The organism is Mycobacterium barrassiae (genome assembly GCF_025822765.1).
Classification (GTDB): Bacteria; Actinomycetota; Actinomycetes; order Mycobacteriales; family Mycobacteriaceae; genus Mycobacterium; species Mycobacterium barrassiae.
The window spans coordinates 288,358-343,938 of the sequence record NZ_JACKUK010000027.1 but is presented as its reverse complement, the minus strand read 5'-3'; the positions used below and the strand labels follow the sequence as shown (position 1 = coordinate 343,938).

Annotated in this window: 60 protein-coding genes and 1 pseudogene (1 of these 61 only partly in view); 31 read left to right on the top strand and 30 right to left on the bottom strand. The window is 65.8% G+C overall.

Translation table 11 applies throughout. The features are described from left to right. Positions 1–466: pseudogene (locus tag H7J93_RS18725) on the top strand (type IV toxin-antitoxin system AbiEi family antitoxin); it begins 403 nt to the left of the window's first position. A gap of 33 nt (positions 467–499) precedes the next feature. Here H7J93_RS18725 and H7J93_RS18720 read toward each other — a convergent pair. Both H7J93_RS18720 and H7J93_RS18715 read right to left on the bottom strand, forming a co-directional pair. Beyond that, positions 500–1,717, bottom strand: a complete 1,218-nt coding sequence (locus H7J93_RS18720) for an acetyl-CoA C-acetyltransferase (RefSeq protein ID WP_267307778.1) — start codon at positions 1,715–1,717, stop codon at positions 500–502. A gap of 32 nt (positions 1,718–1,749) precedes the next feature. Beyond that, positions 1,750–2,718 carry an SGNH/GDSL hydrolase family protein gene (locus H7J93_RS18715; RefSeq protein ID WP_267307777.1) on the bottom strand — a complete coding sequence of 323 codons (969 nt, stop codon included), beginning with the start codon at positions 2,716–2,718 and terminating at the stop codon, positions 1,750–1,752. A gap of 195 nt (positions 2,719–2,913) precedes the next feature. Here H7J93_RS18715 and H7J93_RS18710 point away from each other — a divergent pair, with 195 nt between their 5' ends. From H7J93_RS18710 to H7J93_RS18685, 6 genes are all read left to right on the top strand, one after another. Continuing rightward, on the top strand, positions 2,914–3,975 hold the full coding sequence (locus H7J93_RS18710) for an alpha/beta hydrolase fold domain-containing protein (RefSeq protein WP_267307776.1): 1,062 nt from the start codon (positions 2,914–2,916) through the stop codon (positions 3,973–3,975). Positions 3,976–4,018: 43 nt separating this feature from the next. Next, a complete protein-coding gene (locus H7J93_RS18705) occupies positions 4,019–5,413 on the top strand; it encodes a cystathionine beta-synthase (protein WP_267307775.1) in 1,395 nt (464 codons plus the stop codon). Between the two features lie 176 nt (positions 5,414–5,589). After that, positions 5,590–5,940, top strand: coding sequence for a CD225/dispanin family protein (locus H7J93_RS18700; protein WP_267307774.1), 351 nt, complete (start codon positions 5,590–5,592; stop codon positions 5,938–5,940). 236 nt (positions 5,941–6,176) lie between these two features. Beyond that, entirely contained in the window at positions 6,177–7,121 is a 945-nt protein-coding gene (locus tag H7J93_RS18695; protein WP_267307773.1) for a DUF2189 domain-containing protein, read from the top strand. A 119-nt stretch (positions 7,122–7,240) separates the two neighbouring features. Then, a complete protein-coding gene (locus H7J93_RS18690; protein ID WP_267307772.1) occupies positions 7,241–7,774 on the top strand; it encodes an RDD family protein in 534 nt (177 codons plus the stop codon). Between the two features lie 49 nt (positions 7,775–7,823). Then, positions 7,824–8,987, top strand: coding sequence for a cystathionine gamma-synthase (locus H7J93_RS18685; RefSeq protein WP_267307771.1), 1,164 nt, complete (start codon positions 7,824–7,826; stop codon positions 8,985–8,987). Here H7J93_RS18685 and H7J93_RS18680 read toward each other — a convergent pair. From H7J93_RS18680 to H7J93_RS18670, 3 genes are all read right to left on the bottom strand, one after another. Then, positions 8,979–9,641, bottom strand: a complete 663-nt coding sequence (locus tag H7J93_RS18680; RefSeq protein ID WP_267307770.1) for a GOLPH3/VPS74 family protein — start codon at positions 9,639–9,641, stop codon at positions 8,979–8,981. The genes H7J93_RS18685 and H7J93_RS18680 overlap by 9 nt on opposite strands. Positions 9,642–9,679: 38 nt before the next feature. Beyond that, complete coding sequence (gene greA, locus H7J93_RS18675) at positions 9,680–10,174, bottom strand: transcription elongation factor GreA (RefSeq protein WP_267307769.1); 495 nt, start codon at positions 10,172–10,174, stop codon at positions 9,680–9,682. 252 nt (positions 10,175–10,426) lie between these two features. Further along, positions 10,427–10,846 carry a DUF4307 domain-containing protein gene (locus H7J93_RS18670; protein ID WP_267307768.1) on the bottom strand — a complete coding sequence of 140 codons (420 nt, stop codon included), beginning with the start codon at positions 10,844–10,846 and terminating at the stop codon, positions 10,427–10,429. 125 nt (positions 10,847–10,971) lie between these two features. Here H7J93_RS18670 and mca point away from each other — a divergent pair, with 125 nt between their 5' ends. Genes mca through H7J93_RS18650 form a run of 4 tightly spaced genes read left to right on the top strand, consistent with a single transcriptional unit; the run spans position 10,972 to position 14,449 of the window. After that, the gene (gene mca, locus H7J93_RS18665; RefSeq protein WP_267307854.1) at positions 10,972–11,844 is read left to right on the top strand and encodes a mycothiol conjugate amidase Mca; all 873 of its coding nucleotides are present in this window, start codon (positions 10,972–10,974) and stop codon (positions 11,842–11,844) included. Next, the gene (locus tag H7J93_RS18660; RefSeq protein WP_267307767.1) at positions 11,841–12,071 is read left to right on the top strand and encodes a hypothetical protein; all 231 of its coding nucleotides are present in this window, start codon (positions 11,841–11,843) and stop codon (positions 12,069–12,071) included. The genes mca and H7J93_RS18660 overlap by 4 nt, the downstream gene beginning before the upstream one ends. After that, positions 12,055–14,067 (top strand): thioredoxin domain-containing protein, encoded by a 2,013-nt coding sequence (locus H7J93_RS18655; RefSeq protein WP_267307766.1) that lies wholly within the window; start codon positions 12,055–12,057, stop codon positions 14,065–14,067. Before H7J93_RS18660 ends, H7J93_RS18655 begins: the two co-directional genes overlap by 17 nt. A 10-nt stretch (positions 14,068–14,077) precedes the next feature. After that, positions 14,078–14,449, top strand: coding sequence for a nuclear transport factor 2 family protein (locus H7J93_RS18650; protein ID WP_267307765.1), 372 nt, complete (start codon positions 14,078–14,080; stop codon positions 14,447–14,449). A gap of 54 nt (positions 14,450–14,503) precedes the next feature. On the opposite strand, the gene trhA is transcribed toward H7J93_RS18650, so the two are convergent. Continuing rightward, complete coding sequence (gene trhA / locus H7J93_RS18645; RefSeq protein WP_267307764.1) at positions 14,504–15,259, bottom strand: PAQR family membrane homeostasis protein TrhA; 756 nt, start codon at positions 15,257–15,259, stop codon at positions 14,504–14,506. 32 nt (positions 15,260–15,291) lie between these two features. On the opposite strand from trhA, the gene H7J93_RS18640 reads away from it, so the two are divergent. From H7J93_RS18640 to H7J93_RS18625, 4 genes are all read left to right on the top strand, one after another. After that, positions 15,292–16,083, top strand: a complete 792-nt coding sequence (locus H7J93_RS18640; protein WP_267307763.1) for a (2Z,6E)-farnesyl diphosphate synthase — start codon at positions 15,292–15,294, stop codon at positions 16,081–16,083. A 15-nt stretch (positions 16,084–16,098) separates the two neighbouring features. After that, complete coding sequence (locus tag H7J93_RS18635) at positions 16,099–17,451, top strand: hypothetical protein (RefSeq protein WP_267307762.1); 1,353 nt, start codon at positions 16,099–16,101, stop codon at positions 17,449–17,451. 83 nt (positions 17,452–17,534) lie between these two features. Further along, positions 17,535–17,963 (top strand): hypothetical protein, encoded by a 429-nt coding sequence (locus H7J93_RS18630; RefSeq protein WP_267307761.1) that lies wholly within the window; start codon positions 17,535–17,537, stop codon positions 17,961–17,963. A gap of 89 nt (positions 17,964–18,052) precedes the next feature. Next, a complete protein-coding gene (locus H7J93_RS18625) occupies positions 18,053–18,463 on the top strand; it encodes a hypothetical protein (protein ID WP_267307760.1) in 411 nt (136 codons plus the stop codon). Between the two features lie 74 nt (positions 18,464–18,537). Here H7J93_RS18625 and coaA read toward each other — a convergent pair whose 3' ends face one another. Continuing rightward, positions 18,538–19,476: a type I pantothenate kinase gene (gene coaA / locus H7J93_RS18620; protein ID WP_267307759.1), complete on the bottom strand. Its 939-nt coding sequence runs from the start codon at positions 19,474–19,476 to the stop codon at positions 18,538–18,540. 30 nt (positions 19,477–19,506) lie between these two features. Here coaA and H7J93_RS18615 point away from each other — a divergent pair, with 30 nt between their 5' ends. From H7J93_RS18615 to phoH2, 4 genes are all read left to right on the top strand, one after another. Further along, complete coding sequence (locus H7J93_RS18615) at positions 19,507–20,721, top strand: DUF885 domain-containing protein (protein WP_267307758.1); 1,215 nt, start codon at positions 19,507–19,509, stop codon at positions 20,719–20,721. 26 nt (positions 20,722–20,747) lie between these two features. After that, a complete protein-coding gene (locus H7J93_RS18610; RefSeq protein WP_267307757.1) occupies positions 20,748–22,211 on the top strand; it encodes a glycine hydroxymethyltransferase in 1,464 nt (487 codons plus the stop codon). Between the two features lie 57 nt (positions 22,212–22,268). Further along, on the top strand, positions 22,269–23,096 hold the full coding sequence (locus H7J93_RS18605; protein ID WP_267307756.1) for an acyl-ACP desaturase: 828 nt from the start codon (positions 22,269–22,271) through the stop codon (positions 23,094–23,096). 191 nt (positions 23,097–23,287) lie between these two features. After that, positions 23,288–24,601 (top strand): RNA 5'-3' helicase PhoH2, encoded by a 1,314-nt coding sequence (gene phoH2, locus H7J93_RS18600; protein WP_267307755.1) that lies wholly within the window; start codon positions 23,288–23,290, stop codon positions 24,599–24,601. A 56-nt stretch (positions 24,602–24,657) separates the two neighbouring features. On the opposite strand, the gene H7J93_RS18595 is transcribed toward phoH2, so the two are convergent. The 4 genes from H7J93_RS18595 to glpX all read right to left on the bottom strand — a co-directional run bounded on the left by H7J93_RS18595 (position 24,658) and on the right by glpX (position 30,305). Further along, the gene (locus tag H7J93_RS18595) at positions 24,658–24,882 is read right to left on the bottom strand and encodes a hypothetical protein (protein ID WP_267307754.1); all 225 of its coding nucleotides are present in this window, start codon (positions 24,880–24,882) and stop codon (positions 24,658–24,660) included. Positions 24,883–24,971: 89 nt separating this feature from the next. Beyond that, positions 24,972–27,713, bottom strand: a complete 2,742-nt coding sequence (locus H7J93_RS18590; protein WP_267307753.1) for a helix-turn-helix transcriptional regulator — start codon at positions 27,711–27,713, stop codon at positions 24,972–24,974. Between the two features lie 123 nt (positions 27,714–27,836). Next, on the bottom strand, positions 27,837–29,246 hold the full coding sequence (locus H7J93_RS18585; protein WP_267307752.1) for a class II fumarate hydratase: 1,410 nt from the start codon (positions 29,244–29,246) through the stop codon (positions 27,837–27,839). Positions 29,247–29,276: 30 nt separating this feature from the next. After that, a complete protein-coding gene (glpX, locus tag H7J93_RS18580; protein WP_267307751.1) occupies positions 29,277–30,305 on the bottom strand; it encodes a class II fructose-bisphosphatase in 1,029 nt (342 codons plus the stop codon). Positions 30,306–30,359: 54 nt separating this feature from the next. Here glpX and H7J93_RS18575 point away from each other — a divergent pair, with 54 nt between their 5' ends. Together H7J93_RS18575 and H7J93_RS18570 are read left to right on the top strand one after the other, a co-directional pair. Continuing rightward, positions 30,360–31,007, top strand: coding sequence for a DUF4245 domain-containing protein (locus tag H7J93_RS18575; RefSeq protein ID WP_267307750.1), 648 nt, complete (start codon positions 30,360–30,362; stop codon positions 31,005–31,007). Positions 31,008–31,029: 22 nt separating this feature from the next. Beyond that, a complete protein-coding gene (locus tag H7J93_RS18570; protein WP_267307749.1) occupies positions 31,030–31,827 on the top strand; it encodes a dienelactone hydrolase family protein in 798 nt (265 codons plus the stop codon). On the opposite strand, the gene H7J93_RS18565 is transcribed toward H7J93_RS18570, so the two are convergent. From H7J93_RS18565 to H7J93_RS18555, 3 genes are read right to left on the bottom strand one after another with little or no spacing between them, the layout of a single operon-like run. After that, complete coding sequence (locus H7J93_RS18565; RefSeq protein WP_267307748.1) at positions 31,808–33,025, bottom strand: AI-2E family transporter; 1,218 nt, start codon at positions 33,023–33,025, stop codon at positions 31,808–31,810. The two genes, H7J93_RS18570 and H7J93_RS18565, sit on opposite strands and share 20 nt — an antisense overlap. A 10-nt stretch (positions 33,026–33,035) precedes the next feature. Next, positions 33,036–33,863: an SDR family oxidoreductase gene (locus H7J93_RS18560; protein WP_267307747.1), complete on the bottom strand. Its 828-nt coding sequence runs from the start codon at positions 33,861–33,863 to the stop codon at positions 33,036–33,038. 28 nt (positions 33,864–33,891) lie between these two features. Beyond that, positions 33,892–34,674, bottom strand: a complete 783-nt coding sequence (locus tag H7J93_RS18555; RefSeq protein WP_267307746.1) for an SDR family NAD(P)-dependent oxidoreductase — start codon at positions 34,672–34,674, stop codon at positions 33,892–33,894. Between the two features lie 77 nt (positions 34,675–34,751). Here H7J93_RS18555 and H7J93_RS18550 point away from each other — a divergent pair, with 77 nt between their 5' ends. After that, a complete protein-coding gene (locus H7J93_RS18550) occupies positions 34,752–35,201 on the top strand; it encodes an SRPBCC family protein (RefSeq protein ID WP_276022159.1) in 450 nt (149 codons plus the stop codon). Positions 35,202–35,212: 11 nt separating this feature from the next. Here H7J93_RS18550 and H7J93_RS18545 read toward each other — a convergent pair whose 3' ends face one another. The 7 genes from H7J93_RS18545 to H7J93_RS18515 form a co-directional block, all read right to left on the bottom strand. Further along, positions 35,213–36,094 (bottom strand): formylglycine-generating enzyme family protein, encoded by an 882-nt coding sequence (locus H7J93_RS18545; RefSeq protein WP_267307744.1) that lies wholly within the window; start codon positions 36,092–36,094, stop codon positions 35,213–35,215. Positions 36,095–36,184: 90 nt separating this feature from the next. Beyond that, complete coding sequence (locus H7J93_RS18540; RefSeq protein ID WP_267307743.1) at positions 36,185–37,105, bottom strand: HAD family hydrolase; 921 nt, start codon at positions 37,103–37,105, stop codon at positions 36,185–36,187. Continuing rightward, positions 37,105–38,646, bottom strand: a complete 1,542-nt coding sequence (locus H7J93_RS18535; protein ID WP_267307742.1) for an arylsulfatase — start codon at positions 38,644–38,646, stop codon at positions 37,105–37,107. Before H7J93_RS18535 ends, H7J93_RS18540 begins: the two co-directional genes overlap by 1 nt. Before the next feature lie 118 nt (positions 38,647–38,764). Next, complete coding sequence (locus tag H7J93_RS18530) at positions 38,765–39,877, bottom strand: 3-beta-hydroxysteroid dehydrogenase (protein ID WP_267307741.1); 1,113 nt, start codon at positions 39,875–39,877, stop codon at positions 38,765–38,767. 63 nt (positions 39,878–39,940) lie between these two features. Further along, positions 39,941–40,153, bottom strand: coding sequence for an exodeoxyribonuclease VII small subunit (locus H7J93_RS18525; protein ID WP_083157430.1), 213 nt, complete (start codon positions 40,151–40,153; stop codon positions 39,941–39,943). Continuing rightward, the gene (gene xseA, locus H7J93_RS18520) at positions 40,150–41,394 is read right to left on the bottom strand and encodes an exodeoxyribonuclease VII large subunit (protein ID WP_267307740.1); all 1,245 of its coding nucleotides are present in this window, start codon (positions 41,392–41,394) and stop codon (positions 40,150–40,152) included. Before xseA ends, H7J93_RS18525 begins: the two co-directional genes overlap by 4 nt. Before the next feature lie 21 nt (positions 41,395–41,415). Then, positions 41,416–41,976: a lipid droplet-associated protein gene (locus tag H7J93_RS18515; RefSeq protein ID WP_267307739.1), complete on the bottom strand. Its 561-nt coding sequence runs from the start codon at positions 41,974–41,976 to the stop codon at positions 41,416–41,418. Positions 41,977–42,030: 54 nt separating this feature from the next. Here H7J93_RS18515 and H7J93_RS18510 point away from each other — a divergent pair, with 54 nt between their 5' ends. Further along, complete coding sequence (locus tag H7J93_RS18510) at positions 42,031–43,032, top strand: 4-hydroxy-3-methylbut-2-enyl diphosphate reductase (protein WP_267307738.1); 1,002 nt, start codon at positions 42,031–42,033, stop codon at positions 43,030–43,032. A 4-nt stretch (positions 43,033–43,036) separates the two neighbouring features. Here H7J93_RS18510 and H7J93_RS18505 read toward each other — a convergent pair whose 3' ends face one another. Beyond that, a complete protein-coding gene (locus H7J93_RS18505; RefSeq protein ID WP_267307737.1) occupies positions 43,037–44,059 on the bottom strand; it encodes a DUF6542 domain-containing protein in 1,023 nt (340 codons plus the stop codon). Positions 44,060–44,143: 84 nt separating this feature from the next. On the opposite strand from H7J93_RS18505, the gene ychF reads away from it, so the two are divergent. Both ychF and H7J93_RS18495 read left to right on the top strand, forming a co-directional pair. Beyond that, positions 44,144–45,217, top strand: coding sequence for a redox-regulated ATPase YchF (gene ychF / locus H7J93_RS18500; protein ID WP_267307736.1), 1,074 nt, complete (start codon positions 44,144–44,146; stop codon positions 45,215–45,217). Between the two features lie 91 nt (positions 45,218–45,308). Then, positions 45,309–45,644 carry a hypothetical protein gene (locus tag H7J93_RS18495; protein ID WP_267307735.1) on the top strand — a complete coding sequence of 112 codons (336 nt, stop codon included), beginning with the start codon at positions 45,309–45,311 and terminating at the stop codon, positions 45,642–45,644. A 10-nt stretch (positions 45,645–45,654) separates the two neighbouring features. On the opposite strand, the gene H7J93_RS18490 is transcribed toward H7J93_RS18495, so the two are convergent. The 4 genes from H7J93_RS18490 to H7J93_RS18475 form a co-directional block, all read right to left on the bottom strand. Further along, positions 45,655–45,987 carry a DUF2510 domain-containing protein gene (locus H7J93_RS18490; protein ID WP_267307734.1) on the bottom strand — a complete coding sequence of 111 codons (333 nt, stop codon included), beginning with the start codon at positions 45,985–45,987 and terminating at the stop codon, positions 45,655–45,657. Positions 45,988–46,878: 891 nt separating this feature from the next. Then, positions 46,879–47,253, bottom strand: a complete 375-nt coding sequence (locus H7J93_RS18485; RefSeq protein ID WP_267307733.1) for a VOC family protein — start codon at positions 47,251–47,253, stop codon at positions 46,879–46,881. A gap of 294 nt (positions 47,254–47,547) precedes the next feature. Next, positions 47,548–47,847, bottom strand: coding sequence for a thiamine-binding protein (locus H7J93_RS18480; RefSeq protein ID WP_267307732.1), 300 nt, complete (start codon positions 47,845–47,847; stop codon positions 47,548–47,550). Between the two features lie 6 nt (positions 47,848–47,853). After that, entirely contained in the window at positions 47,854–48,243 is a 390-nt protein-coding gene (locus H7J93_RS18475) for a PPOX class F420-dependent oxidoreductase (RefSeq protein WP_267307731.1), read from the bottom strand. Between the two features lie 181 nt (positions 48,244–48,424). On the opposite strand from H7J93_RS18475, the gene H7J93_RS18470 reads away from it, so the two are divergent. Together H7J93_RS18470 and H7J93_RS18465 are read left to right on the top strand one after the other, a co-directional pair. Beyond that, positions 48,425–48,625, top strand: coding sequence for an ester cyclase (locus tag H7J93_RS18470; RefSeq protein ID WP_267307730.1), 201 nt, complete (start codon positions 48,425–48,427; stop codon positions 48,623–48,625). Continuing rightward, positions 48,619–48,819 (top strand): ester cyclase, encoded by a 201-nt coding sequence (locus H7J93_RS18465; RefSeq protein WP_267307729.1) that lies wholly within the window; start codon positions 48,619–48,621, stop codon positions 48,817–48,819. Before H7J93_RS18470 ends, H7J93_RS18465 begins: the two co-directional genes overlap by 7 nt. 8 nt (positions 48,820–48,827) lie before the next feature. Here H7J93_RS18465 and H7J93_RS18460 read toward each other — a convergent pair whose 3' ends face one another. Continuing rightward, positions 48,828–49,121, bottom strand: a complete 294-nt coding sequence (locus tag H7J93_RS18460; protein ID WP_267307728.1) for a hypothetical protein — start codon at positions 49,119–49,121, stop codon at positions 48,828–48,830. Between the two features lie 31 nt (positions 49,122–49,152). Next, positions 49,153–50,337, bottom strand: coding sequence for an acyltransferase family protein (locus H7J93_RS18455; protein ID WP_267307727.1), 1,185 nt, complete (start codon positions 50,335–50,337; stop codon positions 49,153–49,155). A 109-nt stretch (positions 50,338–50,446) separates the two neighbouring features. On the opposite strand from H7J93_RS18455, the gene H7J93_RS18450 reads away from it, so the two are divergent. Together H7J93_RS18450 and H7J93_RS18445 are read left to right on the top strand one after the other, a co-directional pair. After that, positions 50,447–51,778, top strand: a complete 1,332-nt coding sequence (locus H7J93_RS18450; protein WP_267307726.1) for a S1C family serine protease — start codon at positions 50,447–50,449, stop codon at positions 51,776–51,778. A 101-nt stretch (positions 51,779–51,879) separates the two neighbouring features. Beyond that, positions 51,880–52,839, top strand: coding sequence for an LmeA family phospholipid-binding protein (locus H7J93_RS18445; protein ID WP_267307725.1), 960 nt, complete (start codon positions 51,880–51,882; stop codon positions 52,837–52,839). On the opposite strand, the gene H7J93_RS18440 is transcribed toward H7J93_RS18445, so the two are convergent. Next, positions 52,836–53,540: a guanylate cyclase gene (locus tag H7J93_RS18440; RefSeq protein WP_267307724.1), complete on the bottom strand. Its 705-nt coding sequence runs from the start codon at positions 53,538–53,540 to the stop codon at positions 52,836–52,838. The two genes, H7J93_RS18445 and H7J93_RS18440, sit on opposite strands and share 4 nt — an antisense overlap. A 26-nt stretch (positions 53,541–53,566) precedes the next feature. Here H7J93_RS18440 and H7J93_RS18435 point away from each other — a divergent pair, with 26 nt between their 5' ends. Next, the gene (locus H7J93_RS18435) at positions 53,567–53,731 is read left to right on the top strand and encodes a hypothetical protein (RefSeq protein WP_267307723.1); all 165 of its coding nucleotides are present in this window, start codon (positions 53,567–53,569) and stop codon (positions 53,729–53,731) included. Here H7J93_RS18435 and H7J93_RS18430 read toward each other — a convergent pair. Further along, positions 53,728–54,510: an adenylate/guanylate cyclase domain-containing protein gene (locus tag H7J93_RS18430; protein ID WP_267307722.1), complete on the bottom strand. Its 783-nt coding sequence runs from the start codon at positions 54,508–54,510 to the stop codon at positions 53,728–53,730. The genes H7J93_RS18435 and H7J93_RS18430 overlap by 4 nt on opposite strands. Positions 54,511–54,541: 31 nt before the next feature. On the opposite strand from H7J93_RS18430, the gene H7J93_RS18425 reads away from it, so the two are divergent. After that, the gene (locus H7J93_RS18425) at positions 54,542–55,504 is read left to right on the top strand and encodes a hypothetical protein (RefSeq protein ID WP_267307853.1); all 963 of its coding nucleotides are present in this window, start codon (positions 54,542–54,544) and stop codon (positions 55,502–55,504) included. Positions 55,505–55,581: the final 77 nt, after the last annotated feature.

Sequence of the window (55,581 nt, the reverse complement as noted above, 5' to 3'; positions counted from 1 at the left end):
CGCGCGTCTGGATGCACTGGCCAACGCGACCGGCATATCGGCCCTAGATGTGCTTGCAGTTGCGCGAAAACACCGCGGTGCTCGCAACCTGCGTCAGCTCGAGGAAGCACTCGATCTCATGGACAACGGGGCCGAGTCGCCGAAGGAAACCTGGCTGCGGCTGTTGGTGATTCGCGCGGGCTACCCGCGACCTCGCACGCAGATTCGACTGCTCAGCCTCGAGGGCCGTCGGACTTACTACCTCGATATGGGGTGGGAAGACCGCCAGCTGGCTCTTGAATACGACGGAGAGCAGCACCGCAACGACGCCGAAATCTATGCCAAGGACATTCAGCGATCAGAAGATATCGCCGAACTCGGCTGGACGCGGCTCAGAGTTGTCAAAGCGAACCGTGCCGTCGATGTGCTGCGGCGTCTTGACCGCGTGTGGCGATCGAGACTGTTGTCAGATCGCGAAATTTCGTGAAATCGCGATCTGTCAGCAGTCTCGGCGGAAGAACTAGGAGAGGCGCTCCACTACCATCGCCATACCCTGCCCACCGCCGACGCACATCGACTCGATGCCGAACGTCTTGTCATATGTCGCAAGGTTATTCAGCAGCGTCGCCGTAATGCGCGCGCCCGTCATACCGAACGGATGCCCCAGCGCGATCGCACCACCCGACACGTTGAGCTTGTCTTCGTCGATGCCGAGTTCCCGCGCGGACCCGAGCACCTGCACCGCGAACGCCTCATTGATCTCGACCAGGTCGATGTCGGAAATCGTCTTGCCCGCCTTGGCCAATGCCTTGCGGATCGCCTCGATCGGACCCAGACCCATGATCTCCGGCGACAATCCGCTCACGCCCGTCGACACGATGCGCGCCAACGGCGTCAGACCCAACTCCTTGGCCTTGGTATCGCTCATGATGACGACCGCGGCCGCACCGTCGTTCAGCGGACACGCGTTGCCCGCGGTGATCGTGCCGTTGGGCCGGAAGACGGGCTTCAGCTGAGACACGGCCTCGTACGTGGTGCCCGCGCGCGGGCCGTCGTCAGTCGTCACGGTGGTGCCATCGGGCAGCTTCACGGGGACGATCTCCCGCTCGAAGAAGCCGCTCTTGATGGCGTCTTCGGCGCGATTCTGCGACCGCACGCCCCAGTGGTCCTGATCCTCGCGGCTGATGCCGGTGTAGTTGGCGACGTTCTCGGCGGTCTGACCCATCGCGATGTACACGTCGGGCAGCAGGCCGTCCTCGCGCGGATCGTGCCACTCGTCGGCGCCCTCGGCCTGCTTGGCCGTTCGCGCCTGGGCCTCGTCGAAGACCGGATTCTTCGAATTCGGTGCGCCGTCGGCGGCGCCGATGCCGAATCGCGACACCGTCTCGACACCGGCAGAGATGAACACGTCGCCTTCCCCGGCCTTGATCGCGTGGAACGCCATCCGGGTGGTCTGCAGCGACGACGAGCAGTAGCGGTTGACCGTGGTGCCGGGCAGGAAGTCGTAGCCGAGTTCGACGGCCACGGCCCGCGCGATGTTGTAGCCAGCCTCACCTGCGGGCTGCGCGCAGCCCATCATGAGGTCGTCGATGTCCTTGGGATCCAGCGACGGGACCTTGTCCAATACCGCCCGAACCATCTGCGCTGCCAAGTCATCGGGGCGCATCGTGGCGAGCGATCCCTTGACGGCGCGGCCGATCGGCGAGCGTGCAGTGGCGACGATAACGGCTTCAGCCATGAGAACTCCTTGATTTGACGGCTAGAAGCAACCTAGCTCGCCTGCACGACCACGGGTGCGGGGACCCCGGTCGAGCGGCGCCACAGCCTGCTGACGTTGCCGACGCGAGTCAGCAAGGAGCCGCCCTCGGCATGTCGCGGCTCCAGCGCATCTTCGGGCTGGGCCCCATCGATGTACTCGCCCAACGCATTACACAGCGCGGGCAGTAACTGCTTGGCCGCCAATGCGTAACCGGCCGCCGACGGATGGAACATGTCGTCGCTGAAGAGTTCGTGTGGAGCCTTGCGGAACTCGGGCGCGAGGAGATCAGCGAACGGAACAGGAACCCCACCCGCGGCGCGTACGGCCGACGTCTGCGCCCGTGCCAGTCGCAACCCACGACTGCGCGCGACCATGCGCAGCGGCTGGGGGATCGCTGTGATCACGCCGAAATCCGGACATGTCCCGACCACGACGACTGTGCCGCTGGCCCGCAACCGCTCGACGGCCCTGCCCAGCCTCCGCGCCGACGGCCCAATGCCGTTGGGACGGGTGATGTCGTTCGCCCCGATCATGATGACCGCTGCATCCGGCGGGGGACCGGCGACGAACATGGCGTCGATCTGCCCGGAAAGACCTTTCGACGTCGCCCCCACGATCGCCTTTGTGCTCAGTCTGATTTGCTCCCCTGACACTTCGGCGAGTCCGCGGGCGAGGAGGACACCGGGCACTTCGTCGGCGCTCTGGCAGCCGTAACCGGTGGCGGTGGAGTCGCCGAAAACCATCAAATGCAGGCCGAACGGTACGTCGCGGTGCCACCGCTCCACGGGGCCGCCGCCGGGGTGATAGACGCCGTCAGCGCGCGGGGGAACGTCCCAAGCCTTCGGGATGACGCGGCGGGCTTTGTCGGCCTGCCCGGTCAACAGGTTGCGGGCCCCGACGTACGCGGAGCCCGACGATGCGAGCGTGGCCGCGGCCGCCAGGGCGATTTTCGTCGTCCGACGCGGTGCACGAATGCCCACGCGATTAGTTTAGAAGGGATTTTCTGGGATATCAGTGTGGCGACATGTGTCAACGGATCACATTGCGGTATCAAGTCCGGTATCGAAATCGAATCGTTGATTGTTGAAAGCACTAGAGCCTGTCAAGCTAAGGTATCGGTAGCGCTGAAGCAAACGGCGAGCCCGGGCTCTACAAAGGCGTAGGAAGTGGTGGCGATGACGGCACCCCGCAAGGTAGCCAAGGCACCTGACTTTGGCGTAATGCCTGCTAAAGGACATAAACCGCGCAAGTTTCCGGTCAGCGATGGCGCTCCTGTCGAGGTGGTCGAGGACGGCCCAAGCCTGGCAGGACGGCTCACTTCTCTGGCGGCCCTGCTAACTATTCGACCGACTCTAGCTATCGGCAGCTATGCTCCGCGCCTGCCGTGGCCCTGGGGTTTGGTCGACATGGTTTCGCGAGTCATGCGTCCTCCGGTCGGCACGGTCCGAGCCACGATTTCTTTGCCAAGATGCACCGCGCAGTTGGTTCGCGCCCCCGGCGTGCTGCCCGCCGACGGTAAGCGCGGGGTGATCCTCTACTTGCACGGCGGTGCCTTCCTCACGTGCGGTGTGAACTCCCACGGCCGTCTCGTGACGGCGCTGTCCGGATACGCCGACTGTCCGGTCCTGGTCGCCAACTACCGGATGATCCCCAAGCATTCCGTCGGCCAGGCGCTCGAAGACTGCTACGACGCCTACAAGTGGCTGCGCCTGAAGGGCTACGAACCCAACCAGATCGTGCTGGCGGGCGATTCCGCCGGTGGATACCTGGCGTTGGCGCTCGCCGAGAAGCTTCAGCGCGAGGGCCTGGAAGGCGAAATCCCGGCCGCGATGGTGACGATGTCGCCGCTGTTCGAGATCGACAACGAGACCCGAGCCAACCACCCGAACATCCACAGCGACGCGATGTTCCCCCCGCGTGCGTTCTATGCGCTGGTAGACCTGGTCCGCGAGGCGGCCGGCCGGCACATGGTCGACGGAAAACCCGAAGACGTGTACGAACCGCTCGACCACATCGAACCCGGCCTGCCGCGCACATTGATCCATGTGTCCGGCTCCGAAGTGCTGGTCAGCGACGCGCGCAAGGCGGCTCGACGGCTTGCCGCCGCAGGTGTTCCCGTCGAGGTCCACGTCTGGCCGGGCCAGATGCACGTCTTCCAACTCGCGGCTCCGATGGTGTCCGAGGCGACGCGGTCGCTGCGCCAGATCGGCGACTACATCCGCGAAGCCACCTGGTAACCCTCACCTGGTATGCCGGTTCGGCGCCTGACACGATGGAGTCATGCGCATCGCCAGGCACGTCAGTGAGCTCATCGGCAATACCCCTCTGGTACAGCTGAACTCCGTCGTCCCCGAAGGCGCAGGCACCGTCGCCGCCAAGATCGAGTACCTCAATCCCGGCGGCAGCTCCAAAGACCGCATCGCCATCAAGATGATCGACGCCGCCGAGCAGAGTGGCGAGCTCAAACCCGGTGGCACCATCGTCGAGCCGACGTCGGGAAATACCGGGGTGGGGCTGGCGCTGGTGGCGCAGCAGCGGGGCTACAAGTGCATCTTCGTCTGCCCTGACAAGGTCAGCGAGGACAAGCAGAACGTGTTGCGCGCGTACGGCGCCGACGTCGTCGTGTGCCCGACGGCGGTACCACCGGATCACCCGGACAGCTACTACAGCGTCTCCAACCGACTGGTCGAGGAGATCGACGGCGCATGGAAGCCCGACCAGTACTCGAACCCGATGGGTCCCGAGAGCCACTACGAGACGACCGGTCCCGAGGTGTGGGCGGACACCGACGGCAAGGTCACGCATTTCGTCGCCGGAGTCGGCACCGGCGGAACCATCACCGGCGCTGGGCGCTACCTCAAGGAGGTGTCCGGCGGAAAGGTCAGGATCGTCGGCGTCGACCCTGAGGGATCGGTCTACTCGGGCGGCACTGGGCGGCCGTACCTGGTGGAAGGTGTGGGGGAGGACTTCTGGCCGTCCGCCTACGATCCCGGCGTCCCGGACGAGATCATCGCCGTGTCCGACGCCGATTCGTTCGAGATGACGCGTCGGCTCGCGCGCGAAGAAGCGCTGTTGGTCGGCGGATCGTGCGGTATGGCCGTCGTCGCGGCGATCAGGGTCGCGGAGAAAGCCGGCCCCGACGCACTGGTGGTCGTCCTGCTTCCCGATGGCGGAAGAGGTTATCTGTCAAAGGTTTTCAACGACGCGTGGATGTCCTCGTATGGATTCCTGCGGACCCGGCTCGACGGTTCGGTGGAGGAGAACACCGTCGGCGAGGTGCTACGAGGTAAGTCCGGCGCGTTGCCGGACCTGGTACACACCCACCCGTCGGAAACCGTGCGCGACGCGATCGGCATCCTGCGGGAGTACGGCGTCTCCCAGATGCCGGTGGTGGGCGCCGAGCCGCCGGTGATGGCGGGCGAAGTCGCAGGCAGCGTCTCGGAGCGCGAACTGCTGTCCGCCGTCTTCGAGGGCAGGGCAAAGCTGGCCGACGCGGTGTCGCAGCACATGAGTCCGCCGCTGCCGTTGATCGGGGCGGGAGAACTCGTCAGCACCGCGGCGAAGGCACTGCGCGAATGCGATGCCGTGATGGTCGTCGAAGAGGGCAAGCCGGTTGGCGTCCTCACCCGCCACGACCTACTCGGATTCCTTTCGGACGGAAACAACCGTCGGTAACGACTTACGGGGCCTGGCAAACAATTTGGCGAGCCAGCCGCCGATGTGACAGTTACCAGCGCATTTCGCCATTTCGCCACGTGATCAACTTCCGCACATAAACCGCTGCACGAAGCCACTTCTCAGGTATCGTAAGCACGCTCGTTACCAGCTAAGACGTTGACTGGAAGGCGCACATGACCGATCAACCGCCACCGCCCCCTGGGAATTACCCTCCTCCGCCACCGCCGAGTGGCGGCACGCCACCGCCACCTCCTGGCGGAGCCGCGGGTCCACCGAACAACAACCTGGTCTGGGGCATCCTGGTGACGGTGTTGTGCTGTCTGCCGCTTGGCATCGTGTCGATCGTGAAATCCACCCAGGTCTCCGGTCTATGGGCCCAGGGGCGTGCCGCGGAAGCGCAGCAGGCGGCCGATGATGCCAAGAAGTGGGCGATCTGGGGCGCGATCGCGGGCGTCATCGTCTTCGTCATCGTCGTCATCTTCAATCTGATCGTCGGCTTCAGCGCGACATCCACTTACTCCTAGCGCTTTACAGACGAATGCGACTGACGCGGAACCGAGTGGCGCGAACGCCCTCGGTTCCGCTGCGTTCATGTCGATCACGACGTTCAAGTCAGGTGGACAACCGCAGGGGGTGACTTGATACACCGTCGGCAACCCGCCGCCATTTGACCCGTGGCACAAGGGATTTGGTTCGTCGTCACCTTGCGCCGATGGTGCAACCCAAAGTCATCGAACAGTCTCGAAAGGAATGACACACCATGAGTGATCAACCGCCTCCACCCCCGCCTCCGCCGGGTGGCAACTACCCGCCCCCGCCCCCGCCCGGTGGGAACTACCCACCACCGCCGCCACCGCCTCCGCCGGGTGGCAACTATCCGCCGCCCCCACCGCCGCCTCCGCCAGGTGGGAGCTATCCGCCCCCTGGCGGCTACCCGCCGCCGCAGCAAGGGGGTTACCCGCCGGCCGGTGGATATCCGCCCGCAGGGCCGGGTTACCCTGCCGCGCAATCGTTTAACGTCAGCGAGGCGTTCTCCTGGGCTTGGAACAAGTTCACCCAGAACGCCGCGGCACTCATCGTTCCTGCGCTGGTGTACGGACTCATCGTCGGCGTCATCGCCGGCGCCACCTACGGACTGGCGTTCGCGCTCGCACCGGAAACCACCTACGAGTCCTACGGTTACAGCGTCAGCTACGAGGCGAGCTTCGGCTTCATGAGCTTCCTCGTCCTGTTCCTCGGCTACCTCGTCCTGATGGTGGTGGCGGCGGCGATCCAATCCGCTTATCTCAGTGGTCTTTTGGATATCGCCAACGGTCAACCGGTGACCATCGGGTCGTTCTTCAAGCCGCGCAACACAGTCAGCGTGATCATCGCGACGCTGATCATCGGCGTCGCATCCGCTATCGGGTCGTTCTGCGCGATCATCGGTCTCGTCATCGGCATCTTCACGATCTTCACCACGGTGATCATCGTCGATCGCAACGAGTCGCCGGTCGATGCGATCAAGCACAGCATCGACATCACCAAGAACAACTTCGTCCAGGTGCTTCTCATCTGGCTGGTGGCCGGAGTTATCGCGGTCGTCGGTGCGCTGGTCTGCCTGGTCGGCCTGCTCGTCGCCATCCCGGTGTCCGCGCTGTTCCTGGTCTACGCGTACCGGTACCTCACCAACGGCCACATCGCGCCGGTGGCGCAGACGCAGTAGTCGCTGAAGGGCCCGGCCTGCGCGAGTTCGCGCGGGCCGGGTCCCAGCAAGTTGTCGCGTCGTCGCGATCACCGCCGTAAGCTGCGAGCAGTCGCGATGTATCGACAGTAGGGGCAAACGTGACCAGTCAGCAGGTACCGCCGCCTTCGGGCGACTTCGCCCAGGGTCCTACGCCAGGGCACACCGCGGATGCGAGCAACTACACGCCGTGGTTCACCCGGGTGGTCGCATACGTGATCGACAGCATCCCGGTCTACCTTCTCGCTGCGATCGGCGGCATCGTCCTGGCCACGTTCCAGAAGGTGGAGACGGTCTGCGTGTACGACGTGTGCGCAACCGGGAACAACGGGCCGTCCACGACGGCGTGGATCATCTTCTCGGTGTGCATACTCATCGCCGTGCTGTTCTCCCTGTGGAATTTCGTGGTGCGACAAGGTAAGACAGGCTCGAGCATCGGCAAGCAGGTGATGAAGTTCAAGGTCGTCGACGAGCAGACGCAGCAGCCGATCGGAGTTGCGAAGTCGTTCCTCCGCCAGATCGCGCACGGCGTGGACGCCATCATCTGCTACATCGGGTTCCTGTTCCCACTGTGGGACGCCAAGCGTCAGACCATCGCCGACAAGCTGATGAAGACCGTCTGCGTGCCGCTGTAGGTCGGTGCAGTTCGGTAGCCCTACGCGCCCGTCGCTACCCTGATCGGTGATGACTGATCAGCACCAGTGGCAAGGGCTCGCCACCAAGGCCATTCACGCAGGTTTTCGCCCCGATCCGGCGACCGGCGCCGTTAACGCACCCATCTACGCCAGTTCGACCTTCGCCCAGGACGGTGTCGGCGGGCTGCGCGGTGGATTCGAGTACGCCCGCACCGGCAATCCGACCCGCGCCGCGTTGGAGGCGTCGCTGGCCGCCGTCGAGGCTGCTGCGTACGGGCGGGCGTTCTCCTCGGGCATGGCCGCCACCGACTGTGCGCTGCGCGCCGTGCTGCGGCCCGGCGATCACGTCGTGATCCCCGACGACGCCTACGGGGGGACGTTTCGTCTCATCGACAAGGTGTTCACGCTGTGGGGCATCAACTACACCGCGGTGTCGCTGGCCGACCTCGACGCGGTCCGGGCCGCGGTCACGCCGCAGACCCGGTTGATCTGGGTGGAGACGCCGACCAACCCGCTGCTGTCCATCGCCGACATCGCCGGAATCGCCGAGATCGCGGCGGCGCCCGAGGGGCCAAGAGCAAAGGTGTTGGTGGACAACACGTTTGCCTCGCCTGCACTGCAACGGCCCCTGACACTCGGCGCGGACATCGTGCTGCACTCGACGACCAAGTACATCGGGGGCCATTCCGACGTCGTCGGCGGTGCACTGCTGACCAGCGACGAAGAACTCGATACCGCGTTCGCCTTCCTGCAGAACGGTGCAGGTGGGGTCCCGGGACCGTTCGACGCGTACCTCACGATGCGCGGGCTCAAGACCCTGGTTCTGCGGATGCGCCAGCATTCCGAAAACGCCACCCTGGTCGCCGAATTCCTCGCCAATCACCCGGCGATCGAGACCGTGTTGTATCCGGGACTGCCGAATCACCCCGGCCACGCCGTCGCCGCCAAGCAGATGAGCGGGTTCGGCGGCATGGTCTCGGTGCGGATGCGCGGCGGTGTCGACGCGGCCCGCAAGTTGTGCGCGAGGACCGAGATCTTCATCCTCGCCGAGTCGCTGGGCGGGGTGGAGTCGCTGATCGAGCACCCGGGCGCGATGACGCATGCGTCGACGGCTGGTTCCCAGCTGGAGGTTCCCGACGACCTCGTCCGCCTTTCGGTGGGTATCGAGGATTCGGCGGACCTGCTCGCCGACCTGGAGCAGGCGCTAGCGTAACGCCTGCCGCAGCGCTGACGCGGTGACCGCCAGATTCACTTCAGGCAGCGCCGTCGAATACTCGTCAACCCAACTGCCGCTGGCGATTTCGCCTGCCCGGGCGTGTACCGACCGCCAGCCCCGGTCGTTGAGGGACAACAGCGCGCCCAACCCGTCGACGGCGTGCAGCAGCGTGATGATCGCCGCGGTGGACGGTGTCGGCGGCCGCCGGTCGAACAGCGCGGCCAGCAGTGCCGAGCGGGATTGCCCGACCCGGTCGCGGTTCGTCAGCGGCCACGCGTACGGATGCGTGAATCGTGTGGACTGCAACCGAATACGCCGGATTTCGCCGATCCGCTCGAGATGGTGCGTGACGTCATCCTCGGTGTGCTTGGCCAGCTTCTTGAGGGCGACCGCCGGGCGCAGCGGCCGCCGCTCGAGTAACGCAAACGCCGGCTGGGCAACAGGATCCACCGCGCCGGGCACCGCAAGGGCGATCAGCCGACCGGGTTCGACCGCGTCCTCGGCCATCGCGGGGCGGATTCGGCACGCGTGGGCCAGGTCGAGCAGCACCGCGGCCGCCAACACCCGCTCGCGCCGCTGACGTTCCAACGCCGGCTGGGCCGACGCATTGTCGAGCAGCAGCAGAAGAAGGTCCTCGGCGATCTTCGCCATAGTGCGGACTGTAGTGCGAAGGCCCCGAGGGCCCCGCCTCAGGAGTGGTACGGCTCAGCGCTGAGGAGCGTCACCTTGACGGTGTTGCCGTTGGGAATGGTGTAGGTCCGGACTTCGCCGACCTTCGCGTCGATCAGCGCTTCGCCCAGCGGCGACTTCGGCGAGTACACCTCGAGCTTGCCGTCGGTGATGCCCTCCTGGCGGGTGGCGATCAGGAAGGTCTCGGTGTCGTTCTTGTCGTCGCCGTACTGCACCTTCACCACCGAGCCGGGCAGCGCCACGCCGGATTGCTTGGGCGCCTCGCCGACCTTGGCGTTGTTCAGCAGCTCCTGCAGCTGACGGATGCGGGCTTCCTCTTGACCCTGCTGTTCACGGGCGGCGTGGTAGCCGCCGTTCTCGCGCAGGTCGCCCTCTTCGCGGCGATCGTTGATCTCGGCGGCGATGACGGGTCGGTTGGCGATCAGCTGGTCGAGCTCTGCCTTCAGCCGGTCGTGTGCTTCCTCAGTCAGCCACGTGACCTGCGTGTCGGTCATGATGTCGCGCTCCTTCGTCGTTGCTCTCGCGCTTTTTCGCGTAAGAAGTCTCATGTTTCGGCGCCGGGAGCCCTTCGTGTATTGCCGCGATCGTCAACGCCTAACCAGCGCACTAAATGCAGCAATACACGGTCCCAGCGGAACCGTGTATCCGACGAGTCTAGCACCGGCAGGACAACCGTTTTTCACATATTCGCAGTTCGGCGTTTGTTGTATTTGGCTCGCGATGCGCTTTAAAGGGGTGCTGAGCTCCTAGGGAGCGACGAGATAGGGGGGCACGTCGGTACCGCATCCGTACACATCGCCCACCACCGGCGGCCGGTTGGATTTCACCACCGTCGTCACCTGCACGGTGCTCTGGGTGGACGGCGACACCAGCACTTCGCGACGACCGGTTTCGCCGCCGTCGATCGAGCGGGCCCGTACGATGCAGACCACCGGCTCAGCCGGGTTCTCCCTGGTGACGCTGACCGTCACCTCGACGGTCTCGTCGTCGAGGAGGCGGTAGCTGCTCAGTTCGCCCTCGACCGGACTACCGAATCGCCCGAAGGCGACGATCGCGACCGTCACCCCCGCCACCAGGACCAGCACGGTCAGCGCGCCGGCGATCAGGCGGCGCTGGCGGCGCGTCAGCCGCTGGCGCCCGTAGCGGGCGGTGGGACGCTCGATCATCTACTTTCATGCCCGTCGTTCGAAAGGATCTACCGGACTGGAACTATAGGGCTACTCGTAACGGTTGAAATCTCTCGAGAATGTCGACTCAAGGCATGGTCGAGACACAGATGAGGCAGAAGAGGTTGAGTGAACTGCGGCTGATGGCGGTGCACGCCCACCCGGACGACGAGTCCAGCAAGGGTGCGGCGACCACGGCACGCTACGCGGACGAGGGCGTGCGCGTCATGGTGGTCACCCTCACCGGGGGTGAGCGCGGCGACATCCTCAACCCGGCCATGGACCTGCCCGACGTACACGGCCGGATGACCGAGATCCGCCGCGACGAGATGGCGAAGGCCGCCGAGATCCTCGGCGTCGAGCACCACTGGCTCGGCTTCGTCGACTCCGGCCTGCCTGAGGGCGATCCGCCCCCGCCGCTGCCCGACGGTTGCTTCGCCGTGGTGCCCATCGAGGAGCCCGTCGAGGAGCTGGTGCGTGTCATCCGCAAGTTCCGGCCCCACGTGATGACCACCTACGACGAGAACGGCGGCTACCCGCATCCCGACCACATCCGATGCCACCAGGTGTCGGTCGCGGCGTACGAGGCGGCCGGTGACTACCGACTCTTCCCCGATGCGGGCGAACCGTGGAACGTGCTGAAGCTCTACTACAACCACGGCTTCCTGCGTAAGCGCATGCAGCTGCTCCAGGACGAGTTCGCCAAAATCGGCGAGGTTGGTCCGTTCGAGAAGTGGCTCAAACACTGGGAAGCCGACCATGACATCTTCGAGAAGCGAGTGACCACCCGCGTCGAATGCTCGAAGTATTTCGCCCAGCGGGACGACGCGCTGCGCGCCCACGCCACCCAGATCGACCCCAACGGTGACTTCTTCCGGGCACCCATCGAATGGCAGCAACGGCTTTGGCCGACAGAGGAATTCGAATTGGCGCGCTCCCGTGTACCGGTGTTCCTACCCGAGACCGACCTATTCGCAGGGATCGAGGTGGACGAATGACCGACCTCGCACTGACAGTCGTCGACCTGTTGGCACAGGACCGTGAGACCGGCCCGGAATTCGGCAAGGCCAGCCCGTTCGGCCTGCTGATCATCGTGCTGCTGTTGGTCGGCACCTTTCTGCTGGTCTGGTCGATGAACCGGCACCTACGAAAGCTTCCGAAATCGTTCGACGAGCCCGACGGCAAGGCCGACGACGACGAGAACAAGAGTGAGCCCAGCGGTTAACGCGCTCGCACGGGCCACCAGCCCGTACCTACGCCAGCACGCCGACAACCCGGTGCACTGGCAGGAGTGGTCGCCCGCAGCCCTCGTCGAGGCCGCCGAACGGGACGTGCCGATTCTGCTGTCGGTCGGTTACGCGGCCTGTCACTGGTGCCACGTGATGGCGCACGAGTCGTTCGAGGACGAGACGGTCGCCGCTGTGATGAACGAGGGCTTCGTGAACATCAAGGTCGACCGCGAGGAACGGCCCGATATCGACGCGGTCTACATGAACGCCACCGTCGCGCTGACGGGTCAGGGTGGCTGGCCGATGACGTGTTTCCTCACCCCGGACGGCCGGCCGTTCTTCTGCGGCACGTACTACCCGAAGGCCAATTTCCTGCAGCTGCTGGCCGCCGTCTCCGAGACCTGGCGGACCCGCCGTGCAGAGGTGGAAGAGACGTCCGACCACATCGCAGGCGAACTGCGGACGATGGCAAGCGGCCTACCCGGTGGTGGACCGCCGATACAGCCGGCGCTGTGCGACCATGCGGTCGCCGCGGTACTGCAGGACGAGGATCCCGTGCACGGCGGATTTCTCACCAATCAGGCTGGGGCGCCTAAGTTCCCGCCGTCGGCGTTGTTGGAGGCACTGCTACGCAGCCACGAGCGCACCGGCGATGTAATGCCTCTCGAGGTGGTCGAACGGACGTGCACGGCGATGGCCCGCGGTGGCATCTACGACCAGCTGGCCGGCGGCTTCGCCCGCTACAGCGTCGACGCCGCATGGGTCGTACCGCATTTCGAGAAGATGCTCTACGACAACGCCCTGCTGCTGCGCGCCTACGCCCACTGGGCCCGGCGTACGTCGAACCCGTTGGCGCGCAGGGTGATCGGAGAAACCGCGCGGTTCGTGATCGACGACCTGGGCGCGGACGGAATGTTCACCTCATCCCTTGACGCCGACGCCGACGGTCGCGAAGGGCTGACGTACGTGTGGACGCCCGCGCAGCTGCACGAAGTGCTCGGAGCCGACGACGCCCGTTGGGCCGCAGAGCTTTTCCGCGTCACCGACAGCGGCACCTTCGAACACGGCAGCTCGGTGCTGCAGTTGCCGAACGATCCAGACGACCTGGATCGCTTCGAACGGGTGCGTACCGCGCTGTTGGCCGCCCGGTTCAACCGTCCCCAGCCCGGCCGCGACGACAAGGTGGTCACCGCGTGGAACGGGCTGGCGATCACCGCGCTTGCAGAGGCCTCGGTAGCGCTGGATGAACCCGAATTGCTTTATGCCGCAATGCAGTGCGCGCGGTCACTCATCGATCTGCATATCGTCGACGGCCGGCTGCGTCGTACCAGCCTCGGCGGCCAGGTCGGCGATAGCGCGGCGATTCTGGAGGACCACGCCGCGCTGGCGACCGGCTTGCTCACGCTGTACCAACTGACAGGTGAGGAGCCGTGGCTGAGCACTGCCACCTGGCTGCTCGACATCGCACTCGAACATTTCGCCGACACCGCGAACGCCGGCCGCTGGTTCGACACGGCGGATGACGCTGAGGCGCTGATGGTTCGGCCTGCTGACCCGCTCGACGGGGCGACGCCGTCGGGAGCGTCGTTGATCGCGGAGGCATTGCAGCTCGCGGCGCATCTGGCGCCGGCGCACCGTGCGGACGTCTACGCGTCGGCGGCAGAGGCGACGCTGGCGAGCGCGGCGCCGATTCTGGCGCGTCTTCCGCGGTCGGGCGGGCACTGGCTGGCCGTCGCCGAAGCCGCTGTGCGCGGGCCGATTCAGATCGCAGTGGCCTGCGATCCCGTCGGCTCCGAGCTGCTGGCCGCCGCACGCCGGCTGGCGCCCGGCGGCGCGATCGTCGTCGGCGGCCCGGTGAACTCCTCGGAGTTGCTGACCGACCGCGACAGGGTGGCCGGGGCCGACGCCGCGTACGTGTGTCGCGGGCGGGCGTGTGACCTGCCGGTGACCACTGCCTCCGAACTTGCGGCCGCCCTGGGTGCGCCCGTGTAGCCTTCGGCGCATGGCCACGCCCGAAGACAACGCCAAGACCGTCAACCGCTACCTGGAGCTGGCCTCGCAGGGCCGGGCCGACGACATCGCCGAGTTGTACGCCGACGACGGCACCGTCGAGGATCCCGTCGGGGGAGAGGTCCACATCGGGCGCCAGGCGATCCGGGGCTTCTACGACAGCCTGCCGACCAACGGCGCCTCGGCCGACGTGGTCACGCTGCGCGCCCTCGGTAACGAGGTCGCGTTCTACTGGGCGCTGACCATCGATCTCGGCGAGAACAAGATGCGCATCGACATCATCAGCGTCATGACGTTCAACGAGGACGGCAAGATCGCGACCATGAAGGCCTACTGGACGCCGGAGAACATCACTCAGCTCTAGCGATTTCGGCGTGCTGGGTACCGCTCAGCGTGACTGAACACGCCGAAATCGCCATTAGAAGACGGCGAACCACATCGCGATGTAGTGACAGATCGCGGCGACCGCCGTGCACGCGTGGAAGAACTCGTGATGGCCGAACGTCGTCGGCCACGGGTTGGGCCACTTGAGGCCGTAGAGCACGCCGCCGATGCTGTAGAGCGCGCCGCCGACGATCAGCAGCACCAGTGCCGCGACGCCCGCGCCGTGCATGATCGGCCCGACGAACCACGCCGCCACCCAGCCCAACAGCAGGTACAGCGGCACCCCGACCCAGCGCGGCGCCGACGGCCAGAACATCTTGAGCAGCACGCCGGCGAGCGCGCCTGCCCAGACGATGCTGAGCAGAACCATCCCGTCGGTGCTCGGCAGGGCCAGCACGGCGAACGGTGTGTAGCTGCCCGCGATGAAGATGAAGATCATCGAGTGATCGAGGCGCTTCATCCATTTGCGGGCGGTCGCCGAGCGCCAGTTGATGCGGTGGTACGCGCCGCTGACGGCGAACATCGCGACGATCGTCAGCGTGTAGACCAGGGTCGCGATGCCCGCGCGGGTGGACACCACCGACCAGGACACCGACACCAACGCCGCACCCGCGATGAAGGCGACGATCGCCGAATAGACGTGAATCCAGCCGCGTAACCGCGGCTTTCCGATGAAATTGGTGACGCCGTCTACGACCGCTTCGGCGAAATCCTCTGCGTAGACGCGCACCGGTGGTTGCTGAGCCTCGTCGGCATCGACCTGAGCCACGATCACCTCGACTAATGCCATTGGAGTTTTCAAGGCCACAGTAGTCTGATTCGGTGGACATCATTCCTTCGCGACTCAAGGAACCGATGTACCGCCTCTACGAGATGCGGTTGCGCCAGGGGTTGGCGTCGTCAAAGTCCGAGCTACCCCGCCACATCGCGGTCCTCTGCGACGGAAATCGACGGTGGGCCCGTGATGCTGGTCACGACGACGTCAGCTACGGGTATCGGGCGGGCGCCCGCAAGATCGCCGAGATGCTGCGCTGGTGTCAGGAGGCCGGCGTCGAAATGGCCACGGTGTACCTGCTTTCCACCGAGAACCTGCAGCGCGACCCCGACGAGCTGTCGTCGCTCATCGAGATCATCACCGACGTCGTCGAGGAGATCTGCGCCCCAGCCAACAAGTGGAGCGTGCGCACCGTCGGCGATCTCGAGCTGATCGGCGAGGAGCCTGCCCGACGCCTGCGCGACGCCGTCGAGTCGACCTCCGGCAACGGCAGCGCATTCCACGTCAACGTCGCCGTGGGCTACGGCGGTCGCCAGGAGATCGTCGACGCGGTGCGCGCCCTGCTCGCCAAGGAGCTCGCCAACGGTGTGACGGGCGAGCAGCTCATCGAGGCCGTCACCGAGGAAGCCATCTCCGAGAACCTCTACACCTCGGGCCAGCCAGACCCCGACCTGGTGATCCGCACATCGGGGGAGCAGCGGTTGTCGGGGTTTCTGCTGTGGCAGAGCGCCTACTCGGAGATGTGGTTCACGGAGGCGTACTGGCCGGAGTTCCGGCGCGTGGACTTCCTGCGGGCCTTGCGCGACTACACCGCGCGTCACCGCCGCTACGGCATCTAGTGCAACACTTGAGCCATGGCTGCGCTGTCAGCGCTCGTCTTCTCGCTCAGCTGGTGGTTGGGCCTGTACCTCCTGGCCCGTGACCCGCGCAAACCCGTCCTGGTGCTCGCCGCGATCGGCCTGACGAGCTTCGCGACGGTGGTCGCACTCGACGCCATCCGCACGCTGAGTGGTTCGACCCTGCTGAGCAGCATCGAGGTGTATCTGGTCACCGTGCCGGGCATCGCATGGTTCGCGGTGCTGCTCGAGCTGTCTCGCCCCCGTGACACCTGGCGAAGCAGGGCCGCCGAAGTGGTGGCCGTGGGCGCTGTCGCGGTGGGTGCGTTCATCGGCGCGGCGATGGCGGGCGACGTCGACGGACCCGTGCGGATGGGCCACTGGGTGATGTTCGCCGTCATTTCGCTGTCCTCGCTCGGCGCGATGCTGCGCGCGGTCTTCGGGCCCTGGCAGCCGCGACCCGTCGTGGGCTACCTCATCGTGGCGACGTTGTTCTTCGCGCTGGGCAACGCGATCATCGTCATCCCGCTCGGGCTGGTGCCGAGCTGGCTGGCCCTGGCGTCGACGGGATTCGACGTCGTGCTCCTCGGCGTCGCGGTGGCGATGTGGGACGCCTTCGACGAGGGGCAGGCCCTGCGCGCGGACATGCTGCGGTCCTTCGTCGCGACGGGTGTCGTGGTCGTCTTGTTCGGCGGGCAGGCGCTGATCGGCCTGGCGGTCACCGGCCCGCAGACCGCGCTGACGGTGCTGTTGTTCAGCAGCCTGGCCATCGCGATCTCGGTCAACGTGCTGGCCGATCCGCTCGCCGGCCTGCTGGACCGGCTGGCGTTCTCCCGCTCGCCCGGACTGCGTGCCGACCGTGCCGCGTTACGACGCACAGGCGCCGCGTTGCCGCTGCGATCGACCAACCCGCTCGACGGCGTCGACGAGGACACCTTCGTCCGGCTCACGCGTCGCGCACTGGGCCACTACGGCGATCTGTCCAAGCTCGTCGCCAGCCCGCTGACCGCACTGCCCGCCATCGACGAACGCCTCGCGGCACGCGGCGCGCCCGACCAGCCGCTGGAGCGCGCCAACGAACTCAAGGCCCTGCTCGCCGATCGCATCGCCCGACTCAAGCCGCGTGACGGCGGCGAGTTCGGCACGACCGAGGAATGGCGCTACTACAACTCGCTCTACTTCCCCTATGTGGTCGGCGTCCGCGCCTATGCCCAGAACGCGACGGCGGCCGGGCTCGACCCCGTCGCGCGGCAGGCTTGGCAGTGGTTCGTCACCGAGGTGCCGCAACGGTCGTTGCACAACTGGCAGAACGCCGCGGCCCGCCTCATCGCCGCCGATCTGCGCGGCCAACTGGTGTCCGCGCAAGATTAGTTTCATGCCCCTGACCTGCGGTTGGCAGTAGCTGGCAGCGTCTGGCGTCGATCTGGCAGTGGCATCTGCGCAGTGTCGATGTCATGACCGCCATCACCACCCGGCCCGACCGGCGACGCGGAGCCGCCGGCACGGCCACCGAAGATTCGCTCCTCCGTTTCGCGCTGCGAGCCGACGCGACCCTGTGCGCCGGTCTCGGTCTGCTGACTGCCATGGCCTCCGATCCGCTGTCGGAGCTGACGGGCCTGACCGCGACCGCCGAATGGATCGCGGGTGCGGCGCTCGTCGTGTACGGCGCAGGTCTGTACCTGCTCGCCGGTGTCCCACGAGTTCGACGCGTCGGCGTCGGCGTGCTGGCAGGCAACGTCGCGTTCGCGATCCTCGTCGCCGTCGTGCTCACCGCGGGCTGGCTGCCGCTGACCGAGCTCGGCGTCGTCGCGACCGTCGCGTTCACCGTCGCCACGTTGGGCTTCGCCTACGTCCAGTACCTCGGGGTGCGCCGCCTGGCGTGACCCCCACATGACTGGTCCGGAGCCGCCGCCGTAAGAGGTTGCGTCGTCGGCTCCGGAACGGTCCACCACCCCACCAGAAAGGAAAGTTGATGACCGCTTTGAGCACTCCCAAACTCGGGGCCGCCAAGGACTCGTTCCTGCGGTTCGCGCTGCGCGCCGACGCGACATGCAGCGGACTGATGGGCCTCGTCGGTATTCCGCTGGCCGGCTGGCTGGCCGATAAGTCGGGCACCACGATCGGCTTCGAATACGCGATGGGCGCCATGTTTATCGCATTCGCCGTCGGTGTGTTCATCGTCGCCGCGCGGCCGTCGGTGAAAACGGCCGGCATCGTCATCGCCGCGGGCAACGTGTTCTACACCGTCGCGTCCGTGGTGTTCGTGCTCGCGGATGTGTTCCCGCTGACCACCTTCGGCGTGGTGGCGACCCTTGCCACCGGCGTCTACACGCTCGTGATGGCCGAACTGCAGTACCAGGGTGTGCGGCGAATCAACCGGTAACCCTTTTCCCGCGAGCAGACGTGAAAACCCCCAAAATGACAGAATTTTGGGGGTTTTCGCGACTGCTCGCGCAGCTAGAGCTTGCGCAGACGCAGCCGGTTGATCGAGTGATCGGCGTCCTTGCGCAGCACCAGCGTCGCGCGCGGCCGCGTCGGCAGGATGTTCTCGATCAGGTTGGGCCGGTTGATCGAATGCCAGATGTCGCGGGCGGCCATCACCGCCTGCTCATCGGTCAGCGTTGAGTAGTGGTGGAAGTGCGAGGCCGGGTCGGCGAACGCGCCCTCGCGCATCGACAGGAAGCGCGAGACGTACCACTGCTCGATGTCCTCGATGCGGGCGTCGACGTAGACCGAGAAGTCGAAGAGGTCCGAAACCATCAGGGCGGGACCGGTTTGCAGCACGTTGAGACCCTCGAGGATGAGGATGTCCGGATGCCGGATGATCTGCTTCTCCCCGGGAACGATGTCGTAGAGCAGGTGTGAGTACACCGGCGCGCAGGCCGCGTCGGAGCCGGACTTCACCGCGGTGACGAACCGCATCAGCGCGCGGCGATCGTAGCTCTCCGGGAAACCCTTGCGGTGCATCAGGTTTCGTCGGGACAACTCCGCGTTGGGGTAGAGGAAGCCGTCGGTGGTGACCAGGTCCACGCGGGGGTGATGTTCCCAGCGCGCCAACAACGCCTGCAGCACACGCGCGGTGGTCGACTTGCCCACGGCGACGCTGCCGGCCACGCCGATGATGAACGGCACCGGGCGGTCCGGATTCTGCTGCGGCTCGCCGAGGAACTCGGCAGTCGTCGCGAACAACGCCTGACGGGCGGCGACCTGTAGGTGGATGAGCCGGGCCAGCGGCAGGTAGACCTCTTCGACCTCCAGCAGGTCGAGCTTCTCACCCAGCCCACGGAGCCGTTGCAGCTCGTCCTCGGTCAATTTCAGCGGAGTCGACATGCGCAACGAACGCCACTCACTCCGGTCGAACTCCACGTAGGGGCTCGGCTCGCTCAGCCGCGGCATACGCCCAGTCTTCCAGTTAGCGTTGAGGACATGAACTCGGGCTTATCGAATAACCCCCTGATCCGTGAATACCTGATGCTCGGACTGCGCTTCGACCGGGTCGAGGAGGGCTACGTCGACTCCTTCACCGGGGACCCCGAACTGCGCCGCATCGTCGCCAACGAACCGGCTCCCGAGCCCACCGAGCTGGTCCGTCAGGCCGAGCGGCTGCTCGCCGACCTCGACGCCGGCACCGAGCTGGAACACGGCCGCGCCGAGTTCATCCGGGCACACCTGCGCGCGCTCGCCTGCGCCGGACGCAAATTCGCGGGTCAGGACGTCGGGTTCGTCGACGAGGTCGAGGCGTACTTCGACGTGCGCATCGCCAAGGGCGACCCCGAGCAGTACCGGCAGGCGCACGCCAAGCTCGACGAAGCGCTGGGCGGCACCGGCCCGCTGGCCGCCCGAATGGTCGACTATCGCGCAGGCGAGGAGGTCCCGCCCGACCGCCTCGAGGAGTGCATCCACGCGTTCTCCAGCGCTCTTCGCGACCGCGTGCGCGCCGAATATCCGCTGCCGGACACCGAGACCATCAACTACGAGGTGGTGACCGACAAGCCGTGGTCGGGGTTCAACTACTACCTCGGCAACTACACCTCGACGGTGGCCGTCAACGCCGACCTCAAGCAGCAGATGTCCAACCTGCCGCGACTGGTGGCACACGAGTCCTATCCCGGCCACCACACCGAGCACTGCCGGAAAGAGGCCGGCCTCGTCGAGGGGAAAGGGCAGGCGGAGCAGACGATCTTCCTGGTCAACACCCCGCAATGCCTGATGGCCGAGGGCCTGGCCGACCTGGCGCTCTACGCGGCGATCGGGCCCGACTGGGGCGCCTGGGCCGGCGAGATCTATGCCGACCTGGGCCTGGCATTCGACGGTGACCGCGCGCAGGCCGTCTCCGAGGCCGCGGCCGCCCTCGCCGACGTGCGCCAGGACGCCGCGCTGATGCTGCACGACGAGCACCGCGACGTCGACGACGTCGTCGAGTTCCTCAAGCGCTGGCTGCTGGTCGACGACCAACGGGCCCGGCAGATGCTGCGATTTCTGTCGTCGCCGCTGTGGCGGGCCTACACCAGCACGTACGTCGAGGGTTACCGGCTGCTGCGGGGCTGGCTGGAGGACCGGCCGGCGGGCGTGTCGCTGGGGGAGCGGTTCGGCAGGCTGCTCGACGAGCCGCTGATCCCGTCGACACTGCGAGCCGCCTGAATTTCCGCCCGACTAGGCTGAGCTGCATGACTGCAGAACCCACGGCCACCTCAGCAGCGGCGCCAGGCGCCGAGTACGCGGACACCGCAAGCGCTGCCTATCAGGCGGCCCTGCAGGTCATCGAATCCGTCGAACCCCGCATCGCGGCTGCCACCCGCAAAGAGCTTGCCGACCAACGGGATTCGCTCAAGCTGATCGCCAGTGAGAACTACGCCTCGCCGGCCGTGCTGCTCACCATGGGCACCTGGCTGTCCGACAAGTACGCCGAGGGCACCATCGGCCACCGGTTCTACGCCGGCTGCCAGAACGTCGACACCGTCGAGAGCGTCGCCGCCGAACACGCCGAGCAGCTGTTCGGTTCGCCGCATGCCTACGTGCAACCGCACTCGGGTATCGACGCCAACCTCGTTGCCTACTGGGCGATTCTGGCCACCCGCGTGGAGGCGCCGGGCCTGGCGGAGATGGGCGCCAAACACGTCAACGACCTGTCGGAGGCCGACTGGGAGAAGCTGCGCGCGACGCTGGGCAACCAACGGCTGTTGGGCATGTCGCTGGATGCCGGCGGCCATCTCACCCACGGTTTCCGGCCCAACATCTCGGGCAAGATGTTCCACCAGCGCCAGTACGGCACCGACCCGTCGACCGGGTTCCTGGACTACGGCGCCGTCGCGGCCGCCGCCCGGGAGTTCAAACCGCTGGTCATCGTCGCCGGATACTCGGCGTACCCGCGCCGGGTCAACTTCGCCACGATGCGGGAGATCGCCGACGAGGTCGGCGCCACGCTGATGGTCGATATGGCGCACTTCGCCGGACTGGTCGCGGGCAAGGTGTTCACGGGCGACGAGGACCCGGTGCCGCACGCCCACGTCACCACGACGACGACGCACAAGTCGTTGCGCGGACCCCGCGGTGGCCTGGTGCTGGCCACCCCTGAATACGCCGACGCGGTCGACAAGGGGTGCCCGATGGTGCTCGGCGGGCCGCTCTCGCACGTGATGGCCGCCAAGGCCGTCGCGCTCGCCGAAGCCCGTCAACCGTCGTTCCAGGCCTACGCCCAGCGGGTGGCCGACAACGCGCAGGCTCTCGCCGACGGCTTCCTCAAACGGGACGCGGCGCTGGTCACCGGCGGCACCGACAACCACCTCGTGCTGCTGGACGTCACCTCGTTCGGGCTGACCGGGCGGCAGGCGGAGTCGGCGCTGCTCGACGCGGGCATCGTGACCAACCGCAACTCGGTGCCCGCCGACCCCAACGGCGCCTGGTACACCAGCGGCATCCGGCTGGGCACCCCCGCGCTTACCACCCGTGGGTTCGGAGCCGACGACTTCGATCGGGTCGCCGAGCTGATCGTCGACGTGCTGTCGAACACCCAGCCAGAGGGCACCTCGAAGGCGAAGTACAAGCTGGCCGACGGGACGGCCGATCGGGTGCACTCCGCGGCCGCGGAACTGCTGGCGGCGAACCCCCTGTATCCGGGCCTCACGCTGTAAGACACGCCACGTGCTGGGAATTTTACGATTCCCACAGAATTGGGTTACTGTAACTGCATGGCACAGAAACCTGTCGCTAATGCGCTGATCCTCGAACTCGAGCCGGTCGTGCAGCAGGAGCTGCGTCGTCACATCGACTCGGAAGAACTCTGGTACGCCCACGACTACGTGCCGTTTGAGCAGGGTGAGAACTTCGCCTTCCTCGGCGGACGGGACTGGGATCCATCCCAGGTGACGCTGCCGAAGACGGTCACCGATGCGTTGGAAATCCTGCTGATCAACAAGGACAACCTCGCCGGCTACCACCGCGAGTTCGTCTTCAGCTTCATCCTCGAGGACAAGTGGGGCCGCTGGCTCGGCCGCTGGACCGCCGAGGAGCATCTGCACGCGATCGTGCTGCGCAACTACCTGGTCGTCACCCGTGAGATCGATCCGACCGCCAACGAGGATGTGCGCGTCGAGCACGTGATGAAGGGCTATCGCGCCGACACCTACAGCCAGATCGAGCGGCTGGCGTTCATGGCGTTCTACGAACGCTCGCACGCCGTGTACTGCCGCAACCTCGAAGCGCAGATCACCGAACCGGTGCTCAAGTCGCTCGTCGGCCGTATCGCCAAGGACGAGGAGCGCCACGAGGAGTTCTTCCACAACCTCGTGTCGCACCTGCTCGAAACCCACCGCGAGGAGACGGTCACCGCCATCGCGCGTCGCGCCAGCGAACTCGAGGTCATCGGTGCCGACATCGACGCCTACGCCGACAAGGTCGCCAATATCGCGCAAGCGGGCATCTTCGGGCCCGATCAGCTGAAACAGGTGATCTCCGACCGGATCACCGCATGGGGTCTGGCCGACGAGCCCGAACTCGCTCAGTTCACACAGCGCTAACCGTTTGCCACGGCGCGCCTGCGCGGCGCATATGCCGACGCGGGAGTAGCGTCATTTGCGATGGCTAGCGACATGCTCTGCTGTCCGGGCGGTACCGATCGTTTCGATCACGAGAGGACCGGCCCCGGTCCGAAAGCCGCTGCGTCCGCCGAACGGTTCGCGTGGGGCCGCGCGGGCTCGAGGAGCGCTACGTGACTGATTCGCCCTTGCGGACCTACGTTCTCGACACTTCCGTGCTGCTGTCCGATCCGTGGGCATGTACGCGGTTTGCCGAGCACGAAGTCGTGGTCCCGCTCGTGGTCATCAGCGAACTGGAAGCCAAGCGGCATCACCACGAGCTTGGCTGGTTCGCCCGGCAGGCACTGCGGATGTTCGACGATCTCCGCCTCGAACACGGACGGCTCGATCAGCCGATTCCCGTTGGTACACAGGGCGGTACGTTGCATGTCGAACTGAACCACAGCGACCCGATGGTGCTGCCCGCAGGGTTCCGAACCGAGAGCAACGATTCGCGCATCCTCACCTGTGCGGCCAACCTCGCCGCGGAGGGCAAGCTGGTGACGTTGGTGAGCAAGGACATTCCGCTTCGGGTGAAGGCGGGCGCCGTCGGGTTGACCGCCGACGAGTACCACGCTCAGGACGTCGTCACGTCCGGTTGGACCGGCATGGACGAGGTCGAGGTGTCGGCCGAAGAGATCGATGCTCTGTTCGCCGAGGGTGAGATCGATCTGGAGGTGGCCCGAAACCTCCCGTGCCACACCGGAATCCGGCTGCTGGGCGGTAGCTCGCATGCGCTGGGCAGGGTCAATTCCGAGAAGCGGGTGCAACTGGTCCGTGGTGACCGTGAGGTGTTCGGGCTGCGCGGCCGCTCCGCCGAGCAGCGCGTCGCACTGGACCTGTTGCTCGACGAATCGGTTGGCATCGTCTCGCTGGGCGGTAAGGCGGGCACCGGAAAGTCGGCGCTTGCGCTGTGCGCCGGACTGGAGGCTGTGCTCGAGCGCCGCACCCACCGCAAGGTCGTGGTGTTCCGGCCGCTGTACGCGGTCGGCGGGCAGGATCTCGGATACCTGCCCGGCAGCGAGAGCGAGAAGATGGGTCCCTGGGCGCAGGCCGTTTTCGACACGCTCGAGGGGCTGGCCAGCCCCGCGGTGCTCGAAGAGGTGCTGTCCCGCGGCATGCTGGAAGTGCTGCCGCTGACCCACATTCGCGGTCGCTCGCTGCACGACTCGTTCGTCATCGTCGACGAGGCGCAGTCGCTGGAACGCAACGTCCTGCTGACCGTGCTGTCGCGCTTGGGCGCGGGTTCGCGGGTGGTGCTCACCCATGACGTCGCCCAGCGCGACAACCTGCGGGTGGGCCGTCACGACGGCGTGGCCGCGGTCATCGAGAAGCTCAAGGGGCATCCGTTGTTCGCGCACATCACGCTGCTGCGCAGCGAGCGTTCGCCGATCGCGGCACTGGTCACCGAGATGCTGGAGGAGATCAGCCCCGGCGCGCTCCCCTGAGTGAGTGGCGACTTCGGCGTGCTGGGTATCGCTCAGCGAGACTCAACACGCCGAAATCACTCTTTGTGGCGGCTCCGCACGAGGAACCAGCCCGCCGCGGCCGCACCGCTCAACGCCAGCACCCGGTCGGCCCGCTCGGCTCTGGGCAGGTCGATCAGCGACACCAGGGCCAGCATCGCGAATCCGGTGCGCAACGCGGGTTGGCAGGTCGCCGTGGTGACCAGCGGGGTGCCCGGGGACACCACTGGCGACGGGGTCGAGGGAGCCTGGTCGACGCGCACCTATCCTCCTGGAGTATTCAGTTCCGGCGTCTGACGCTAATTCGTCGCGGTCCGGTGGGGAATAGGGAGTTTCCCTATGCCTTGCCGAACTAGACGCGGCCGATGTGACGGCCGAGCTCGGCGCGCGACTCGATGCCCAACTTGCGGTAGATCCGGGCCAGGTTCGCCTCGACGGTCTTTGGGCTGATGAACAACGCGTTGGCGACGTCGCGGTTCTTCATGCCCGACGCGGCGAGTTCGGCGACGCGCTGTTCGGAGGGGGTCAGTCGGCCCGACGCGTGCGGGCCGACCTTGGCGCGTGCCAGTTCAGCGCGGGCCCGGTCGGCCCACAGCGGAATGTTGTGCGTTTCGAAAACGTCAAGCGCGGCCTGCAGGTTCGCGGTCGCGGAGTCCTTTTTCCGCAGTCGGCGTTCCAGCTGGCCGACCAGCAGTAGCGTCCTCGCCCGCTCGAACGGCATCGACACACGGTCGTGTTCGGCCAGCGCCCGTTGGGCCGCCGCGTGCGCGCCGTCGAGGTCACCGCGCGCCGCCAACAGCATGGCGCGGCACCGCGCGCCGGTCGCCGTCATCCAGGCGCGATCAAACGTGCGGCCGTTACGCTCCAGCGCCTCGACAAGGGGCTCGGCCTCGGCCGGCCTGCCCAACTGGACGAGGGCCTCGACGGCATCCGGCAGGAACATGGCACCGGGCAGTTCGGTGGGCGTCGACTCGGGGTCGAAGGCCGACAGCATCGGCGCCACCGCTTCCACGGCGTCCGCGTAATGGCCGAGTGACAGTTCCAGGAACGCCAAAGTGGCCAACAGGCGATCACCGAGTCGGAAAGTCCCTGTGCGACCGACGATCTCGAGAGCCGAGTCGATCACGCGTCGTGCTTCGGCCTCCTGGCCGGCGAAGACGGCCAACGGTGCGCGCATGCTGTTGGCGAGGAATGACGGGGTGCTGCCTGCGAGTTGTCGAGCTCGGTCTGCGGCATCCTCGGCGACGAGATTGGCGTTGACGAAATCGCCCGCCCACATCGAGCTCAGCACGACGTGCTGAGCGATGAAGACATACTCGCCTTCCTCGCCCTTCTCCATGCAGCGCAATCGGATCCGTTCTAGGGCCTCGCGCGCCTCCTCCAAGTCGCCGGTCCACTCCAGCAGCAGGGCGCGCTGCACACTCGGGCGGAACACCAGCGGTGTGAAGGCCTGCTCATCCTCCAGTTCCACTGCGCGACCGAGACTCTCACCGTCCAGCCCTTCACCCGCCATGAAGCCCAACATCACCCGCATCCCGAGGGCCATGCTCAGCAGGTGTGGCTGGCCGAGCCGCTCGGCGACGCCCACCGCTAGGGTGGCGGTATCCCTGCCTTCTCGAATCCTGTTCGCGTGCATGAGCGAGTACGCCAGCGTGATCAGCATCTGAACCCGCAGCGGGCTGTTCTCGTGCGCATCATCGAGGGCCTGGTGCAGCACATCGGTTGCCTCGACGAAGCCCTCGGTGTATAGACGGACAACCGCCAAGCGGCACAAGGCTTCTGCCCGCAGATCGCCCGGTGGCAGCCGATCGACGGTCTCCTGAAGCACCGCAGCGGCCCGTTCGTGATCGCCGGCGTCGAAGTGGTGCAGCGCCGAGCGCAGCCGGCGATCGGGTGCGTCACCGCCCAGGCCGATCGCCAGGTCCATCAGTTCGGCAGCCGCCACGGGGGCACCGCGCGCACGCGCCGATTCGGCCGCCCGGTCGAGTGCGCGCAGCGTCAGGTCATCACCGCTGGTGGCGGCCAGGGCCAGATGCCGCGCGCGCACTTCGGGCTCGTCGACGATCGCGGCGAGCCTGCGGTGCATCGAACGCCGCCGCGCGGGTGCGGCCTCGGTATAGACCCCCCTGGCCAGCAGCGGGTGTGCAAAGTGGATCCGGTTGCCGTCGATCGCGATAATGCCTTTGCTCTCCGCGATTTCGAGAAGATCAACCAGCTGATCGTCGCCGCCGACTGTCGCCCTCGACACCAGATCGACTGTCGGAGCCGCCATACATGACGCCGCGAGCAACGCCTCATGGACGTCGGGGACGAGGCCTGTGAGCCGGCTCCGGACAATCTCACTCAATGTGCGGGGGAGCTTTGTCGTGGATTGCTCATTCAGTTCTCGGGCCAACTCGATGGCGTAAAACGGGTTACCACCGGAGATTTCGTAGATGCGGCCCATCTCCGGGCGCGAGAAATGCCGCTGTAGCCGGGATGTGACCGCGGTATGTAGTTCACCAATACTCAACGGGCTCAGCCGGATACGGTTGAGGCCTTCCGGTCGCGGCAGCTGGAGCCACGCTGTGCCGGCGCTGTCGTGCAGTTCGGTGCGCACGCTGCCGAGAATTCCGACAGATCCGGTGAGCCGGCGCGCGACGAAGGCCAGTACGTGGACGCTGGAGGGATCGAGCCATTGCAGATCGTCGATGGCCAATACCACGGGTCCGGATTCGGTGAGTCGCTCGATCACTGAAAGGAACGCCGCGGCGACGGCGCGCTGGTCGGTCGCATCGCCGGTGTCGGCGCGCAACAGTACCTGGTCCACTGCGCGTAATTGTGGGGCCGGCAGATCGGCCCACGTGTCCGGATCGACATCGACGAGCATGTCCGCCAGCGCTGTGTACGCCAGCACCGATTCGGCGGCCGCGGCGCGGGTGGACAGGACCCCGAATTGGCGCACGGTTGCCTGGTCGACGGCGCTCGACCACAGCGTGGTCTTGCCTATTCCCGGTTCACCCTCGATCAGCAGCGCGGATGGCCCGACGGCTGTCGCGGTCAGAAACGACGCGACCGCGCGCTGCTCCGTCGGGCGGCCCTGTAAACCAGCCACTCCAGTCCCCGCCACGTAGATGAACCCCTGCACCGCGCGGCCTCTGGCCGAACTCGCGCCAGTCGTCGCAGCGGTGGCAGGTGGCCCTATACCCGATACGTGCCGGTTCTACGCGTGCAGCGGTTAGCTGTCGCCGTCCTTGACCTTGGCCATCGCCAGCACATCGAGGCGCTTGTCGAGTTCCTCGAGCGACAGTTTGTCGCCGATGAGCCCACGGTCGATCACCGTCTGGCGGATGGTCTTCTTCTCCTTGAGCGCCTGCTTGGCGACCGCGGCGGCCTCCTCGTAGCCGATGGCGGAGTTCAGCGGCGTCACGATCGACGGCGACGACTCGGCCAGCTCGCGCAGGCGCTCCTCGTTGGCGATGAGGCCGTCGATGCACCGCTCGGCGAACAGCTTCGCCGAGTTGGTGAGGATCTTGAACGACTCGAGCAGGTTGCGGGCCATCATCGGGATGTAGACGTTGAGCTCGAAAGCGCCGTTGCCGCCGCCCCACGCGATCGCGGCGTCATTCCCGATCACCTGCGCGGCGACCTGGGTAATCGCTTCCGGGATAACCGGATTGACCTTGCCCGGCATGATCGAGCTGCCCGGCTGCAGGTCGGGGAGTTGGATCTCGCCGAGACCGGTCAGCGGGCCCGAGCCCATCCAGCGGATGTCGTTGGCGATCTTGGTCAGCGATACCGCGGTGGTGCGCAGCGCGCCCGACGCTTCGACCAGCCCGTCACGGGCGGCCTGCGCCTCGAAGTGGTTTGCGCAGACCCGCAATTCGCCTAGCCCGGTGAGCTCGGTCAGCACCGCGACCACTCGTGCGTCGAAATCGTCCGGCGCATTGAGGCCGGTGCCGACCGCCGTGCCGCCGATCGCCAACTCACCCAACCGGGGCAGGGTGGCCTTCACCCGTTCTATGGAGGCTTCCACCTGGCGGGCATAGCCGCTGAACTCCTGGCCCAGTGTCACCGGGACGGCGTCCATCAGATGAGTGCGGCCGGACTTGACGACCGTGCGCCACTGGCGCGCCTTCGCGTCCAGCGACGCGTGCAGCACCTCGAGCGCCGGAATGAGGTGGCGCACCGCGGCTTCGGTGGCCGCGATGTGCGTAGCGGTGGGGAACGTGTCGTTGGACGACTGCGACATGTTCACGTCGTCGTTCGGGTGCACCTTCACGCCGTTGCGGTCGGCGATGCTGGCGATCACCTCGTTGGTGTTCATGTTCGAGCTTGTGCCGGAACCGGTTTGGAACACGTCGATGGGGAACTGATCGTCATGCAGGCCATCGGCGATCTCGCCGGCGGCGGCGATGATGGCGTCGGCCTTCTCCGGTGCGAGCAGGCCGAGGTCCTTGTTCACCTGTGCGCAGGCGCCTTTCAGCAGGCCCAGCGCCCGGATCTGGGTGCGCTCGAGGCCGCGGCCTGAGATCGGGAAGTTCTCCACCGCGCGTTGGGTCTGGGCTCGCCAGAGCGCGTTGATCGGCACCCGGACCTCGCCCATGGTGTCGTGCTCGATGCGGTACTCGACGGCGTCGTCGGACATTTGCTCCCTGTTCCTTGGTGAGTGATCCGGTTACGGCAACGGGTAGACCGCGCTGCTGTCGCCGGTGAAATCGATCGCGGAGTATTCGTTGAGTTTGGAGAGCCGGTGGTACGCCTCGATCATTCGTACGGTGCCGGACTTGCTGCGCATGACGATGGACTGCGTGGTGCAGCCGCCGCCGTAGTAGTGGACGCCCTTGAGCAGGTCACCGTCTGTGACGCCGGTGGCGCAGAAGAAGACGTTGTCACCGGAAACCAGGTCCTCGGTGTACAGCACCTGGTCGAGGTCCAGACCACGGTCGATCGCCTTCTGGCGTTCCTCGTCGTCCTTGGGCGCCAGTTGGCCCTGGATGGCGCCCCCCATGCAACGGATGGCCGCCGCGGCGATGATGCCCTCCGGGGTGCCGCCGATGCCGACGAGCAGATCGGTGCTGGTGTTCGGGCGGCACGCCGAGATCGCGCCCGCGACGTCGCCGTCGGAGATCAGTCGGCAGCGGGCGCCGGCGGCGCGGACATCATCGATCAGCTGCTTGTGCCGGGGGCGGTCGAGGATGCAGACGGTGAGGTCGGACACCGAGACGTTCTTGGCCTTGGCGACCTTGCGGATGTTCTCACCGATCGGGGCGGTGATGTCAATGGCGTCGACGGCGTCGGGACCCACGGCGATCTTGTTCATGTAGAACACCGCGGACGGGTCGTACATGGTGCCGCGCTCGGACACCGCGAGCACCGAGATCGCGTTGGACAGGCCCTTGCTCATCAGCGTGGTGCCGTCGATCGGGTCGACGGCGAAGTCGCATTCCGGTCCGTCGCCGTTGCCGACCTCTTCGCCGTTGTAGAGCATCGGGGCGTTGTCCTTCTCGCCCTCACCGATCACCACGACGCCGCGCATCGACACGGAATTGACCAGCTCACGCATGGCGTCGACGGCCGCGCCGTCGCCGCCTTCCTTGTCGCCGCGGCCTACCCAGCGGCCTGCGGCCATCGCTCCGGCTTCGGTCACTCGCACGAGTTCGAGGGCGAGGTTACGGTCGGGTGCTTCACCACGCGCGGGAGTCATGCGCAGATTGTCCCATCCGCCGACCGGCCGTTGGGACCTGGGATACTGGCGACCATGACCACCCAGCCGCAGCCGGCTCCGAAGCCAGCTAAGTCGCGGCTGCTCCAGGACGGCCGGGACATGTTCTGGTCCATGGCGCCGCTGATCTTTGCCTGCATCGTGCTGGCCGGGGTGCTGGGCATGTGCTCGTTCCAGGCCGGCGGGCCCGTGGAAGGACCGGTTCCCCCCTATGACGCACCTCGGGCGCTGCAGGCCGACGCCGACGCCCTCAAGATCCCGATCCGGGTGCCCCAGCTGCCCGAGGGATGGCAGCCGAACTCCGGCAGCCGGAACGGCATCGACGGCGGCCGCACCGATCCGACGTCGGGGGAGCATCTCCGTGCGGTCAGCTCGACCGTCGGATATCTGGCGCCCAGCGGGATGTACGTCAGCCTGACGCAGAGCAACGCCGACGAGGACAAACTCGTCGGCTCGATCGAGGACAGCCTGTATCCCACGGGCGTCGAGGATGTCGACGGCGTCACCTGGGTGGTGTACGACGGCGGCGACCGCGACGGGCGCCCTGGCGAGCCCCTGTGGACCACCCGGTTGACCGGACCGAAGGGTCCTGCGCAGATTGCGATAACCGGCGCCGCATCCACCGACGAGTTCCGTACGCTGGCTGCGGCGACGCAGAGCGCCTCGCCCTTGCCCGCCGCATAGGACCCGCCGCACAGGAGAAGAGATGACCGCTCCGGAAGCTGATCTGACCGGCTGGAGCTGCGCACCGTTCTCCGCTTCGGGCTACACCCACGACGTGTATCGCAAGGGTGAGGGTCCGGGTGTGGTGCTCATTCCCGAATTGCCTGGCTTGCATCCGGGCGTGCTGGCACTGGGAAATCATCTGGTGGACAACGGGTTCACGGTGGCGGCGCCGTCGCTGTTCGGTACACCAGGGGCACCCGCAGCCCGGCCCGGAGCGGGCGTGGCGATCATGCGCGCTTGCGTGGCAAAGGAATTCGCGGCTTTCGCGACAAACGCCGACCGGCCGGTTGCGCATTACCTGCGCGCACTGGCGCGCGACCTCAACGCCTCGACACCGGGCAAGGGTGTCGGCGTGATCGGCCAGTGCTTCACCGGCGGTTTCGCGTTGGCGGCTGCGGTCGACGACAGCGTGCTCGCGCCGATCCTCAGCCAGCCGTCACTGCCGTTGCCGTTGACTCCCCAACAGCGGCGGGATCCGGGTCTGTCCGAGGCGGAGCTGAAAATCGTGGAACGGCGCGCGGCCAACGAGGGATTGTGTGCTCTGGGACTGCGATTCAGCGAGGACCCCCTGGTGCCGGGCGCACGGTTCAAGACGCTCAAGGATCGGCTCGGCGATGCGTTCGAGGTCATCGAGATCAACTCGAAGAAGGGCAACGAGCACGGTTTCGGAAGGATGGCGCACTCCGTGCTGACGCTGGAGCTCCGCCATCAGGAGGGCTATCCCACCGACACCGCACTCAAGCGCGTCGTCGAGTTCCTCACTCAGCGCCTGAAGTAGTCGCGGGCCCCGCAGGGACATTCTCGATCTCGGGTTCTTCTTCGGCGGTTTCGTCACGCCTCTGTTTGACCCGACGGCCCAACCGCCAGAACGGGTTGCGCCGCTTGGGTTTCGCATCCTGCTCGTCGGGGTCGATCAACGGTACGCCCTTGTAGACGGCGAGGTACACGCTGATCGTCGTCACGATGATGATCATCAGGACGGGACCGATGATGATGCCCCATGCGCCGAACATCGCGATGCCCGCGAACACAGCGAGAAGCATCAGCGCGGAGTCCAGGCGGGCTGCCCGGGGAACGAGGATCGGTCGCAGGAAGTTGTCGATGTTGGTCACCACGATCACGTGGAAGAGAATCACGAACACGCCGCCGAATACGTTGCCGAACAGGATCATTCCGACACCGAACGGAATCGTGACGATACCGCTGCCCAGCGGAATGACCGACAGCGCCGACAGCAGCACCGCGAACAGGAAGAACCCCTGATGGAATCCGGCGATGTAGATCGAGACGGCACCGGCGACACCCTGGCAGACGGCGATGACGAACTGTCCCATGACGGTGCCCTTGACCATCGCGCCCATCTTCGACATGTAGAGGTCGGTGATCTCCTCGCCGAGGGGATTGAGCCGCCGGATGAGCAGCAGCACCTTGTCGCGGTTGGTCAGCAGCGAGATGAACACGTACAGGAACAGGATGGCCGACGTGATCGCGCCGAATGCGCCGCCTGCGGCGCCCTGCAGGAGACCGAGCAGCCATTTGCCGGCTTCCTGCGCGACCGTCGTCATCGAACCGCGCAGCGAGTCCGGGGTGATCGTGATCTCGACGAACGGCAGGCGGTGCAGCAGTTCGTTTGCGAGCACCAGCGACCGATCGCCAAGGGCGGAGAGGTCGGTCCGTTCGACCCAGACGGCGACGCGTTCCACCATGTTGGTGATCTGGACGACGGCGAGGAACACGAAGAGTCCCAACGGCACAATCACCGCCGCGAAGGCCGCCAGCAGCGTCAACGTCGCCGACAAACCTGCGCCGACCCGCTTGTTCAGTCGCGTGTAGAGCGGCTGGAACAGGTAGGCCGCGACTGCGGCGACCACGATCAGGATGAAGTATCCACGCAGGAAGTACGCGCCGAAGAGGATCGCGATGACGGTCGCGATTGCCAGCGCACGCTTCTGTGTCAGCGTGAATTCGGTGTTCATCGCGCTATTTCTAGCGGACTTTGGACCGTGTCTCGACCTGTTTGGCGCGTTGCCCCTCGATGAACCGCATCGACAGCCGGTTCATCAATCCCGGCGCCAGCCGTGCGAAGAGCCACTGAGCGCGCGCGATGCGCGGTTTCACCAGGATCGCCTTCTTCTTCTCGATCGCGCGCAGCACATCGTTGGCGAGCTGGTCGGCGTCATACGGCTTTCCGCCCTGGGCCTGCAGGAAGTAGTCGCGACCGACGAACCCGCCGATCGCCCCCTTGTCGAGGATCGGTGTCTCGACCGCGGCCGGACACACGACCAGCACGCCGACACCGCGGGGCACGGCTTCCGATCGCAGCGCCAGCGACATGCCGACCACCGCGTGCTTGGTCGTGACGTAGCTGGTGATCTGGCCGGCTGCGGTGAGGCCCGCCATGGATGCGGTGTTGACGATCTGGCCGTGGCCCTGGCGCAGCATCACCGGGTAGGCCGCCGCGACGCCGTGCACGACACCGCGGATGTTGATGTCGATGATCGCGTTCCACTGGTCCAGCGTCAGCAGTTCGGTGTCGCCGCCCCAACAGATTCCCGCGTTGTTGAACATCAGGTCGAGCCTGCCGGCCCGGTCGACCACCTCATCGACCGCAGCTTGCAAAGCCGCGGCGTCGGTGACGTCGAGACGCGCCGCCCGCGCCTTGTCGCCAAGGGGCGCGGCGGTCTTCTCGGCGGCCGCACCGTCGATATCGGTGCACACCACCTCGGCGCCTGCCGCGACCAGTGCCCGGCACAGCGCGGCGCCGATACCCGAGCCGGCGCCCGTGACGATCGCCTGCTTGCCCGCGAAACTCATAGCTGTCTGTTCTTCGCGCGAGCGCTCATCACTGCGCTTCAGCCAATTTCATGACATGACCCAACACGTCCGGATACTTCTTCAGGTGTGCGCCGCCGTTGAGGTCGAGGACCTCGCCGGTCAACCATGAGTTCTTCGGCGAGCTGAGGAACACCACCGCGTCGGCGATCTCCTCCGGCTTGCCCGCGCGCCCGATCGCGGTGTTCTCGACGTAGTCCTCCACGAGGCCGGGTATGAGCGACGACCCCGCCGTCAGCGGTGTGTCCACGAAACCGGGCGCCACCGCGTTGACCCGGATACCGCGCGGGCCCCATTCGAGCGCCGCGACCTGGGTCAGCATCGAGAGGCCGGCCTTGGCGGCGCAATACGCGCTCATCCCGACGGCTGGTTGGCGTCCGTTCAGGGAACTGATGGACACCAGCGAGCCGCCTTCGCGCAGCTGCTGTCCGGCGTACTTGGCCACGATGAACGACCCGTTCAGGCAGACGTCGACGACGCTGCGGAACTCGTCGACGGACAAATCGGTGATCAGGCCGAGGCTGCCAAAGCCCGCACAGTTCACCACGACGTCCAGCGGGCCGATCTCAACGAACAGCCGCTCCACCGAGGCCTCGTCGGTGACGTCGACCTGCGCGGCGGAGTGCGGCGCGCCGAGTTCGGTGGCCCGATCACGGGCGCCGTCGCCATTGAGGTCGGCGATCGTCACGGTGCAGCCGTCACCGGCCAGCGCCTGCGCCGTCGCCCAGCCAATACCGGACGCCCCGCCGATGACAACCGCTTTCCTGGCCGCCCGCTCACTACCGTTGCTCATCCAGTTGCCCTTTCGACGGATGTGGAACGTGTTCCAACCTAGCGCTTTGGCACACTCGGTTCGTGGCTGAATTGAAGATGTCGGAGTCGATCTACGTGGCGGTGCGGCCGCAAGAGCTGTACGCGCTGGTGTCGGACGTGACCAGGACGGGGGAGTGGAGCCCCGTCTGCAAGGGATGCTGGTGGGACGAGGGCCAGGGCCCTGAGGTCGGTGCCTGGTTCACCGGCCGCAACGAGCTCCCCGAGCGCACCTGGGAGACCCGCAGCCAGGTCGTCGCCGCCGACCCCGGCCGCGAGTTCGCCTGGGAAGTCAACAACGGCTGGGTGCGCTGGGGCTACACCCTCGAACCCGAGGGTGACGGCACTCGCCTGACCGAGCACTGGGAGTTCCTTCCGAAAGGGATCGTCGGCTTCCACGAACGGTGGGGCGAGCACGCGGAGGCGCAGATCGAACACCGGCGCGCCCAGGCGGAGAGCGGCATCCCCGCCACGCTCGCCGCGATCAAGAAGGTCGCCGAAAGCGGCTGACCGAATGTCGATCAGCGCTTGACGCAGCGAAATCCGATGTGGCTCATGCCCGTGTCGACCGACTGCGGCCGACGCGCGGCCGGACGGTAGCGCAGGCAGTAGACGTCCGCGCACAGGAACGAGCCGCCCTTGACCACCTTGCGCGGTACTTGGAACTGCGGCTGCCGCGGATCGTAACTTTCTGAGGCACAACAGGGTTGGCTGTCACGGGTCGGGCCGTACCAGTCTGTGGTCCACTCCCAGACGTTGCCTGCCATGTCATACAGGCCATAGCCGTTGGGCGGGAAGCTGCCAACCGCGGTGGTGCGCCCGTACCCCTTGTCCGGCCGCCACGGAAAGTCGCCGTGCCAGTAGTTGGCAAGGGGTTGGTCCGAGTCTTCCGGTTCGTCGCCCCAGGTGTATTCCGTGTGGTCGAGTCCGCCCCTGGCCGCGGTCTCCCATTCGGCTTCGGTGGGCAACGACATGCAGGCCCACTCCGAATAGGCTTCGGCGTCTTCGTATGCCACGTGCACGACGGGGTGCTCGGCGCGTTTGTCGATCGACGACAGCGGGCCGACGGGATGGCGCCACGACGCTCCCGGCGTCCACGTCCACCACGAATTGAGGTGTCGAAGATCCACCGGCCCTTGGGTACGGGTGAACACCATCGACCCCGGCTTCAGGTTCGCCGGTGGGGCGTCCGGGTAGTCGACGGGATCCAAGGGGCGCTCGGCGACAGTGAGATAGCCAGTGGCATCGACGAATTCGGCGAACTGAGAGTTGATGACGGCTTTGGACATCATCCAGAATCCGTCGACACCGGTGGGCCGTGCCGGCGCCTCCTCGGGGTAATGCCGATCGGAGCCCAGGACAGCGGTCTGCCCTGGAATCCACACGAGGTCATCCGTGGTCATGGCACGCCTCAACCCACGCCGAGACTGTGGTGAGATCGCGATTTGGTCGAAAAATGCGATCTGCCCGCAGTTTCGCAACCTCGAAACACATCAGTCACCGAAGACGGTCGCCCAGTCGTTCTTCATGCTCACGACGGTCCAGCCGTACTGCGCCGCGTGCTCGAGCGCCCGTTCCGCGCCTGCGGTGTAGTCGAATTCGCGTTCGGCATCGTCGTGCAGCACCAACAAGCGCAGGGCCGCGGCCCCCGGCCGTCCGGAATACTGCAGCATCTCGTCATCACCGTTGGAATTGCCCGCCGACAGGATCGGACGCCTGCCGATTCGGCTCCAGATGCGCACCGGCTTCTCGGGACCGTCGTCGAAGATGTCCAGCGCCGGCTGGATCACCAGGTCGCCGTGCCCCTCGGCTCCATCGAATTTCAGACCCTGAGCGCTTCCCACGACGCGCTCGGGCGGGATGCCGTAGATCGCTGCGGTGATCGGCCGCATGAAATCGCGTCCGCCACCGGAGACGATGTAGCAGATGAAGCCGTGATCCTCGAGATACCGCAACAACTCAACCATGGGCGCGTAAATGCACTCGGTGTACGGCCGGCCCAACGTGGGGTGTTTCGCCTCGGCGAAGAAGGCCGCCACCCGCGCCGCGTGGTCTTCGACGCTCATCGACTCGTGCAGCGACATCACCGCCTGCGCAAGAACATTCAGATCCGAGTCGTCGCCCTGGTAGTGCTTGGTGATCGCACCGCCGAACCACTGCAAGTCGCCTGCGACCGCCGCCTGGTACGGCTGTTGTGCGGCCAAGGATCCGTCGGCCGAGGCTTTCTCCGCCAGTCTGCGCACGATGAAATCCAGCTGGATGTACATCGGTTTCTCACACCACAGCGTGCCGTCGTTGTCGAACACAGCAACCCGCGCTTCCGGAGCGACGTAATCCGGCCCTTCGGAGGTGACCCGTCCCACGAAATCGACGATCGCGGACTTTGTGGGACCGTCGATCCACGACTCGAGCACTAGTCTCCCGCGAGGAATTCTTCGAGCTTCTTGACGATCTGATCGATGCTGAAGCTGGCCGGCGGATGTCGCGGCGGGAACTCTCTGAACGTGTCGAGGAACATGGATGCCATGGCCGTCGCGTAGAAGGCGAAGTAGTCGTGGCGCAGGAACCACTCGTAGTACGTGTTGGACGTGATGTCTGCGTACTCGAACGGATCGGTGCGCAGGTTGAACAGCTTCGGCACCCGCAGCGGTATGAACGGCTCCGCCCATGTCCGTAACGTGCCCTGGCACCGCTGCTCGGCGAAGACGATCTTCCAGTTCTCGAACCGCATCGCGACCAGTTGGGCATCGTCGTTGAAATAGAAGAACCCACGGCGCGGGCTGTGTTCCACCTCGCCGAGCAGATAGGGCAACAGGTTGAACCCGTCGATGTGAACCTTGTACTCGACATCGCCGATCCGGTAACCCTTCTTCAGCTTGTCCATGACGTCGGGATCGCCCGCCGCCGCGAGCAGAGTGGGCAGCCAGTCATGGTGCTGGATGATGTCGTTGGACACCGTGCCCGCCTTGATCTTTCCGGGCCAGCGGATCAATTCGGGAACCCGGTATGCGCCTTCCCAGTTGGTGTTCTTCTCGCTGCGGAACGGTGTGGTGCCCGCATCCGGCCACGAGTTACGGTGTGGGCCGTTGTCGGTGGAGTAGATGACGATGGTGTCGTCGGCAACGCCGAGCTCGTCGAGCGCGTCGAGGACGGTCCCCACATTCTTGTCGTGATCGATCATCGCGTCGTGATACTCGGACTGCCATAGACCGGCCTGCCCGCGACTCTCCGGCTTGACGTGTGTGTACAGGTGCATGTGGGTGAAGTTGCACCAGACGAAGAACGGATTGCCCGCGGTGTGTTGCCGCTTGATGTAGTCCACCGTCGCGTCGGCGATGTCGTCGTCGATGGTCTCCATGCGTTTGGCGGTGAGTGGTCCGGTGTCCTCGATGACCTGTTTCCCGACCGGACCGAACTTCGGGTCGTCGGGTTCGGTCGACACCTCGTCGATCGCCCTGCATTTGAGCACGCCGCGTGGAAGCACCGCTTCGTAAAGGCGTGGGAATTGGTCCTTGTGCGGGTAGTCGAACTGCTCGGGCTCCTCCTCGGCGTTGAGGTGATACAGGTTGCCGAAGAACTCGTCGAAGCCGTGCACCGTCGGTAGGTACTTGTTCAGATCGCCGAAGTGGTTCTTGCCGAACTGACCCGTCGCGTAGCCGAGTGGCTTGAGCAGTTCGGCGATGGTGGGGTCCTCGGCGGCCCAGCCGATGTCCACCCCCGGGATGCCGACCTTGCTCATCCCGGTGCGGTAGACGCTTTGCCCGCTGATGAAAGCCGCACGACCCGCAGTACAGCTTTGTTCGCCGTAGGAGTCGGTGAAGCGCATGCCCTCGGCGGCGATGCGGTCGATGTTGGGAGTGCGGTACCCCATCAGGCCGTCGCTGTAGCAGCTGAGGTTGGAGATCCCGATGTCGTCGCCCCAGATGACCAGAATGTTCGGTTTCCCGTCAGGCATGACGACACCTCGCCCCGTTCGACGTCGAACTCGCTCCTCAGGGCAAGGCTAGGCGCATCACGCACAGTTTCGAAGGGGGTTGCACCGAATCTCAGCACCGCTGCGACCCGTGGAGGCGTCAGCCCTCCGGGGGCGCGGTTGCGGCGACGCTGATCGCCGGGCCCTTGGCCTCGTTCTGCATCTTGTCGAACAGTTCGACGTAGTAGGGCAGGCAGTCTTTCATCGCCTGCTCGGTGGTGAACAGCGGCTGGTATCCGAGTTCGCGCTGCGCCTTGGCGATGGAGAAGTAGTTGTCGAGGTACAGCCGCTCCACCCCGAGGGGCTCGACCATCGGCTTGGGTATCCCGAAGCGGAAGTGCAGCCACTGCCACACCGTCATCGCGAACCACACCAGCCGGCCGGGCACCCGGACCTTCGGATAGCGCTGACCGCAGGCCTCCACCACCGGCCGCGAGAACTCGAACATGTTGATCGGCTCGCCGTCATTGATGAAGTACGCCTGACCGGGCGCGGCCCCGCCGGGCACCAGATGCTGGGCGGCGAGGATGAATCCGTGAATCAGGTTGTGTACGTAGGAGTTATCGAGTTTGACGTTCTTACTGCCGACCAGCACCTTGACGTGTCCCGCCAGCACGCTCTCGAACACCTTGCGGAACATGGTCTGATCGCCGCGACCCCAGATGCCGCTCGGCCGGATCGAGCAAGTGAGCAACCCGTCGACGCCGTTCTGGGACAGCACGAACTTCTCCGCGACCACCTTCGTCTCGGTGTAGAGGTCGTTGAATCGCTCTGTGTAGGGCAGGGTTTCGTCGCCGCCGGAGATCTTCTTCCCGCCCATGACCACACTGTTGGACGCGGTGTAGACGAATCGTTTCGCACCGGCGGCCTGCGCGGCTCGCACCAGGTTCTCGGTGCCGGTGACATTCACCGAGAAGCTGCGCTGCCGGTATTCCTCGGTGACCGATGCGCCGCCCATTAGGTCGATGATCGCAGCGGTGTGAAAGACGGTGTCGACGCCGGCGACTGCTGCGGCCACGGTCTCGGGATCGCAGATGTCGCCCTCGAGGACGTCGAGACGCGGATGCGCAGGCAGCGGCGAGGGGGCGCGATCGAACGAGCGGACCTCGTGACCTCGTTCGAGCAGTTCGGTCACCAGGTTGGCGCCGACGAATCCGGAGCCGCCCGTGACGAGCACGCGGCCGAGGTCGGTGGTCAACGTTGAATCACCCATGCCGGGCAGCCTAACTGAAACGTGTTACAGTTTCGACCCCTCGCGGCGGGGGTCCTTCCCATGTCAACTTTCTTCCGGCTCCCTGGCGGCCAATACATCCTCGACTCGCTTGCGGGCACCAGCTAAATGCTCCTCGCAGCGTTTGGCCAGTTCTTCGCCGCGTTCCCACAATTTCAGCGATGCATCGAGATCGAGTCCGCCCTGCTCCAACTGCTGCACCACCGCAACGAGCTCATCGCGTGCTTCCTCGTACCCCAGCTCACTAATGGGCTTCATTTGGATGTCCCTTCTGGACCGTCGCTGACAGCCGTGACCGCACCGTCGGCCACCCGAATCCGCAGCCGCGCACCCTTGGGTGCATCCGCAGTGGTCCGCAGCACCCTCCCAGTGCTGGAGGCGTCTGGCAGCGTCTGCACGACCGCATAGCCGCGCGCCAGGGTGGCCGCCGGTCCCAGGGTGGCCAGCCGGGCCGACAGATGCCCGACGCGGTCGGCCTCTGCGGCCACCAGGCGATTGATGTCGCGCCGCGCGGCGGCGCGGGCACGCTGTATCTCCTCGGACCGGGCGGTGAGGGCGGCCAGCGGCGAGGCGAGAACTGGCCGATTGCGCAATTGGTCGAGGTGATGCTGTTCGCGGTGCACCCAGTTCCGCAGCGCACGGCCGCCGCGTCGGCACAGATCCCGGATCGTCGCCTGTTCGGCAGCCGCGTCGGGGACGATGCGTTTGGCTGCGTCGGTGGGTGTGGCCGCGCGCAGGTCGGCCACCAGGTCGCAGATCGGATTGTCGGGTTCGTGGCCGATGGCGCTCACGACAGGTGTTGTGCACTTGGCGATCTCGCGGCACAGCGTCTCGTCGTAGAAGGGCAGCAGCGCGTCGATGTCGCCGCCGCCGCGGGCGATGACGATGACGTCGACATGCGGGTGCGCGTCGAGCTCACGCAGCGCCTCCACGACCTGAGGAACGGTGTTGGGTCCCTGTACCGCCGTGTTGCGGATGGCGAACCGCACTGCGGGCCAACGATTCTGCGCGACGGAGACGACGTCACGTTCGGCCGCCGACGCACGTCCGGTGATGAGGCCGACGGTGTTCGGCAGGAAGGGCAGTGGCCTCTTGAGGCGCGGATCGAACAGGCCCTCGGCCTCCAGCAGCTTACGCAGCCGTTCGATGCGCTCGAGCAGTTCGCCGAGTCCCACCGCGCGAATCTCGTTCACCCGCAACGCAAGAGTGCCCCGACCGGGGTGGAACTGCAGCTTGCCGTGCATGATGACCTGCACACCCTCGGTGAGTTTCACCGGTGCGTTCTCGACGAGGTCGCGCGGGCACATCACGGACAGTGACATGTCGGCGGCTGGGTCGCGCAGCATGATGAACGCGACGGTGGGTCGCAGATTCAGCTGGGCGATCTGGCCCTCCACCCACACCGTGCCGAGCTTGTCGATGTACTTCGCGACGCGGGTCGACACCGCGCGCACCGGCCAGGGATTGTCGGGCGACTTGCCCGGCTCCGCCTCAGTCATCTCCCGCACCCGCCGGGGCGGTCACTTCGCGGTCGCGCGGGTGATCCTGTTGGACAGCAGCGTCTGGAAGGGCGCACGCGCCTTGGTGGCGTTCTCGTACTCCAGCAGCGCCTGTAGATCTGCGACCCGCAACGACGTCAGCCGGGCACGCAGCTGCGCCAGGGTGAGCGACTCGTAATCGAGCTCTTCGACGATCTCGGGCACGTTGTTGGTCGACCGCGCGACCGGTTCGGCCGCAGCGGCCTTGTCGACCTCGGGTTCGCCGCCGGTGAAGAGCGCGAAACGCCCTTCGGTGAGGCGTTCGCCGTCCACCGCCGGCTTCGCGGGCTCGTCTTCGAGGTCCTCGTCGAAGGTGGCCCACTCGGGCTGCTCGTCCTTCGGGGGAAACAGCGAGTCGAGGGTCTCGTCACCCTTGATCACCAGGTCGGCGACGTCTTGCTGCACTTTCATCACCAGGTGGGCGATCTGACTCGCCACGGTCATCGGGTACGTGAGGATGGTCTGCGGAATCTTGCGGGTTTCCTCGATGGCGGTCACCGCCGCACCTACCAGCAGACGAACCCCATACGGTGCAGTTGCCATGCGCTCCAGACTACGGTTGGCCTCTTGAGCCCGCGTGTCAGTACCCTTGGAAACATGCCACCGACTATCAACATGGGGATTCCGGGCGCATCGAGCTCGGTCACCGGTGGCGTCACAGGCAAGCGGGTGTTGCTGGCCGAGCCGCGCGGGTATTGCGCCGGGGTCGACCGTGCCGTGGAGACCGTGGAGCGCGCCCTCGAGAAGCACGGCGCGCCGGTCTACGTGCGGCACGAGATCGTGCACAACGTGCACGTCGTGGAGACATTGGCCAAGGCGGGCGCGATCTTCGTCGACGAGACCGACGAGGTGCCCGAGGGCGCCATCGTGGTGTTCTCCGCCCACGGTGTCGCGCCGACGGTCCATCAGACCGCGGCCGAGCGCAACCTGAAGGTCATCGACGCCACCTGCCCGCTGGTCACGAAGGTGCACAACGAGGCCAAGCGTTTTGCTCGCGACGACTACGACATCCTGCTCATCGGCCACGAAGGCCACGAAGAGGTCGTCGGCACCGCAGGTGAGGCACCCGATCACGTGCAGCTGGTCGACGGGCCCGATTCCGTCGACAGCGTCACGATCCGCGATGAGAACAAGGTGATCTGGCTGTCGCAGACCACGTTGAGTGTGGACGAGACGATGGAGACGGTGCGCCGGCTGCGGGAACGCTTCCCGACGCTGCAGGATCCGCCCAGCGACGACATCTGCTACGCCACCCAGAACCGCCAGGTCGCGGTCAAGGCGATGGCGCCCGAATGCGAGCTGGTGATCGTCGTTGGATCACGCAATTCGTCGAACTCCGTGCGGCTGGTCGAGGTCGCGTTGAACGCGGGCTCCGACGCCGCCCACCTGGTGGATTACGCCGAAGACATCGACCCTGCCTGGCTTGACGGTGTGACGACCGTCGGTGTGACGTCCGGCGCGTCGGTGCCGGAACTGCTCGTGCGCGGTGTCCTCGAGCGGCTCGCCGAGTACGGCTACGACACGGTCCAGCCGGTGACGACGGCCAACGAGACGCTGGTCTTCGCCCTGCCCAGAGAGATCCGTCCGGCCCGCGCCTGACGGGTCAGATGTCGTACTCCCAGTTCTCGACCGCTCGCTCACGCGCTGACCGTCGCGGTGCGCGGTACTGGTCGTAGTCCTCGCCGTCTTCGCCACCGCGGTAGCGCACGCGTGACACCGGGTGATGGGTGCCGTTGCCGTTGCCGCCGTAAGACAGCGGCGGCAGGTCGTCCTCGTAGCGGCGCCGACGCTCGGGGCGCTCGTATCCGCTGCGACGTTCGGGGGGCGGCTCGTCGTAGCGGCGCCTGCGCTGACCAGTCCCGGACCGGGGCTTGCGGCGGGGTTCGATGGGCGGCTCGCCCTGTCGCCTGGGGCGCGGGCGGCGTGGCCGGTCGGCCACCGGTTCGATGATCTCGGTCTCAGGGGGACGGGCGTGTCGCGAGCGCGACGGCGCCGAGCGGGTCGTCGGCCTGCCGGAGCGGCTCGGCGATCTGGGGCGCCGGTCGGCGGTGCTGCGCCGACGTGGCGGTTCGTCGGCCTCGTCGCCGGCTTTGCGGGCCGCGAGCAGAGCGGAGATCTTGGCGACCGCCGTCGCTACCAGACCCTCGCCGCTCGGCTCGTCTTTTTCAGTTGTGCTCGGCGTGCCGCGACGCGAGGACATCCCGATGTACCACCGAGCCATGCCGATGAGCAGCACCACCGCGGATGTGAAGAACATCAGCGGGAAGCGCTCGATGAGCGGGTAGGCACAGTTGATCAGGGTGTCCTTGAGATTCGACAGCTGACTGTCGGTGAACACGAAGTAGGCCATCGGAACGGCGGCGAACAGCAGCAGCGGGGGCTGAATGACCGCGGTGAAGAGTCCCGCCTGTCGCACCGCCAGCACCGCGAGAATGCAGCCGACCACGTAGGTGCCCGCGAAGACCGCCGTCAGTTGTTTGGTGCCGGTCCCCGCGTCGTAGGCGAATCCGACGGCCATCAATGTCGCAGCGATGAGCACAGCACCCCACCAGGGCACGCCTGGGATATTGGGGTGCACGGAACGGTGGTCAGCCGTGACGGCTGACCGTGCGCGCTGTGCTGACACACGTCGACCGTACCGGCTGTCGACTGGAGAGGCTGCGAGCGCGCTGCTGGCGAGCCCGTCACAGTCTCCTAGACTGTCGTCCCTGTGAGCCTGAACCTCGGAATCGTGGGACTGCCCAACGTCGGCAAGTCAACGCTGTTCAACGCGTTGACGCGCAACGACGTGCTGGCGGCCAACTACCCGTTCGCGACGATCGAGCCGAACGAGGGTGTCGTCCCGCTGCCCGATCCCCGGCTCGGCGAACTCGCGAAGATGTTTGGCTCGGAGAAGCTCGTTCATGCGCCGGTCACGTTTGTCGACATCGCAGGAATTGTCAGAGGCGCATCCGAAGGCGCCGGCCTGGGAAACAAGTTCCTTGCCAACATCCGCGAGAGCGATGCGATCTGCCAGGTGGTCCGGGTGTTCACCGACGATGACGTGGCTCACGTCGACGGCCGCGTCGACCCGAAGTCCGACATCGAGATCATCGAGACCGAACTGATCCTCGCCGACATGCAGACGCTGGAACGTGCGTTGCCGCGGTTGGAGAAGGAGGCACGCACCCACAAGGACCGCCGCCCGGTGTACGAGGCGGCAGTGGCCGCGCAGGCGGTGTTGGACAGCGGCAAGACGCTGTTCGCCGCCGGGGTGGACACGACTCTTTTACGTGAGCTGAACCTGCTGACCACCAAACCGTTCCTGTACGTGTTCAACGCCGACGAGGGGGTGCTGACCGACGAGGCCCGGGTCGCGGAGTTGCGCGAAATGGTCGCGCCCGCTGATGCGGTGTTCCTCGACGCGAAGATCGAGGCGGAACTGCAGGAGCTCGACGACGAGTCTGCTGCCGAGCTGTTGGAGTCGATCGGCCAGACCGAGCGGGGCCTGGATGCGTTGGCGCGGGCGGGTTTCCACACGTTGAAGCTGCAGACCTATCTGACCGCGGGACCGAAAGAGGCGCGCGCCTGGACAATTCACCAGGGCGACACGGCGCCCAAGGCTGCCGGCGTCATCCACACCGATTTCGAGAAAGGCTTCATCAAGGCCGAGGTCGTGTCGTTCGACGACCTGAAAGAGGCAGGGTCGATGGCCGCCGCAAAGGCGGCGGGCAAGGTCCGGATGGAGGGCAAGGACTACGTCATGCAGGACGGTGACGTGGTCGAGTTCAGGTTTAACGTCTAGGCGCGTGCCGGTCGCAATGTCAGGCTGACAGTTTCACGACGCCTATATGTCCATGGCGACGCTGTCAGCTGCACATTGTGCACGGTCTTGCTTGCGCTACGTCATGCAGGACGGCGACGTGGTGGAGTTCCGCTTCAATGTCCAGGGGCCTCGCACCGGGGATGATGGGGCTGTGAACTTCTGCCCAGCTTGCGGGTTCGACCAGACTGAGCCGCCCCGGCGGGACGACATCCCTTCAATGGAGATCTGCAAATGCTGCGGGCTTCAGTTCGGCTACGACGATGCGTTCGGCGAACCGGACATGCGCGAGGCGTTCTATCGCGGCTGGCGGGCCAAATGGCGGCTGGATGGCTGCCGATGGTGGAGCACATCCGGTCCGCCCGATGGCTGGTCGCCGAAGGAACAACTCGCGAGTCGCGGCTTCTAGTAGCGCAGGATCACTTTCGTACTACCTGAACGATCGCGCCGATCAGACCGACGAGAAATCCCCCGATGCTTGCCAACCAGAGGCCGAACAAGGCAAACCCGATGATGTTCGGGAAGAGTGAATCGTTCGCCGCAGCTCCGAACGCCAGTTGCATCGCAACAAACGCCACGATCGCCGTCACCAGGCTCGCTACCAATAGGAAAACGAAGCGGCGCAATGCTTTCGACGGAGGCGGCGCCGCTGGTACTTCGATTGGCAATACCTGGTCAGTCCACTTCATTCCATCGAAGTAGCGCCTGGTTGGTCCTCCAGAGGGGTCCGGATACCATCCCGGCGCACTCATTGCACCGACTCCGCGACAACGTCAATACAAACTGTCTCGGTATCCAACTCAGCCCCCCGGCTGCCAGATGTGGTTCCACTCGGCACGCTAGTCGGTTCGATGTGCTGACAGAGCGGTTCGGCGCGAGAATTCATGATCGAGGGAATCAGACAGCCTTTCCGAGCGACTGCAGCGGAGTGCGCGACCACGTTCGAGCAGGACGGCGCGGGGTAACAGTCGCCAACGTCGCGGTAAGTCGGCGTCGGACCGCTAGCCGATGGAAGGGCTGCCCGTCGTTGACTCCTTGACAGGCATACGCGATCGCCGGCGTGCTCGATCTCTGGGGCCACCATGACATCGCCTTGTGGCTTGACGGAACGTTCGAGGGTCCACTGCATGAGGTCGCCCCGTTCGATTGCCTCGATCGCCGGGTGTTGATTTGTGTCATCGACAACAAGGCCTGGGCGGAGAAGGCCCGTGAGTGTTGTTATGCACTGTCGGACGAAATCGAGAGCGGCGTGCTTCCGTTTTTTCTTCGACGGGCTGCTAGTCGCATGTTCTCTCCGTGAGGCGCAAGAGCGTATAGCAGACATGCCGGAGTTGTTCGACCGCGTCCCGGCTCGATCACGGGTAGCCGATGATGGGGGTGACGAGTGGATACTCGATGATGACTGGGATTTCGTCAGTGATCACTTTGTTGACGATTGTCGCTGGGACGAGTGGGAAGTCCCAGTTATCAACAACCATCCTCTCCTTGCTGCCATGCTTCGGGATAGGCATCTGTATACCTGGTTCGATCCCACGGAACCGTCGGGTCCGGGGTATCTCCAACGCTTGATGGGCTTGGTCGTGGACGACCAGCCTCAGAATGCCGAGGCGTGACGGCGACTTGTGAAGTCGCGGTTCAACGCCTTACGCGGGCCCGTCGAAATACTGCACGAGGCAGAATTCATGACCCTCGGGATCCAGCATGTTCAGCACGACCCCTTCGTCGTAGTCATGTCGGACACCTGAGAAGTGGCCACCGAGATCCTCGACCTGCCGACGTCCGGTGTCGATGTCGTCGACCTCCACGTCGAGGTGAATCCGAACCTTCGTGACTTTGGCCTCGGGTACGCGCTGGAAGGTGAGGCGGGGTAAGGACCCAGCGCGCGACCCCACGGTCGCCCAGTTCGGATCATCCCCGTGCTCGTTCGACCCTGGAATGCCGAGCAGCGCAGCCCAAAACGCCGACATCCGAACAGGATCAGCGCAATCGATGGTCACTCCAGACCAGCGGTTTGCCATAGTTTCTCCATTGGGCCGGGCGGTTCAACCGGTGACCGACGAAGTCGGGTAAGGATACGACGGAGCCTGCGGTCGGCTCCCGCGTGCGTGACCAGGTTTCGAGCACGACGGCGCGGGGTAACAAGTCGCCAACGTCGCGATGGGTCGGCGTAGGACCGCTAGCCGGAGGAAAGCTCATGATTCCGTTCATCTGCCCCACCTGCGGGCGCTTCGACATCGACAGCCCCGACTGCACGTCCTGCGTCACCGCCGTCGACGAAGACGTCGCCGCCGCTTGACGTAGGCCCTGCCGGATCAGTCGCGCAGCGCATCCTCGATGCGCTGGACCTTGGCGGTCAGCTGGCCGGTATGACCCGGCCGGATGTCGGCCTTCAATACAAGGCTGACCCGTGGCGACACGGCTGCCACCGCATCGACCGCCTGTTTGACGACCGCCATCACCTCGTCCCACTCGCCTTCGATGTTGGTGAACATGGCGTTGGTCTCGTTGGGCAGTCCTGACGCCCGGACCACTCGTACCGCCTCCGCGACGGCCGCGCTGACGCTGCCGTGGTCGCCTCCACCCGACGGGCTGACGCTGAACGCCACGAGCATGATCGTCTACTGCTTGCTGTATGCGGTCGGACGCACGACCAGGATCACGCGGTCAGCCTTGTCGGCGGGCGGTTCGGTCAGCGGGCCGTCGTACCGGTCGTTGAGTTCGAGATAGAACTTGCCTTCGGGGTCGGGCACGATCTCTTCCACGACACCACGCACCTCGAGGTAGCGGTACGGGTTGTCAGGGTCGACGACCGACATCGCCACGGCCGGGTTCGCCTTGATGTTGCGGTATTTCTGCCGCTTGCTGGTGTGGGTGAAGCGCAACACCTCGCCGTCCCAGGCAAACCACATCGCGTTGACCTGAGGCGTGCCGTCAGGCCGGACGGTGGCCAGGTGCCCGTACAACGGGCGCTCGAGCAGTGATTCGTAGCTCTCGGGAACGGCGGCCATGGTCATCCTCTCGCTATCGGTGACGTCTATGCGGTTCTGGCGCATATCTTTTCAGCGGGATCGAGCCTACCGAGATCCGCGTTGACTCTGCGTCGAGGGCGGTTGCCGCTCGCATTCTTGCGTCCTGTGCGCAGAGTCAACTTCCTGTTCGTGGCTGCGGCAGACCATAGTGAAGCGTGTGATGAGCGACCGCGATCTGAGCGACGTCTATCGCGACTACCTGCGGTGCCTGAATGAGCGGCAGTGGCCAAGGCTGGGGGAGTTCGTGGCCGAGCAGCTGTCGTATAACGGGAAGCGCATGACCCTCGGCGACTACCGAGCGATGTTGGAGAACGACACCCAGGCCACGCCGGACCTGCAAATCGCGCGGACCTGTTGCTGACCGACGACCAGTTCGTCGCGTGCCGGCTGTACTTCCGGTGCACCCCGCAGCGCCCATTCCTCGGTTTCGAGCCCACCGGTGCGCAAGTGTCGTTCGCCGAGCACGTCTTCTACCGGTTCGACAAGCAACGGATCGTCGAAGTCTGGTCATTGATCGACACCCAGGCGGTTCGCGAGCAGTTGGCTCGGCCGTAACCGACGCCTCAGCTGTCGCTCGGCTCCACGAAGGAGATGGCGCAGATCAGCGTGAGCAACCCGAAGATGACGATGGCGGACAGCAGATCGCCCCATTGAAACGGGTAGAGCTCACCGTCGATCGACAACACCAGCACCGTTTCGATCACGGCGAACAACAGGAAGAACGCACCGAACAGCGTGCGGGAAACCTTGCGATGCAACGCGGTCCGGCGCAGTTCGATGATCAGGGTCAACAGCAGCACAGGAAGGACCTGCGAAAGGGCCGAAGCTGTCGGCCCGTCCATCACCACGATCGTCACGAGTTGGCTCCGCCCATCGCATCGGACGCTATCAAGCGTCGACAGCTTCACCTAGTGAACGGCGGCGGTGTGTTCGCCCACTCGTTGGAGGGCCGAACGTAGTCCACCGACGCAGGAGCCAAGCCTGCGGGACCGTCAACGCCAGGGTGACCGCCAACACGATCGACCATGAACCGGTGAAGGCCGGCCAGTGCAACACCGACGCCATCACGATCTCCATCGTGATCACATGCAGCAGAAAGGTCTCGTAGGAGATCTCGCCGAGCCAGACGACCGGTGCCGCGCTCAACAGTCGCTGGAGGCCGTTGCCGCTGTTCAGAACCAACGCGGCAACGGCCGCCCACGCGATAACGGCGTATAGCGCGACCTTGATGAGGGTCTGCTCCAGTGTCACCTGTCCGAAGTTGATGTCCCCGGCGACCGACGTGGACACGACCAGGTAGCTGAGCACCGCGAGAGAGCCCACGGGCAGCAACTTCACGCGCACCCCGATGACCTGGAGCACCGCCATCACCATTCCACCGACGAAGTAGACGAGGTGTGCCGGCAGCCACATGCCTGCAGAGCCGGGCAACAAGTCGGTGGCGTACTGCACCCAGAGCCACAGCGGAGTGATCGCGGCCAGCGAAGCCAGTCCCAACAGCAGCAGTCCCGGTCGCCACGCCCCCTTGCAGAGCACCGAAAGCAGTAGCGCCGCCATCAGCGGCAGCACCGCGTAGAAGGCGAATTCGACTGCCAGACTCCAGGTCTGGGTCAGGCCCTGATGCATCACGAAAAAGTAGACCGGTTCGTAGATCTGGGTCAGCGTCAGATGGTGCAGCAGACCCGTCCAGGTGTGCCCGGGATTGGGTCCGGCGTCGCGAAACTGGTACAGCGCGTAGGCGATCAGGACGACAACGAGATAAGCCGGCGCGATGCGCTGGATGCGACGAAAAGCGTAGCGGCGCAGCGACGGCGAGGGAGTCCCGGCTGCGGCCGCTCTCACCCACGGCCGGAACAACAGAAATCCAGACAGCGCGAAGAAGATCGGGACGCCGATTTCCAAGCGCGCATAGAGCGCCCCGAGGTAGCCGTTCGCCAGCTGCCCAGTGCCGTATGCGGCGTGCGTCCCCACGATGAGCAGCGCCGCGACTGCGCGGAGACCCGTGAGCGAAGCTGTTCTCTCCGCGAGGAGCGGACGCGGAGATGGCCTCGGGGGCAGAGCCTCTCGGGGCATGAAAAGTCGTCGACTCTCCATAGGTATCTCTCAGTTCGCTCTCAGATGTCTAAGGCATGGTGGGCTAATCAACTGTGAAATTTGAGGATTCAGGAGCGAACCAGACGTCATGACCAACACACCGCCGCGTGCCCCACGACAATCTCATTATCCGCGCTACGCGGAACACGTTATGGGACAAGCACACCCGAATGACGTTCGGAACGAATCGTATCGCTCCCCGTGGGACTGGCGCCACCCGGGACAGGTGGTTACTCCGCCATATGACCCGTATCACACTGCACATCAACCCATTCCGTCCGCGCCTCAAACGCCTCCCGGGACGCAGCCGAAGCGTTCGCGTCGCCGCTTCACGATGATCGGCGGTGCCGTCGCTGTCGCTGTGGTGAGCGGTGGGATCGGTGCGGCCGCGGTGGCCGGCCAGTCGGAACCCTCGGCTGCTGCCGCACGGACTGCGGTGGCCGATGAGCCGACCAGCAGGCCGGCGGCGAACCTGCCCGCTGGGACAGTGGAGCAGGTGGCCGCCAAGGTGATGCCCAGCGTGGTCAAGCTGCAGATCGCCTCGGGCCGGCAGAGCGGAGAGGGCTCGGGCATCGTGATCTCTGAGGACGGGCTGATCCTGACCAACAATCACGTGGTCGCTGCCGCGGCCGGCCCCGCGGGCTACTCGTCCGGCCGCGGTGTTCGGGCCACCGTGTCGTTCGCCGACGGCCAGACCGTTCCGTTCGAGGTGGTCGGAACGGACCCCGCAGGTGATATCGCCGTGGTTCGCGCCAAGGGCGTTTCGGGCCTCACCCCGATCACCTTCGGGTCGTCGGCCGATGTGCAGGTCGGTCAGGACGTCGTCGCCATCGGCTCACCGCTGGGCCTTCAGGGGACGGTCACCACGGGCATCGTCAGCGCATTGAACCGTCCGGTCTCCGCAGGAGATGGCGGCGACGACGTCACGGTGCTCGACGCCATCCAGACCGACGCCGCGATCAACCCTGGCAACTCCGGCGGTGCACTGGTGAACATGAACGGTGAGCTGATCGGGGTGAACTCCGCGATCGCGACGCTCGGTGGCGGGCAGGAAGGTGCCGGGCCGCCGAACGGCTCGATCGGCCTCGGCTTCGCGATCCCGTCCGATCAGGCCAAGCGCATCGCCGAGGAGCTGATCGCCAACGGCACAGCCAGCCACGGCTCGCTCGGGGTGCAGATCAGCCAGGACCCCAGCGCCCCCGGTGCCGCGATCGCGCGCGTTGTCGACGGCAGCCCCGCCGCTGTGGCGGGCGTGCCCAGCGGCGTGGTGGTGACCAAGGTCGACGACCGGGTGATCGACGGCCCAGAGGCGCTGGTCGCAGCGGTGCGGTCGAAGGCGCCCGGCGACACCGTCACCCTGACTTTTGTCGACGAGTCCGGTTCAGCTCAGACCGCCGAGGTCACCCTCGGCGAGGCGTAGCGATCTCGGTGCGTCGACGACCGTCGGCGCACCGAAATCACGCCCTTCCCGATCGTCGGGCTTTGCGTCCCGTCGCAACCGGATAGGGCACAATCGCGCACGTGCCCCCGCCGCAACGCCCCGGTCCACCTGGCTGGCGCGGCCGGGCCACGCCGCCGCCGGACCCGGCCACCCAGAAGCTGCCGTCGGCGGGGCAGTCGGAGGCGCCGACGGACCGGCTCGGTGCCCAGCGTCGGTCCGCCCTCGACGGTCCGACACGCAGGATCCGGCGGGCACCGTCACCGGCCGATGCGAGACCGACGCAGAGAATCCCTCCGGTTGCGGCACCACCGTCGACACCGCGCCGCCGCAACCGGCAGGCGGTCATCCTGATGGCGGTGATCGTGCTCGCGCTGTTGGCGGGCGGGCTGGCGGGTGCCGAGCTCTACGCCCGGCACCGCGCGGACTCGATCCTGGTGGAGGTCGCCGAATGTGTCGTCGAAGACGGCGCCTCGGTCTCGTTCGGTGTGAATCCGCCCTTCCTGTGGCAGTACCTCACCGGCGACTACACCAATATCTCGGTGACGACGGACGGCAACCGCGTGCAGAGCGCCAACGGGATGACAGCTGAAGTCACGCTCGAAGACGTCCGGTTGGCCGAGTCGCGCGACTCCAAGGGCACCATCGGGTCGCTCAGCGCGACTCTCAATTGGAAGTCCGAGGGAATCAAGGACACCGTTGTCGAAAACCTGCCCGGTGTCGGCAATCTCGTCACAGGAGTGCGCACCGACCGTGTCGCGGGCACGGTGATTCTGGACGCCGGCGACAACAACGTCACCGCCAAACCCGTCGTCACCGACGGGGACCTGAATCTGGAAGTGCTCGAGGTCACCGGCCCGCTACCGAAGGACACGGTGCAGGAAGCTCTCGACGGCCTGACCAAGAAGCTGAACGACAACTATCCGCTCGGAATCCACGCTGACAGTGTGGAAGTCACCGATACCGGAGTCGTCGGGAAATTCTCCAGCCGCAACGCGTCCATCCCCAACGAGGACGCCAATCCCTGTTTCGCGCGCCTCTAACCGGTCGGCGGATCGACGATGACGGCGATCTCCTTGCCCAGCTTGTATCCCGGCGCCAGCGGCAAATCGTCGCCGCTCCAGAACACGCCAGGGTCGAACCAGTTGTAGTGCTTCTCCGTCGACAGCAGTCCCATTTCCTCGTACGTGATTGCGACGGTTTCCGCGCAGTACGCCGTCTCGAGGCCCACTTGTAGTTTCTCCTTCTTCCGCTTCTGCGTTGCCTCGCGAACCTTGCTGTGCACGAACGGAAGTCCCCGCGTGAAGTCGGCGGCGTTCAAGCGGCCGCGAAACCACCGGCCCGTCAGCCGTGCGGTGCTGGGAAACGGTGTGCCATCCATGCGGGCCACCACCTTCAGAGCCAGGTCCTCCTGCTCACGGGTGGCGTACGGTGTCAGCTCGCGGAGCCAGCAGCGTTGGTGATAGTTGTGCACCCATCGCTCCACGACCTGCCGTGCATCGTTCAGCTGAACTCCGCGGTGATTGCCGCCCGTCCACATGTCGGTCAGCTTGTCGCCCAGTTCGGCATGCCAGATCAGCGGTGGCAGATCCTCGACCGCGATCGTCATCCCGACGTGGTTGACCGGGCTGTTGCTCATCGTCTGGATCGCCCGATCGGGCCCCGACCTGCCCCGGAAGAGCCAGAGATCGCCCGTACGAGTCTCGTCGAGGGCCTTCTCCAGCGATACCGTGCTTTGATTCACCCCCAGAGCTTAGGCAGACTCACGGCATGCGCAGCATATGGAAGTGGATCGGACTCGCGGGGGTCGCCGGCGTGGTGGCAGGCGGTGCGTTGGTCGCGCGCGATCAACGTCGTCGCAACGCCTACACACCTGAGGACATCCGCGCACGACTCCACAAGCGCGTCGCCGAGGCCGACAAAACAACCGATTAGGCCGCAACGGCGTAGAGCCGGTGAGTGCCGCCGAATCCCTTGAGGTCGGCCTCTCGACCGTCGTCGAACTCGAAACCGTCCACGTCGGTGAGCGCATCGCGGACCACCTTGCTGACCAGCACCTCACCGCCATCGGCTGCGCTGGCCACCCGGGCGGCCATTGCGACGTTGCGCCCGAACAGATCGTCGCCACGCCGCACCGATTTACCCATGTGGATTCCGATGCGCACCCGAATACCGTTGCTGTCCCTGCGAAGTGAGCGCTGGATGTCGAGGCTGCACCGCACCGCCTGGTCGGGTTGGGCGAAGGCCACCATGAAACCGTCGCCCTGGCTCTTCACCACGTGGCCCGAATACTTCGCCACATGCCGGCGCACCATCTTGTCGTGCCGGCTGATCAGCCTGACCCAGGCGCGATCCCCGATGCGTTCGTTGAGCGCCGTCGACTCCTCGATGTCGGAGAACAGGATTGCGACGCGTCCGCTGGGGGCCAGCTTGGCCAGGTCCGGACGTTCGACCTCGGCCCAGTCCGCGAGGTCCTCGATCGAGGATCGTACGGCGGCACCGAGCCCGTCCTTGCGCAGGATGTTCGCCGTCTGCCAGACCGTCTTGACGGCTTCGCGGCCGCCCGAGAGCAGCATGTTCCTGGTGTCGACGCGACTGCGCAACTCGTCGAGTTCCTCGCGGTCGCGGCGGCGCTGCACGAAGAGAACGATGAGGGCGACCGCTTCCGCCGCGGCGACCGCAGCGAGTACGTAGGCCGCGATCTGTGCACCCATCACCCCCCAAGTATTGGATGCTGAACCCGTGATGTCGAAGAGTTCGGCTGAGGCCCCGTACTACGAGAGTCGCTACATCCGGGCCAACCACCCTGACCGGGCACAGGCGCTCTGGTTACGGGAGACGTTGCTGTTGCCGACGGCAGGTGACCCCGTCGCGGACGTCTGGGTGATGCTGTTCGACCCGGACGGGGCGGGAAACCGTGCGCTCAAGGAGCCGTACCCGATCGACGCAGCAGAATACGGCTACGACGACTGGACCGCGCGGATCGCCGCCACCACCCTCGACGACCGGTCGGCCCAGGGCGTCGTCACGGGTGGCAGCCGGTCGGCGCGCTGGGACCTGAGCATCGCGCCCGGCGCGGAAGAGCCGGTCAAACTCCTCACCGAGCGTGCCTACAAGGCGCGTATCCCGACGGCCAAGACCACCGTGCGACATCCTTTGGCGCAGTTCAACGGACTGCTCGAACTCGACGACGTTCGCGTCGTCGTCGATGACTGGACTGGCAGCATCAACCACAACTGGGGGTCCAAGCACACGCCCGCATACGCCTTCGGTCAGGTGTGCGGGTTCGACAACGCGCCGGAGTCGACGTTGGAGATCGTCACGGCCCGCGCCGCGATCGGCCCGCTGCTGACGCCGTCGGCCACGCTGTTCGTATTCCGTCATGTCGGAGAGGAATTCGCGGTTCGCTCGATCCGGCACAGCCTGCAGACTCATGCGCGCTATCAGCCGTTCTCGTGGTCGTTCGGCGGCCGGATCGGGAATCACATGATCGAAGGGGAGATTTCGGCCGAACCGGGCGATGTCATCGGCCTCACGTACACCGACACCGACGGCGGCCAGAAGTACTGCTACAACTCCGCGATCGCCACCTGCCGGATGCAGGTGGCGGGCAAGGCGTTTACGCGTGAGGAGCTGGTCGCATCGCGGCGCGCGATGTTCGAGATCCTCACCGATACCCGGCACGACACGGTGCCGCTGTTGGCCTGAGCTCTGGCGCGCTAAGAACCTCCGGCGAGCAGACGCGAAACCCCTCTGACACGCCGCAAATTAGGGGTGTTCACGTC

Coding starts and splice junctions, on each gene's coding strand:
- H7J93_RS18470 (WP_267307730.1), top strand. CDS start 48,425: ATGAGCGACCGCGATCTGAGCGACGTCTATCGCGACTACCTGCGGTGC.
- H7J93_RS18570 (WP_267307749.1), top strand. CDS start 31,030: ATGACCGCTCCGGAAGCTGATCTGACCGGCTGGAGCTGCGCACCGTTC.
- H7J93_RS18475 (WP_267307731.1), bottom strand. CDS start 48,243: ATGGCCGCCGTTCCCGAGAGCTACGAATCACTGCTCGAGCGCCCGTTG.
- H7J93_RS18670 (WP_267307768.1), bottom strand. CDS start 10,846: ATGATCGAGCGTCCCACCGCCCGCTACGGGCGCCAGCGGCTGACGCGC.
- H7J93_RS18455 (WP_267307727.1), bottom strand. CDS start 50,337: ATGCCCCGAGAGGCTCTGCCCCCGAGGCCATCTCCGCGTCCGCTCCTC.
- H7J93_RS18560 (WP_267307747.1), bottom strand. CDS start 33,863: ATGAGTTTCGCGGGCAAGCAGGCGATCGTCACGGGCGCCGGCTCGGGT.
- H7J93_RS18435 (WP_267307723.1), top strand. CDS start 53,567: ATGCGCAGCATATGGAAGTGGATCGGACTCGCGGGGGTCGCCGGCGTG.
- H7J93_RS18695 (WP_267307773.1), top strand. CDS start 6,177: ATGAGTGATCAACCGCCTCCACCCCCGCCTCCGCCGGGTGGCAACTAC.
- trhA (WP_267307764.1), bottom strand. CDS start 15,259: ATGGCATTAGTCGAGGTGATCGTGGCTCAGGTCGATGCCGACGAGGCT.
- H7J93_RS18480 (WP_267307732.1), bottom strand. CDS start 47,847: ATGCTCGTGGCGTTCAGCGTCAGCCCGTCGGGTGGAGGCGACCACGGC.
- H7J93_RS18605 (WP_267307756.1), top strand. CDS start 22,269: ATGGCACAGAAACCTGTCGCTAATGCGCTGATCCTCGAACTCGAGCCG.
- coaA (WP_267307759.1), bottom strand. CDS start 19,476: ATGCCGCGGCTGAGCGAGCCGAGCCCCTACGTGGAGTTCGACCGGAGT.
- H7J93_RS18565 (WP_267307748.1), bottom strand. CDS start 33,025: ATGAACACCGAATTCACGCTGACACAGAAGCGTGCGCTGGCAATCGCG.
- xseA (WP_267307740.1), bottom strand. CDS start 41,394: ATGACTGAGGCGGAGCCGGGCAAGTCGCCCGACAATCCCTGGCCGGTG.
- H7J93_RS18700 (WP_267307774.1), top strand. CDS start 5,590: ATGACCGATCAACCGCCACCGCCCCCTGGGAATTACCCTCCTCCGCCA.
- greA (WP_267307769.1), bottom strand. CDS start 10,174: ATGACCGACACGCAGGTCACGTGGCTGACTGAGGAAGCACACGACCGG.
- H7J93_RS18515 (WP_267307739.1), bottom strand. CDS start 41,976: ATGGCAACTGCACCGTATGGGGTTCGTCTGCTGGTAGGTGCGGCGGTG.
- H7J93_RS18585 (WP_267307752.1), bottom strand. CDS start 29,246: ATGTCCGACGACGCCGTCGAGTACCGCATCGAGCACGACACCATGGGC.
- H7J93_RS18630 (WP_267307761.1), top strand. CDS start 17,535: ATGACCGCCATCACCACCCGGCCCGACCGGCGACGCGGAGCCGCCGGC.
- H7J93_RS18450 (WP_267307726.1), top strand. CDS start 50,447: ATGACCAACACACCGCCGCGTGCCCCACGACAATCTCATTATCCGCGC.
- H7J93_RS18545 (WP_267307744.1), bottom strand. CDS start 36,094: ATGACCACGGATGACCTCGTGTGGATTCCAGGGCAGACCGCTGTCCTG.
- H7J93_RS18535 (WP_267307742.1), bottom strand. CDS start 38,646: ATGCCTGACGGGAAACCGAACATTCTGGTCATCTGGGGCGACGACATC.
- H7J93_RS18530 (WP_267307741.1), bottom strand. CDS start 39,877: ATGGGTGATTCAACGTTGACCACCGACCTCGGCCGCGTGCTCGTCACG.
- H7J93_RS18615 (WP_267307758.1), top strand. CDS start 19,507: ATGAACTCGGGCTTATCGAATAACCCCCTGATCCGTGAATACCTGATG.
- H7J93_RS18650 (WP_267307765.1), top strand. CDS start 14,078: ATGGCCACGCCCGAAGACAACGCCAAGACCGTCAACCGCTACCTGGAG.
- H7J93_RS18550 (WP_276022159.1), top strand. CDS start 34,752: ATGTCGGAGTCGATCTACGTGGCGGTGCGGCCGCAAGAGCTGTACGCG.
- H7J93_RS18430 (WP_267307722.1), bottom strand. CDS start 54,510: ATGGGTGCACAGATCGCGGCCTACGTACTCGCTGCGGTCGCCGCGGCG.
- H7J93_RS18635 (WP_267307762.1), top strand. CDS start 16,099: ATGGCTGCGCTGTCAGCGCTCGTCTTCTCGCTCAGCTGGTGGTTGGGC.
- H7J93_RS18510 (WP_267307738.1), top strand. CDS start 42,031: ATGCCACCGACTATCAACATGGGGATTCCGGGCGCATCGAGCTCGGTC.
- H7J93_RS18660 (WP_267307767.1), top strand. CDS start 11,841: ATGACCGACCTCGCACTGACAGTCGTCGACCTGTTGGCACAGGACCGT.
- H7J93_RS18705 (WP_267307775.1), top strand. CDS start 4,019: ATGCGCATCGCCAGGCACGTCAGTGAGCTCATCGGCAATACCCCTCTG.
- H7J93_RS18720 (WP_267307778.1), bottom strand. CDS start 1,717: ATGGCTGAAGCCGTTATCGTCGCCACTGCACGCTCGCCGATCGGCCGC.
- H7J93_RS18625 (WP_267307760.1), top strand. CDS start 18,053: ATGACCGCTTTGAGCACTCCCAAACTCGGGGCCGCCAAGGACTCGTTC.
- H7J93_RS18610 (WP_267307757.1), top strand. CDS start 20,748: ATGACTGCAGAACCCACGGCCACCTCAGCAGCGGCGCCAGGCGCCGAG.
- H7J93_RS18710 (WP_267307776.1), top strand. CDS start 2,914: ATGACGGCACCCCGCAAGGTAGCCAAGGCACCTGACTTTGGCGTAATG.
- H7J93_RS18425 (WP_267307853.1), top strand. CDS start 54,542: ATGTCGAAGAGTTCGGCTGAGGCCCCGTACTACGAGAGTCGCTACATC.
- H7J93_RS18525 (WP_083157430.1), bottom strand. CDS start 40,153: ATGAAGCCCATTAGTGAGCTGGGGTACGAGGAAGCACGCGATGAGCTC.
- glpX (WP_267307751.1), bottom strand. CDS start 30,305: ATGACTCCCGCGCGTGGTGAAGCACCCGACCGTAACCTCGCCCTCGAA.
- H7J93_RS18555 (WP_267307746.1), bottom strand. CDS start 34,674: ATGAGCAACGGTAGTGAGCGGGCGGCCAGGAAAGCGGTTGTCATCGGC.
- H7J93_RS18575 (WP_267307750.1), top strand. CDS start 30,360: ATGACCACCCAGCCGCAGCCGGCTCCGAAGCCAGCTAAGTCGCGGCTG.
- H7J93_RS18685 (WP_267307771.1), top strand. CDS start 7,824: ATGACTGATCAGCACCAGTGGCAAGGGCTCGCCACCAAGGCCATTCAC.
- H7J93_RS18680 (WP_267307770.1), bottom strand. CDS start 9,641: ATGGCGAAGATCGCCGAGGACCTTCTTCTGCTGCTGCTCGACAATGCG.
- H7J93_RS18485 (WP_267307733.1), bottom strand. CDS start 47,253: ATGGCAAACCGCTGGTCTGGAGTGACCATCGATTGCGCTGATCCTGTT.
- H7J93_RS18490 (WP_267307734.1), bottom strand. CDS start 45,987: ATGAGTGCGCCGGGATGGTATCCGGACCCCTCTGGAGGACCAACCAGG.